This window comes from Brucella sp. LJL56, assembly GCF_054871705.1.
Map to the genome: position 1 here is coordinate 1 of NZ_JBTXLQ010000011.1, position 57,671 is coordinate 57,671.

Sequence of the window (57,671 nt, forward strand, 5' to 3'; positions counted from 1 at the left end):
TCAAGGCCACGCCACATCGTGCTGGCCGAAGGCGAAGACCCGCGCATCATCGATGCGGCGCTGCGTGCCGAACGGGAAGCCATTGCCCGCGTCACGCTTCTGGGGTCCGAAAATATCATCGGCAGGCAGATCGACGGTTCAAAGATCGCGATCATCGATCCCAAAACATCGGACAGAAGCGCAGATTACGCGCAAAAACTCTATCGGTTGCGTCAGGCCAAGGGCATGACCGAAGAACAGGCCGAAGCTATGGTGAAGACACCGCTCGGCTTTGCCGCCATGATGGTGCGGGAGGGCGATGCGGATGGAACCGTGGCCGGTGCGGTTGCAACGACAGCCGATGTGGTGCGCCATGCCCTGCAGATCATCGGCAAGGCCGAAGGCGCTTCGCTTGTCTCCAGCTTCTTCCTGATGCTGTTGTGCCAGTCGCATCATCAAAAGAAAGGCGCTTTCGTCTTTGCCGACTGTGGCCTCGTGGTGGAACCGGATTCCGCCCAACTGGCCGATATCGCCATCCAGTCGGCAGACTCATACCGCCAACTGACCGAGAAAGACCCGGCCGTGGCCATGCTGTCCTTCTCCACCGGCGGCAGCGCCGCGCATGAACGCGTATCGAAGGTCGTTCAGGCAACCCGGACGGTGCGGGAGCGCAAACCCGATCTGTGCATCGATGGCGAGTTGCAGTTCGACACCGCTTTCGTGGAGGCGATCAGCCATGCCAAATCACCCGGTTCTCCTTTGAAGGGCAATGCCAATATCTTCGTGTTCCCCAATCTGGAAGCCGCCAATATCGGCTACAAGATCGCCCAGCGCATCGGTGGAGCACAGGCCATCGGTCCCGTGCTCCAGGGCCTCGCAAAACCCGCAAACGACCTCTCCCGCGGCTGCTCCGCTGACGACGTCCTCCACATGATCGCCATAACCGTCAATCAGGTAATGTGAGGGACACCTTGCCGTTCGCGGGAATACTGTCTGGCTACCGGAGAGGCTTCTTCATGATCAATGGTCCATCCGATGCAGGTGCCGTATATCGCATTACGACCCGGATCGTCCGGGACTTGACCGGAGTTTTGTCCGCACATTCATTCAACGCCTGCTGAGCGCTGATTGCAAATTCTCGACCTGCCCGCCTAACTGGCTGATACTCGACAGTGACGATGCGCACCAACTCGCCCTCGGCATTATATGTAACCTCGAAAGTTGCAGACGCTCGTTGATAGTCCATGTCCTCGGGCAACTTCCAGCACTTGGAAGCCATATCGGCGACCAGTTGCGCGTCGTTTGCCACAGCAGGAAAAACTGCAAACAGCATCACAATGGTTCCAACGACGCCAGTTCTAAGCATATTTCTCCCTTACGCTTTCATAGGCACGAACTCATTCCTATACGTAGTCGTTGAAGCCCGCAGGTGCTAGTCTGATACAGTTTTTGACTGGAAATGTTGCATGACCATCAAGCCGGATATTTCCTGTATTTTCCTGTTCATCGTCAGTTCATGCGCTAGGTACCAGGATGCGAACTTGAAAGGAGTACGCAGAATGAACCTAGTTAAAGGACTGATCGCCGGTGTTCTCGGTGTCGGGATGCTGATCGGAGCGGGCGCAGCAAACGCGGCACCAACGCTCAACGTTGCAAAGCCGGACTTGAGTTCAAATGTCGAACAGGTCCGGGACCATCGAGGCCATCATTCACGGAAACATTGGAACAAACGGCATCATTACAAGCGGAACCATTGGCGTTCGCATCACCGCCACTATCGTGGACCGCGCTGGCATTCACACCGTCATTACAGGCACAATGCCTGGCGCAACCATCACAGGCACCACTATTACAGTGGGCCACGTGTGAGGCGGGGCCACTATTAGTGACAGGGGCGCGCTACCACGCGCCCTACACCTTCGGTGTAGTCTCTTGCTCATTCATCCCTCATTGAGCAGGAGGTCTGCTCCGAGGGGCTGCAGTTGATTTCCGGGCGATGCTTCGGCGTAGCCATTGCTATACACAATGTTCCCTTGAGTGTTTGGCGTAAACGCGGTTCATATCGCCTCTGGATTTTGACCATTTTCCTGAGCCAACCAACTCACGCCGTTCACAACGAACGCGCACCATCATTTCGCCAGGTCACCTGATGCGAATGGCGTCTGAGCAGCGGCTGAGCAGGTTTCGCAATTGAAACAATTATCTTCATTTGACTTTCCTTTTGTTTTCGATTTTCATTAATTCACTTTCACACCGGCAAAGGCCGAACGTGTGATCGAGCGGAGGAACATGTCAGTTGCGAATGCGCGTGCCCTCTCTTCAGATAACGGTGATATCAACGTTAGAGATATCGCGAGAACGGCAGTCAGACGGGGTTACGTCAGGGCTCTGACCGACACGAATTGTTTTGATCCTGGCCAGCCACTCATGACCGTCAGGGGTAATAGTTGCGCTCTGCGCTATCGTCAAAATTGCGAATTGTCTGCTTATCAAAATAATCCGAACCGGGATTGTTCGAACACCGAAGATGTCTCTGCTTGTCGCGCTGCCTCACGTGAAGGCTCGCGCTTGTTGAGCGACTGGTGCTGTGCTGTAGTATGTTGGATAGGGTCTTTTGGGAACGCCCTCATCAAGGTTGAAGTACGCACGCTTCTTGAACTCGTGACGAGACTGACCGTAGAACAGAAATTGTTGCGAAGAAACAGACCGGGCAGGTTGCTCATAAAGGGTAAGACACAGTCCCTGAAAGCCCATATTGAGGGGATTAGCCAATAAGCGCAATAATTCCGACGGTTGGAGGAGGCCTCGGGACATATGCTGGAATTGCGAAGTATCACAAAAATAGTGGGTGGAGAGACTCATATCCATTCCACAAGCCTCATTCTTCCACGCGGAAGCCTGAATGTCCTGCTCGGCCCCACCTTGTCCGGCAAGACTTCACTGATGCGGCTGATGGCCGGACTGGACAAGCCAAGCGAGGGCTCGATCCTGTTCGATGGGCAGGATGTTACCGGCATGCCCGTGCAGAAGCGCAATGTGGCGATGGTTTATCAGCAATTCATCAATTACCCGGCCTTGACCGTCTACGAAAACATTGCCTCGCCAATGCGCATTGCCGGCAAGGCACAGTCGGAAATCGACAGTGAGGTTCGCAAGGCAGCGGAACTTCTCAAGCTGACGCCTTATCTGGATCGTACACCGCTCAACCTTTCCGGTGGCCAGCAACAGCGCACGGCGATTGCCCGGGCCATCGTGAAAAAGGCCAATCTGGTGCTGCTCGACGAACCGCTGGCAAATCTCGACTACAAGCTGCGTGAGGAATTACGCGAAGAGCTGCCGCGCATCTTTGCCGAATCCGGCGCGATCTTCGTCTATGCAACGACCGAGCCTTCGGAAGCCCTGCTGCTCGGTGGCAATACGGCTGCGCTCTCGCAAGGCCGCATCACCCAGTTTGGCCGTACAATTGATGTATATCGCCGCCCTCTCGACCTCGTCACAGCACGCACATTTGCCGACCCGCCCTTGAACACGGCGCGCATGGTCAAGTCAGGCGACCGTTTCCTACGGGCCGATCGCCCCGCCCTTCCCGTGCCGGGCCAGTTGGCCAAATTAAACGACGGTCCGCTGACCATCGCTTTTCAGCCGCATCACCTGCTTGTGCAGCCAATCGAGAACACGACGGTTCCCATTCGAGCCCGTACTCTGGTGTCCGAGATCGCCGGATCGGAGAGCTTTATACATCTCGATTACGAAGGGGATCGTTGGGTTATGCTGGCGCACGGCATCCAGATCCTCGAGCCCGACCGCGAAATCGAAGTCTATCTCGACACACGACACCTGATGGCATTCGACGAAACCGGCCGTGCAGTCGGCCATGTGGTCGATCTGGCAACGTAGGAAGGCGACGATGGCACGTATCACTCTCGATCATATCCGCCACGCCTATAATGCAAAGGCACAGGCCGCAGGTGAATATGCACTCAACATGGTCAATTATGAGTGGGAGAACGGCAGTGCCTATGCACTGCTCGGCCCTTCCGGCTGCGGCAAGACAACTCTGCTCAACATCATCTCCGGCCTTCTACAGCCGACCGAAGGGCGTATCCTTTTCGATGGCCAGGACGTGACCGAACTTGCCACTGAGGATCGCAATATTGCGCAGGTTTTCCAGTTTCCTGTTGTTTACGACACGATGACTGTTTTTGACAATCTTGCTTTTCCGCTGCGTAACCGTCGTATGCCGGAAGCGGAAGTGCAACGTCGCGTCAAGGACATTCTGGAGATGACGGACCTCGACGGCATTGCCGGGCGGCGCGCGCGCGGACTGACGGCCGATCAGAAGCAGAAGATTTCACTAGGTCGGGGTCTGGTACGCGCGAATGTAAACGCGATCCTTTTTGACGAACCGCTGACGGTTATCGATCCGCACATGAAGTGGGTGCTGCGTTCGCAACTGAAGCGCATGCACCGTCAAACGGGTTTCACGATGGTTTATGTCACACACGACCAGACGGAGGCACTGACATTCGCCGACAAGGTCGTGGTGATGCATAATGGGGAAATCGTACAGATCGGCACCCCGGCGGAATTGTTCGAGCGTCCGAAGCATACATTCGTCGGCTATTTCATCGGCTCGCCGGGCATGAACCTCATGCCAGCCCGGATCGAAGGCCACACCGCAACAGTGGGCGCGCAAACCATTCCGCTGCCCGGCACACCGCAGATTGGCGATGCAACACGCATCGAATTGGGTATCCGACCGGAATTTGTCAGGCTCGGTCGTGAAGGTCTGCCGATCCGTGTCGACAAGGTAGAGGATATCGGACGTTACCGCATCGTGCGGGCGGGCTTCGAGGGGCAGAAACTGGCCATCGTGATCGGCGAGAATGACGAGGTACCCACTGATCCGCATGTGACCTTCGATCCGAAGGCAATCGGTATATTCGCGGATTCGTGGCGCGTGGGAATGGAGGGCTGACTGTGGAAAAAAGCTGGAACAACAAGGCCTGGTTCATGGTCCTGCCGGTGCTGGTGCTGGTCGCCTTTTCCGCCGTCATTCCGCTCATGACAGTAGTGAATTATTCGGTACAGGATACGTTCGGTAACAACCAGTTCTTCTGGGCTGGAACAGACTGGTTCGAACAGATCCTTCACTCCGGTCGCTTCTGGGATGCGCTTGGGCGCAATCTCATTTTTTCATTCATCATCCTGGCTATCCAGATACCTCTTGGTATCCTGATTGCGCTCAACATGCCCAAAAAGGGCTTCTGGGTCCCGGTGTGTCTGGTCACCATGGCATTGCCCTTGCTGATCCCGTGGAACGTGGTCGGCACGATCTGGCAGGTTTTCGGACGCAGTGACATCGGTTTGCTCGGCTATTACGCCAACTGGCTCGGACTGGATTACAATTATGTCAACGATCCGTTCGATGCCTGGGTGACAGTCATCGTCATGGACGTTTGGCACTGGACCAGCCTTGTGGTGCTGCTGTGTTATGCGAGCCTCGTATCCATCCCCGATGCCTATTATCAGGCAGCAAGGATTGATGGGGCTTCGCGCTTTTCGGTATTTCGCTACATCCAGCTACCCAAGATGAAGCGCGTTCTGCTGATCGCCGTTCTGCTCCGGTTCATGGATAGTTTCATGATCTATACCGAGCCTTTTGTGGTGACTGGCGGCGGGCCGGGCAATTCGACGACTTTCTTGTCGATAGATCTGGTCAAAATGGCACTCGGTCAATTCGATCTGGGGCCAGCAGCGGCTATGTCATTGATCTACTTCCTCATTATCCTGCTCTTGTCGTGGGTGTTCTACACCGTCATGACAAGCCACGATCAGGAGGTGTGAGATGAACGCCGTGCAAGGAGCTTCTGTAGGAACCGCTACGGAGGCCGCTGTGGGCGGCACACCTGCCATTGTGCCGGTTGCAAGCACCATCAGACAGCGATCAGGCAGACGCGACACGTCGCGGTTCGGCTGGTTGATCCCGACGATCTATATCGTGTTATTGCTGATCCCGATCTACTGGCTCATCAATATGAGCTTCAAGACCAATCAGGAGATCCTGACGTCGTTGACGCTCTTTCCACACCAGCCGACCTTGCAGAACTATCGCGCCATCTTTACTGACTCCGCCTGGTATTCGGGTTACATCAACTCGATCATCTATGTCGTCATGAACATGGTGATTTCAGTTTCGGTAGCGCTACCCGCGGCTTATGCCTTTTCGCGCTACAATTTTCTGGGCGACAAACACCTCTTCTTCTGGCTCCTGACCAACCGCATGGCGCCACCGGCCGTCTTCGCCCTGCCGTTCTTCCAGCTCTATTCAGCCTTCGGGCTCATCGATACCCATATCGCGGTCGCACTGGCGCATTGTCTGTTCAATGTGCCGCTGGCAGTGTGGATTCTGGAAGGCTTCATGTCAGGCGTGCCGAAAGAAATCGACGAAACAGCTTATATCGATGGCTATTCGTTTCCAAAATTCTTCGTGAAGATTTTCATGCCCTTGATCGCATCAGGCATCGGCGTGGCAGCATTCTTCTGCTTCATGTTCTCCTGGGTGGAGTTGTTGATTGCGCGCACGCTCACGACGACAGACGCGAAGCCCATCGCCGCCACGATGACGCGCACGGTTTCCGCCGCCGGTATGGATTGGGGACTTCTCGCTGCGGCCGGTGTTCTGACGCTGATACCCGGCGCACTGGTGATCTGGTTTGTCCGCAATTACATCGCCAAGGGCTTCGCCCTGGGGAGGGTATGACAATGTTTCATATGCCCGACTTTTCCTGGATGGCCTGGACCTGGCAGACCGCGGCGTTTTTCAGCGCGATAGCGTTTCTGCTGCTGGGCATGTGCGTTTGGGAATATGTCTCGCCCGGCGGCTCGCCGCGCAACGGCATCCTGCGGTTCGAAACAACACGCGGCGACCGCTTGTTCATCTCGCTGCTCGGCAGCGCATTCATCAATCTGGCATGGCTTGGACTGGTTGGTCCGAACCTTTGGTGGGCTCTTGCCATTTCAGTGGTCTACGCCATTGGCGTATTCCGCTTTGTATAAGGAGTCCGAAGCGAGATACGTCCGCTTCATGCAGTAGTGGGCTCGGGGGACATACCGCGCCCAAAAAGTCGATATGCACTCGCAAGCTTTGGGAGGATCAACATGCGACGGCATCTAATGACGACTACAGCACTCATCGTGCTGGCAATGACAGGTGCAGCTTCGGCAGGAATGGATGAGGCGAAGCAATTTCTCGACAAGGAAATCGGCGATCTTTCATCCCTGTCGCGCGCCGATCAGGAAAAGGAAATGCAGTGGTTCATCGATGCAGCCAAGCCTTTCCAAGGCATGGATATCAAAGTCGTTTCGGAATCGCTGACCACCCATGACTATGAATCCAAGGTGCTGGCGCCCGCATTTACCGCCATCACCGGCATCAAGGTCACGCACGACATCATTCAGGAAGGGGATGTCGTCGAAAAAATCCAGACCCAGATGCAGACCGGCCAGAATCTTTATGACGGCTGGGTCAACGACTCCGATCTGATCGGCACGCACTGGCGTTATCAGCAAGTGCGCAACCTGACCGACTTCATGGCCAATGAAGGCAAGGATGTTACCAACCCGGGCCTTGATCTGGACGACTTCATCGGCAGCAAGTTCACCACTGCCCCGGACAAGAAACTCTACCAGCTTCCCGACCAGCAGTTCGCCAACCTCTACTGGTTCCGTTACGACTGGTTCAACGACGAAAAGAACAAGGCCGACTTCAAAGCCAAGTATGGTTACGATCTCGGCGTTCCGGTCAACTGGTCGGCATATGAGGACATCGCCGAATTCTTCACCGGTCGCGAGCTTGATGGCAAAAAGGTCTACGGCCATATGGACTACGGCAAGAAGGACCCGTCACTCGGCTGGCGCTTCACCGATGCCTGGCTCTCCATGGCCGGTAACGGTGACAAGGGCTTGCCGAACGGATTGCCTGTCGATGAATGGGGCATCAAGGTCGATGACCAGTCGCGTCCCGTCGGCTCGTGCGTCGCGCGCGGCGGCGACACCAACGGGCCGGCTTCAGTCTACGCCATCCAGAAGTATCTCGACTGGATCAAGGCCTATGCTCCGGCGGAAGCCCAGGGCATGACCTTCTCGGAATCCGGTCCTGTCCCATCGCAGGGCAATATTGCCCAGCAGATCTTCTGGTACACGGCGTTTACAGCGGATATGGCCAAGCCCGGACTTCCCGTTGTGAATGAGGACGGAACGCCCAAATGGCGCGTTGCCCCGTCCCCGCACGGTGTTTACTGGAAAGACGGCATGAAGCTCGGCTATCAGGACGTGGGTTCCTGGACACTGATGAAATCCACTCCAGATGATCGCGCCAAGGCTGCGTGGCTCTATGCGCAGTTTGTGACGTCCAAGACGGTCGATGTGAAAAAGAGCCATGTGGGACTGACCTTCATCCGTGACTCGTCCATCCATCACCAGAGCTTTACGGACAGGGCACCCAAGCTCGGCGGTCTCGTCGAGTTCTATCGGTCTCCAGCTAGGGTACAGTGGTCGCCAACCGGCACCAACGTTCCTGACTATCCAAAGCTGGCCCAGCTTTGGTGGCAGGCGATCGGCGACGCATCGTCAGGTGCGAAAACAGCGCAAGGAGCAATGGATTCGCTTTGCGCGGAACAGGAAAAAGTCCTCGCGCGTCTGGAGCGCGCAGGGGTTCAAGGTGACATCGGACCGAAACTCGCCGAAGAGCATGACATCGAATACTGGAACAAGGATGCCGTTTCCAAGGGCAACCTCGCTCCTCAGTTGAAGATAGAAAACGAGAAGGAAAAGCCGGTTACGGTCAATTACGACGAACTGGTCAAGAGCTGGCAGAAGTAAGCCTTCCATAAAAACCTCGTCACGACCGAATGGACGTGACGGGCTGAACATTCGAACCGCATTGCGTCACCGGATAGACGCAATGCGGTTTTTCCGATGAAAAACATTGTCTCAATTTTCGGCTGTCCATGCGACAAACCGCAAGGCATTGGACGTTCGTTCCATATGAAGCAGAACTTGAACGGAGATCGTTAGAGCGCGGTTCGATCCGACTGAACCGGATCGGCGCTCTGACTGTTTGTTTTGACGCGCATCTTGTCCGAAAATCGTTTCGCATTTTTCGGGACGCGGTCTGACACATCGCGTCGACCACGCATTGCCGATGGTGTCATACCGAAATGCTGGCGAAACGCCCGGTTGAAATAGGAAAGATCGCCGAAACCAACCTCGTAAGCAATTGAACTAATAGAGTGATTGCTTTGCCGCGAAACGCGCAATTGGGCCATGCCCAACCGGCGCTGGAGCACGTAGCGGGAGAATGTCGTATCCTCAGCCTGAAAGAGTTTTTGAACGTGGCGTGCAGTAACGCCAAACTTTGCCGCAACCGAACCAAGATCAAAGGTCGCATCCGGCAGCCGCGTTTCAATGAAAGCCTTTATTTGCATCAGGCTCGTACCCGAACGATGGTTCCGCTTATCATCACGAAGAAACTCCAAAGCCATTGGAAGAACCTGCCGGAAGTGGGCGACAATCATTTCAGCTTCGCCCGGTGCATGTGCTCCACGCATAAGCAGATAGGCACCGTGTGTAATAAGAAGCTTCAATGGCGGGTGCGCCTTGGGGATTGGACGCATCAATAAATTCTCCAATGCCTGCCTCGAAACCGGAAAATAGTTTGCAGGCAAGCTGCCGCAATCGATGCGACCACCTTCAGGAAGCCGCCATTCGAACGGTTTATCCGAGGGCAGGAAAACTACATCTCCCGGTTTCAGAATCAACGTATGGCCAGACTGGTTGATACAAAGCCGCCCCTCCATGCTTCGGACCATAAGAACCTGATCGGACTGGTGTTCTCCCTTACCTTGCACAGCTATCGGGCAAGGCGGAAAGTAACAGGTCATCAGCCGAAGCTCACCAACCGAACAATAGATGCCCCGGGCGGCACCATGTCCGGATTCGTCCAGAGCCAGCGAGACGTCACCCACAATCGTTGTGAGCGTCGAAGCACAGAGCTTGCGCTCCTTCTCATTCCCTATTTCGGCAATATCAAAGCGCTGCGGAACGATCGTTTCGATCTGCTTAGACGGAATCATGATGCATCCTTGCAACACGGGTAAATGACCTCAGGTCAGTTCGTCCTGGTCCTATCAATTTTCGCAGGAAACCAAGCCGAATATACAGGCCACCCTATAAAGTTGACAATAATGATCTAGTTTAAACGACTTTCGCGGTGACGGCCAGTGCTCTCAGCACCGAATGAAGGCGGGACGACAAAAAGGAGATGATCATGGACCACCCTCCTAGCCGGGCACCATGTCCTTTGCGTCCAGGGGGTAACTGTAACTGACTGATGAAAGACCGGCGTGGCTGACAGACTATCCACCGGATTTCATTGACTAATCTTACTCGGGGAAAACGATGAACAGGCAATTTATAATTCTGCTGCTCTCAGGTTGCGGGTTTACGACGACCGCGCTTGCACAGACGCCTGCAGACAACGAAGCAGGGGCTACACGGCTGGACCAGATCATTATAACCGCCGGACGCAACGAGAGTTCAATTGCCGCCGTCGCGCAATCCGTCCAAGTGATCGATCGGGAACAAGTCGAAGAGGCGATGCGAATCTCGCCGAATGCCAGCGATTTGATTTCGCGTCTGGTTCCCGGTTTTGCACCAAGCAACCAGACCATATCCGGCGCATCGGAAACATTTCGCGGTCGCAGTGTTCTGATCATGGTTGACGGTGTTCCCCGCAATACGCCGCTGCGCGACCTGTCTCGCATCCTGTCGATGATCGACCTCAATTCTGTTGAACGTATTGAGGTCGTGAACGGAGCTTCCAGCCTCTACGGTGCCGGGGGAACCGGTGGAACGATCAATTTCATCACCAAGCGGGGCAGCAGCGACAAGCCGACTGTCACTGTGCGCACCGGCCTTTCCGGTTACACGGAAAACCTCGGCAAATCGACAGCACCGGAAACGAGTGTGTCCATCGAGGGCCGGAAGGAAAAGCTCGACTATTATTTCTCCGGAACCGGCGACTGGACCCGTCGTACCTATGACGGGCATGGCAATGAAATGCCATCCGACGCCATGCTCGGACAAGGCGGCGGCGACAGAATGGTCAACGGCAATTTCTTCGGCGTCGTGGGCTATGAAAGCGGACCGCGCCGGTTTGAAGTCAGCTTTGACTGGACCTATGCCAAGCAGAAGCCGGAATGGTTCACCGACTACACGACGAACCCGGTTTCACCAAGATTCGGTTCGAACTATACCGGCGAACCGCTTCGCGAGGATTCCAAATATCTGACCGCAAAATATACTGATCAGGATTTTGCCCTCGGCAATCTGGAAGTGAAGGCTTTCTATAACAAGATCTTCAAGCAGTCCCCGTTCACCGAACTTTCGGCCGTGAACACTCAGGTCTATTATTCGGGAAATCCCCGGCAGCCCACGGCGTGGTTCAACCAGTCGAAATATGATTTCGACCGATCGGGCATGAACATGACCATCACGACGCCGATGGACTTCATCACCAATGGCAGCAAACTGACCTGGGGCGTGGATTATGCCTACGACAAGGTGGCGCAAACCCTTCTGAACGACGAAGATGCAATCGCCCCGATGACGCAGAATTCCATCGCGGCTTTTGCGCAGGCCGAAGTTCCCGTCACAGAGCGGTTCCGTTTGCAGGGTGGCGCGCGCTTCGACCAGTTTTACCTTGACGTGAACGACTTCACCCGGCCAGCGGCCGTTGCCTGGCCTGCCCGGTCTCTGGCGAATATCTATCCCGCAATCAGCGTACTCGGCGGTTCGTACGACTACAATGCATGGACCTTCAACGCGGGAGCGGTATACGACGTCACGGAAGAAGTGCAGGCCTTCGGTAATTTCTCGCAAGGCTACAGCCTTACCGATATTGGCGCTTTCACACGCCGCGCCGGTGTGAATTCGCTTGCGGAAATCTGCGATGCTTACGGATCGATCGCCGCCATCTACGGCTGTCGCGGCACGCCTGACTATACAATCAGCTATGCCGACATCGCGCCAAAACCCCAACTGGTCAATACCTATGAAGCGGGTCTTCGCGGCGATTGGGGCGATCTACGCAGCACAGTAAGCAGTTATATTTCCACCTCCAAGGATGGTGTGAACTACGACATAGCGGCAAACCGCGTAAGCCAGCAGAAGGAACGCATCTGGGGCGTGGAGGCGCGAGCCGACTACGACATCAATTCGATGTTCACGATTGGCGGTCTGGTTGCCTATCAGGAAGGCAAATACGACGCCAATGGCGACGGCAGCATCGGTTCGGACGAATACCTTCCCAATAATCGTATTCCGACCACCTGGAAGGGGCTCGCCTTTACCACGGTGTCGTTCGAAGGCGGTTACAAGGTCCGGGGTGAAGTTGAATATTTCTCCGGTCGCGACCGTATCAAGGGCCAGCAGATCGACGACGCCACGCTGGTCAACATGGCATTCTCGAAAACTTTCGAGAACGGCAGCGAAGCAAGTCTCGCGGTCCGCAACGTCTTCGACACCTATTACATCAACCCCACTGCAACGGCCACGCGCAACGCACCTGTCGCAGGACTGGGGCGGAGCGTTTTCCTCTCCTACAAAGTAACGTTCTGAGGCAGGGTCGGGCGATGAAGACACTTATTAGCACCACGACTTGCCCGGCAGGCCGCCAGTCCCAAAAGGGTTATCGGCGATGACGATTGCCCCCTCTTCCATCGCCCGCCCCTCATCACGAACGCGACTGTTCTGTGTCCTTGCAGGTCTGTATCTGGCTCAGGGCATTCCGACCTATCTGTTTGCCGCCGCCCTGCCTCCCATCTTGCGGGAGCAGGATGTGTCACGCACGGCCATCGGCATGTTTTCCATTCTGCTTCTACCAATGGTCTTGAAATTTGCGTGGGCACCTTTGGTCGACCGCTTCAGACCATGGGCACGGTCTCACCGGGCCGGCTGGGTCGTCCTTACCCAATGTGGGATCATTGCAGCCATTATGTGCCTCATTCCACTGGGGCCAGATAACGTCACCGGGATTTTCATTGTCGGCTTCATCGCGTCGCTTTTACTCGCCACACAAGACATCGCGACCGACGGCTACGCTGCAAAATATCTCGGCGAGGCAGACCGACCTCTCGGCAACGCCATTCAGGGTGGTGCGGTTGCCTTCGGCGTGCTGATCGGCGGAACACTGGGACTGATGCTTTATCACCATGTGGGCTGGACGATCATGCTTGGCACGATCGCATTTCTTTCACTCATTCCTCTGATCGCCGCTTTGTCGATGCGGGAAACCGACCCGGCACCCTTGCTCGACGGGCGGGCTCTTTCACGCCCCTCGATCATGCATTTCCTGCGCCGCACCGAAGCACGGCAGATCCTGTGGATCGCACTGATCTATCGGGCAAGCGAAGGGCTGATGAAAGCCATGGAGGGGCCTTATCTGGTGGATGCGGGCGTTCCGCTCGACGTGATCGGCTATCTGTCGGGTGCCGCCGCCGCAACCGCAGGCATTGCCGGTTCTGCCATCGCCGCCATTCTTATTCGTCGCAATGGTGTCGCCGCTGTGCTTGGGCTTCTGGGGAGTTTGAGAACAATCTGCTTCCTGCTGTTCACCCTGCATGCCTTCGGCGCTCTGGGTGAAATCTGGCCACTTTATGGGGCATCGGCATTTCAGACGATCATTCGTTACATGGAAATCGTTGCGCTCTACAGCCTTTTCATGAGCGTCACATCGCCCGATCAGCCCGGAACTGATTTTACGATCCTCGCCTGTGCGCAGATTGTTGTCTATCTCGCCGGTTCGATGGCTTCCGGCATTCTTGCAGATCGTCTGGGCTACGGCCTTCTCTTCGCTCTGGCCGCAGCGCTTTCGGGGCTGGCCGTTCTCGCAACGATTAGCATGCTCAAGGCACTACCGACGACGGGCGTTGATGCCAATCGCAGGGAGCAGTCATGAATCAGAATCCCTCTTCTTTTTTATGCATTTCGGGCCTTCATCGAGAAGGCGAGAAGCGCAGCCATGGCGGCAAGGATCGCGCTGGCAACAAGCGGCGCCTGCGCAGAGATTGTGAAAAAATAGCCGCCGGAGATCGCGCCCGCTCCCTGTCCGAGTACATGAGCGCTTGCAAGCCAGCCAGCAGCAGCACCTTGTTCTTTCTGCTCCATCCTGCCGGTCAGCCATCCAAGATAGTTGGGCGTGGCAATCGCCATTCCTGCTCCACCCGCCACCAGTCCGCCGAGGCTTGTATAAGCGAGGGGTGTCGCCACCACCAGCAGGACACCAGCAGCCAGAAGAACCGTGCCAAGGATAACGCAGCTTCTGTTGTCGAGCCGCAACCGGGGAATGACAAGTATCTGCGTTGCGATCATCGCGAGCGCCACGACGATCAGCGTGATCCCCGCAGCAGCGGTTGCCTCGGCCGGACCGACGGCAAGACGCAGTTGCAGCAACGGCCCGAGTATCATCTGGACGTGTCCGAAGGACATCGTGACCAGAAATCCAAGTCCGAGGAACGGCAGCAGACGCCCGTCGAGTGGAGAAAGATATGCCGGACTATCGGAGCGTTGACCAATTTTACCGACAGTGTCCTTGGCAGCCGGCACCAGCAGCAGACTGAGCGGGCTTGCAACAAGCAGAACAAGCGGCAGAAAAGGCATAACACTGGCGGTTACTGCCGCAGCCGAACCGAGAATGCGGCCAATACTGAGACCCGCGCTGAGACGTGCCAGAGCAACGGTGCGCTCCGTTTGCGGCAGCAATCCGGAAACCCAGGCTTGAGCAATCGGCATGATTCCAGCGGATGCCGCTCCATAAACGAAACGCGATATTACGAGCAAACCGAGAGCCATCACATAGGGCAGCGGGCCCATCATCATCAACACCAGAAAGATGAGCTGCGCCAACACGAGTACGAGCCCCAGCCAATACAGCGCGCGCCGCGCGCCAATTCGAGTGCCGAGCATTCCACACAAGGGAGCACTGACAACAAAGGCCACTGCACCAAGCCCCGCTGTAAAACCGATCTCAGCCGTTTGCAGACCCGTCGCAGTCGCGATGAGAGGGACAAGCGCAATGAATGCGGTCTGATTGAAGCCGATAGTCGAAACGGCGATCGAAAGACGGGAGGATATTTTACGCGCAGCATCATCGACAACCATGGAAATCACCGCATGTTTAATTTTCGATATCGGTAGCAATGCAGAAGCAATAAGTAAACAAAAATCAGAATTTATTTCGGAGAGGCGAAATGAACAGAGTAATTAACATAAATTACTTCGCTGTATCGGAAAATATATTTCTTAATTCTCTAATAAGAGAGTGGAAAAACTGGGAATTATTATATAGAAACTCATCGCCGGCAAAGACTGGAACCAAAACGAGCTTGCTTCTGAAGCTTGCAGCGTCAGATACCGAGGTCAGAGTGCCTGTAATTTTCTGGTCGCTTGCCGGATATCATTGCTTCGGCACGCCGATGTGGAAATCCAATGGGGACCGGTTGGAACCCATAAGCTTGCCGGAACTGGCGCTCCTGCTTATCAAAGAGGACGAAATCGGTGGCAACGTTTCACCCGATGCGAAACTACTCTTCCAGCAAAGAGTGCTGGGCAGTATGCGGTCGATCGCGCGTCTTCTCCGGGAAGCCACCGATGAGCGACCTTTTGCTGAATCTGACCCTGATTTCATCAGAGCTGAGAAAGCGCTGCGGTTTGGTCATGCGGTACACCCGTTTCCGCGCAGCCGGGATGAGTTCACCGATGACGACAACCACCGCTTCGGTCCGGAATATGGCAATGCCTTTGCTTTGCGGTGGTGGGCTATAGAGCCCGGACTGCTGGCACAGGGAGCAGCCGATGGCTTCGACGTGACAGAGGCTATCGCATCGATTGCGTCGGGTTCCCGACTGATTGAAAAAGCAGCCGGGCGACCGCTCATTCCGTTGCATCCATGGCAGGCGGCTCGCCTGTCGCTACGCCCGGATATCCAGCAACTGGAATGTCAGGGCAAGATAACCGATCTTGGCAGCGGCAATCCTTGCTGGCGCGCGACCAGCTCCTTGCGCGCCATATATTCTCCCGAGAGCGACTGGATGCTCAAATTCTCGCTCAGCCTCCGGCTTACCAATTCGCGCCGCATCGTGGAACCAGGCGAATGCCTGCGGGGCATTAACGTTCACCGGCTCGTAACGGGCACGATTGGCAAGGCTCTGAAAAAGCGCTTTCCCGATTTTCACATCATGGGCGAACCGGGCTGGATATCCCTGTGCTTGCCGGACGGCTCCATCGACAATGAAACGATTGCAGTTTTCCGGGAAAACCCGTTTCGCTGCGAGCAGCAACCGCACGCAGCCGTTCTTGCAGCGCTTTGCGAACGCCACCCCGATGGGAATGGCAGCCATGTCGCAGACCTCATACGCCGGATTGCTGCATCGGAGGGGGCTGCGGAGAGCGATGTGGCGAAGCGCTGGTTCGAACGTTTTCTGGATGTTGCCATTGCGCCTTTCATGATTGCCCAAGGTGATTACGGCCTGCTTTTTGGCGCTCATCAGCAAAATCTCGTTCTTGGCCTTCAGGATGGTTGGCCGAATGCGCTCTATTTCCGTGATTGCCAGGGTACGGGTTACGTCCGCTCGTTCTTGCCGTTTTTGAAGGAGTATCTGCCGGAGGCAGGTGCTGCAACCGACCATGTTTTCGGCAGTGACGAAGCTGCTCAACTGGTTGGGTATTATCTATTCATCAACGGCGTTTTCGCACTTGTTGCTGCGCTGGGTTCAACACGTTTCATTGATGAAACCGAACTTTTTGCGGCACTGCGACGCTTTCTGGAACAGCTTCACAAGGAGCCTCTCCAAGACAAGACCGCGCTGGATTATCTCCTTCACAGCCCCACGCTGGTCGCCAAGGGGAATTTCATGATCTCCGCCGGAAACATCAATGAAAACACAGACGTGACCGATCCCCTCGCCTCTTACATCCGGTTTTCCAATCCCCTTTCGACACGGTGAAGCCATGAATGTTCAACCAAAGAGCAGTGACTATGAACGCCTTTCGCCACACACGGAAATAGGCGGTGAATTATCCTGGCATTATTGCGCAGCAAATGCCGAGCGGCTTGCCGCAAGGCTGGACAAGAACGGCCGTATATTCTTGTTCGGCGAAGCCGGAGCGTTTCGCGCCGAAGCAAGCCTCGATTTCGACGGACCGACAATCGCGCTGCGAGAAGTCAGGCTCGATCCCTTGCATAGCGATGCGCCCATGCTGCTTGCTGCCCTGCTGGATGCCGTCTTTTTGCGTTTTCCCGACATTCCGGCTTTAACACTACCGCCAGCCAGCGCACTTGCTCCAGTCAGCGCTTTGGCTCTGCGGGAAGCTGAAGGTCTGGCCATAGTGGAGCGCAGTGTTTTACGCCAGTTGCCATTGCTGTGGCGCAAACAGGCTGCCCATACACCTTATCCCAGTTTCCGGTCGACACTCGGTCCCGCTGACCGGCTGCCATTGCTTCGTCCCCCGCGACCGTCCGGTGTGTTTTACGAACGCTGGATACCGGACCTGAGCAAGACCGTTTCCTTCCGCCCCATCGATCGTCGTACGGATATGGACCTGTTCCATGGCTGGATGAATCAGGGACGCGTCTCCTTTTTTTGGGAGCTGGCGCAAAGCCCGGAGGCGCTTGAGACCTATCTTCTGGACCAGGAACGTGACCCGCATATCTTTGGTGTCATCGCGAATTTCGATAACGAGCCGACAGGCTATTTCGAGTTCTACTGGGCGCGTGAGGACCGTCTTGGTCCGCATTATGAAAGCGAGGATTTTGATCGCGGCTGGCACGGCCTGATCGGCAATCCCCGTCATCTTGGCCGCCCCAAGACGCTCGCTCTTTTCCGCTCGGTCACCCACTATCTTTTCCTTGATGAGCCCCGAACGCAACGCATCGTTGGTGAGCCACGGGCATCCCACCAGAAGATGCTCAGCTATTGCGCAGACGTGGGCTATGACAAGGTGAAGGAATTCGATTTTCCTCATAAGCGGGCCGCTCTGGTGTGCTGCGAACGGGACCGCTTTTTCAAGGAGGTGCCGTTATGAACCGTCAACCAGTTGCAAGGCCCCTCCTTGGTCCGCTTCCGGGCCGCAAAGCGGTTGACGACGAGGTTTGGGGAATGGTGAACCGCGCAGCCATTGCCAAAGCTATCTCGGAATTGTCGTATGAGGAAGGCTTTGCGCCTTTGGCCTTGAACGAGGCCGAAACGGCGTGGGAACTGACACTCGGTGATACTGTTGCCTACCGTTTTGAAGCGCGCCGTCGCATCTGGGGGCAGTTGCACATAAATCCGAAAAGCCTTGTCCGGGTGACACCAGTGGAAGAAGCCGCGGCAAAAGACGCAGTCGGTTTCCTGGCCGATGCGCGTGATGTTCTGGACATTTCACCGGCCACTTTCTGCACCTACGCAAAGGAGCTCTACAACACGCTGATGGCTGACGCTCGCATTGTGGTACGCCGTGCCGCCTTCGATGCAGGGGAGCTGGCAAGCCTGTCCGACACGGAGTTGCAAATGCTCCTCGACGGCCATCCCAAGGCGCCGGCAAACAAGGGTCGGCTGGGCTGGGGTTTGCAGGATACCGAAGCCTATGCGCCGGAATTCGATGCGCCGATCCAGCTTTTCTGGCTCGCCGCCACGCGAAGTCATTGCCAGCTTGCACTTGCACAAGATCTTACGGAGCCTGAATTACTTGCCGAATGCCTCGGCACACAAGAGCATTACAACCTGCTCGCTGTGATGAGCGACGCGGGCATCAGCCGCGACACGCATATGCTGCTGCCCGTCCATCCCTGGCAATGGCAATCAATGATCGTCAGCCAATATGCCAGCGAGATTGCTGCCGGACGACTGGTGCCGCTTGGTTGTTTCGGCGATACCTACATTGCACAACAGTCCCTGCGGACACTCGCCAATCAGGTTCGCGGACGAGCGCTTCATGTCAAACTACCGCTTACCATCCTGAATACGTCTGCATGGCGTGGCGTTCCCGGAAAATATATGCGGATCGGGCCGACGCTGTCACGTTGGCTCGCAGAAACAGCCAAAAGCGATCCAGTACTAAAGCATGTCAAGATTTTGCAGGAAGTCGCCGGTGCCTTTTACCCTCATCCGCACTTTGCAACACTGAAAGGCGCACCCTATCAGTTCTGCGAGATGTTGGGGGCGATCTGGCGAGAGAGTCCGGAAAAGCATTTACCACAGGGCTGGCGTCCCATGATGATGGGAGCATTGGCGCAGTCCGATAATGAAGGGCGTCCAGTCATAAGCGCCCTGATCGAGCGCTCCGGCCTATCCCATGATCAATGGCTCGAGCGTCTTTTCGACGCGGTCGCGATCCCGCTCTACCATTTCTTGTGCTGCTATGGAGTTGGCTTCATAGCACATGGCCAGAACATCACGCTTCTTCTGGACGGCGACATTCCTGCCGGTGTGGCGATCAAGGATTTTCAAGGTGACACCGATCTGATTGACCAGGAGTTTCCGGAGCTGGCAACATTGCCCGCAGATGTAAAGACGACACTGAAACGCCGACCGGCGGCCCATCTGCAGCAGCATCTCCAGACCGGGCATTTTGCGAGTGTAATGCGGTTTCTTTCCGAATCGCTGGTCGCTCACGATGGCTATCCCGAATTATCCTTTTACATGCGCCTCTCGGCCCGGTTGAGGCTTTATCAGCAAAGCCATCCGGAACTGACCGAACGGTATAAAATCTTTGATCTGTTTCTTCCGAAAATACCGCGCATAGCCATCAATCGCGTCCGTCTTGCGATCGGCTATGGTGACGCCAACGAACGACCTGTTCCGGCTCTTGGCACCGAACTGAATAATCCTCTCTACCTCGCGGAAATCGCGCCCCTCTCCTCCCGGAAGGCGCAAACCAATATCAATGAAGGAGTTTCAGTATGACACATTCCATTCTTGATCTATGCGGAATTGGCGTTGGTCCATTCAATCTCAGCCTGGCAGCGCAGCTCGATTCAATCCCCGACGTAGACGTCCAGTTTTTTGACCGCAAACCCAATTTCGACTGGCACCCGGGCATGATGCTGCGCGGTGCCGAACTCCAGACCTCGTTCATGAAGGATCTGGTTACAGCCACGAACCCGACGAGCCCTTGGACATTTGCAGCCTATCTGGTCGCTCACAAACGGTTCTATGAGTTTCTCAACGCTGACTACGACGCCATTCCACGCAAGGAATTTGCGCGGTATCTGTCTTGGGCTGCAGGGAATATTCAGAGCCTGAATTTCGGTCAGAATATCCGTGAGGTCACGTTTAACGGCAATCATTTCCAGTTAGCTTTCGATAATGAAGTTCGAAAGGCCCGCAATCTTTCACTCGGCGTGGGATTGAAGCCCTATGTACCTGAATGGGCCAGATCGGTGATGGGCGAACACGCATTCCATTCAAGCGAAGCCGTACAGAGACTGGATACGCTGAAAGGCAAGAGGATTGTGGTTATCGGCGGGGGGCAAAGCGGTGCGGAGATATTCCAGCATCTGCTGGAACGCGGAGACTCCGATAACGAGATCAGTTGGATCAGCAGACGGCCGAACTTCCAGCCGCTTGATGATTCACCGTTCACCGACGAACACTTCACACCGCAATACGTAGCCGCGTTCCATCAGCTTGCCGAACCGCGGCGACATGCGATCGTCGAGCATCAAAAGCTTGCGAGCGACGGCATTTCCGCATCGACGATCAAAGCCATATATCGGCGCCTTTATGAACAGCGTCATCTGGACGACAATGCCCTACAGGCTGCCTTGCTTCCCCATCGGGAAGTTCTTGATCTCAAGCAGGATGGCGCAAGCCTCTCGATCGTGATGCGCAACGGTTTCGATGGCACAATCGAGATGCTCAGCACGGATCATCTGATCTTCGCTACGGGTTACAAGTTTTCATTGCCTGAATGCCTCTCTGCAATCCAGGATCGACTGTCGGTTGTCGAGGGCAGGTCTTTACGTGTCGGCACTGATTTCGCTCTCGACTGGAACGGGCCCGCCGATCACCGAATTTTTGTACTCAACGCCGGCAGGCTTTGTCATGGCATTGCCGAACCGCAATTGAGCCTGATGGCTTGGAGGAGCGCGGTTATAACGAACGCACTCCTGAACCGCGCCCATTTCGACCTTGACCTGCCCGATACGGCGATACGTTGGACGAACGGCGAATTACGTTCCGAGCCGTCACAATTGAGGCTAGGCTGAACATCAAGCACGGCTCGATGTATGCCAAAACTTAGAATGTAGTTTCTGAATATAGGCTGTAAGATACTTCACCCCGACAATCTGCTGGTCAGTATTCATCCATATTGACAAGAAAAACAGTATAATATCCTATCGCCTTATTCCGCTCCATCGGCGCGGCTTCATTGAAAATGGGAGGACAGAATGGATATCAGGCCGTCTATCTTTGCCTGGACTTTGACTTTTTCGCTAACAGTATCTGGCGTTGCATTTTCGCAGGAGCCTCGCACGAAAGTCATCTTGGACGCTGACATGGTCGAGCTATTCGACGATGGCACCGCCATGCTCCTGCTGGAGCGGGCTCCCAACATCGATCTGCTCGGCGTGACTGTTGTTTCGGGGAATACGCCCATGCCAGCGGGTGTGGCTGCGGGTGTCCGACAACTGGAAGCGCTCGGCTCCGATGTGCCCATCTATGAAGGCAGCCGGTATGGCATTCGCAACTGGCGAGGAAATCGGGCCGCTCCAGATGTTCTAGCAGCCGAATTGCAGATCAGCCCGATCACCGGCTGGGGTGGCTATCTGCGACCGGATGCCGGCAATGAGGTCGATGCGGATCCCACGGCAAAATGGCCCGACGTCTATAAGTACAAATATGGCGAAGCGCCAACCTATAAGCGGGTATATGGCCTGGATAATCCGGACCCGGACGGGAACAGAGACGCCGTGGACTTCCTCGTCGACACAGTCAACAAATATCCCGGCCAGGTTAAGCTGGTAGCAATCGGCCCACTCACCAATATTGCGAGGGCCATTCTCAAAGACCCGAGCTTTCCGTCGAAGGTCGCTGAAATTGTTTATATGGGTGGCGCTTTCTATGTCCCAGGAAATTCATCAGCGTCGGCAGAGTTCAACTGGTGGGCGGACCCAGAAGCCGCCAAGATCAGTGTCCGGGTAAAATGGGGAGACCCAAAATCCGAAACCTTCAAGGCATACGGCAATCAGGTAATCTCAGGTCTGGAAGCCAATGAACATACAGGAGGAATGCCAGAGGATCTGTATCGGCAAATGGTCGATAACAGCCCTCCCGGCATCCAGAAGCTCTGGCTTGCACGAGAAGAAAAGATCAAGGCGGACGGCGGGACAGTATTCGGGCCCGACAATGTGTGGGACCTGTTTGCCGCAGCCTATGTCATCGATCCGTCAATCGTCCTGGCCTGGAACAATGCCCCTCGCCCGGAGAATGCTGCGGCTGCGCCTATCAGCGGTGTATATGTCGACGTGAACACGGAGATGGGCCTGGACTATGGCCGAAGCCTTGCTTTCACCAACAATGATATTGGAGGCAACGCGGAAGCAAAACCGGGACCGGTCGGCACGCAAAAGGCTGCTATTCAGAACTACATCGATGAAGACAAGTTCTGGAAAGAGATCGTAGTTCCGTTGACCACCAGTTCGAAGAAGTAACTGCAAGTTTCGGCCCGGCGCGATTTGAAACATAAAGCGCCGGGTTCTGAAGCGCGTTTCGATCTGATCGATGGCCCCTTTGACTGGCTCCGACCTATCCTTCTCATCTCACCGTCAGCGAACCCGTCGTAAGAGCCTCTCACGATAGGTATCGACAATAACGGCGAGGATGATCACGGTACCGATGATGATTGGTTTGTAGTTATCGCCGATACCGAGCAATTGCAGACCCGTCGCCAAGACCTGCAGGATGCAGGCACCAGCCAGCGTGCCGACGATTGAACCTTTGCCGCCGAACAGGCTCGTCCCACCGATGATGACGGCCGCGATCGCATTGAGTTCGTAGCCGACGCCTGCAATCGGGCTCCCGATGTTCAGGCGCAGGAGATAAACAACCGCAGCGATACCCGCAGTGACACCGGAAATGACAAAGGCGGCTACTTTGTAGGCGTCAGGATTGTGCCCCGACAAGCGCACCGCCTCATCATTCGCGCCGACCGCATAGATCATGCGGCCAAAGACGGTGAAGCGCAAAATGAACCATCCAACAGCAATCACCGCCACTGCGATCAGGAAAATCGACGGCAGGAAACCGCCCACGATCAGATTGCCGAAATCGACGAACCCCTGCGGAAGACCAGTGATGGTGGAATTGTTGGAAACCACACGCGCCGCACCGGCGGCGATATTCAGCATACCCAGAGTGACAATGAAAGACGGGATTTTCCAGTAAGTCGACACCTTGCCGTTGATGAACCCGCAAAGTCCGCCAACGGCGATGCACCCCAGGACAGCCAGCGGGATTGACAAGGCCGGATCAAGACCCGACGTCATGATAAGGGCGCCGACGACCGTGCATAATGCGAGAACTGAGCCGACTGAAAGGTCAATGCCACCAGTCAGGATGACAAAGGTCATACCCGCAGCCAGAACCGTGTTGATGGCGATCTGAACGAAGATCTTCAGCGCATTGCCCGACGTTGCGAAATAGGGTGCGGTGACGGAAAACACCAGCGTAATCAGGATCAACGCCAGAAATACACCGGCATCGCGCAGCAGAAAGCGCTTCAGCTTCTGGCGATCAACAGCGCCGGGATGTTCGGCAGGTGCGGAAGTGGGCTCTGTCATGCGTGAACATGCTCCTGATAAGCGAGCGAAAGAATACGCTCCTGGTCGAATTGCGACCGATCCAGTTCCCCCACCAGTTTGCCGTTGGAGAAAACAATGATGCGGTGACACATGCCGATCAGCTCGGGCAGATCCGAGGAAATCATGATAATTGCTTTCCGGTTGGCGGCCAGCATCCACAGGAGTTGATAGATTTCGCGCCTTGCGCCAACATCGACCCCACGTGTTGGCTCATCCAGTATCAGTGTGGACGACCCGCGGAACAACCATTTTGCCAGAACCACCTTTTGCTGATTGCCGCCGGAGAGATTACGCACCGGCGTGTCGATGGAAGATGTCTTGACGCGCAGCCGCTCGATGAGCTCGGTCACAGCGGCTTTCTCCACGCTGCTGTCCAACAAACCGCCATGCGAAATCTTTTTCAGATCGGTGATCGTGGCGTTGACATATACAGGCATATCCAGCAGGAGTCCCTGGCTCTTACGGTCTTCGGTCAGGAAACCGAGACCGTTGCGCACAGCATCACGCGGGTCGCGGATCGTCACCGGCTTGCCATCAACATCGATTTCCCCAGCCGATTTTGGATCAGCGCCAAAGATCGCACGCATCACTTCGGTACGGCCCGACCCGACCAGACCGGCAACACCCAGAATTTCACCTTGCCGGACCGAGAATGAAACCGGTGGAGCCTTGCTGTTGCGCTTCACCCCCTTCACCTCCAACGCGACGGAACCGGGCTTTATATTGGTGTTGAAGCTGTACTCGTCCGCAATGTCACGACCAATCATCATACGCACTAGATCTGGCACATTCAGTCCCTGCAGGTTGCGCGTCTCGACCAGACGGCCGTTGCGCAATACCGTCACGCGGTCGCCAATCTCGAAGACTTCGTGCAGACGGTGGGAAATGTAGATGATCGTGACACCTCTCGCCTTCAGACGCCTGATGATCGCAAACAGCCGTTCGATCTCCGGCGGTGTCAATGTCGCCGTTGGCTCATCCAGAACCAGTAGTTTGCTGTCATAGCCGAGCGCCTTGGCGATCTCGACCAACTGCATTTGTGCAACGCCAAGCTCCGAAACCGGCATGCGCGGGTCAACCGCCAGGCCGACCTCGGCCAGCAATTCATCGGCACGCCGGTTCAGTGTTGCCCGGTCCATGATACCGAAACGCCTCGGCAGGCTCTCCAGCATCAGATTTTCCGCAATGGAAAGATGCGACAGCAGGTTGAGTTCCTGATGAACGATGCGAATACCCTGAACCTGCGCATCATGCGGGGTCTTTGGCCTATAGGGCTGGCCGTTCAGAAAAATTTCACCCGTATCGGGCTGGTATATGCCCGCCAGAAGCTTGATGAGGGTCGATTTACCCGCGCCGTTTTCGCCTAAGATGATATGCGTCTCACCGCGCTGCAGCTCCAGCGCGATACCATTCAGCGCAACCACACCCGGAAAGGTCTTGCCGACATTTTCCAACCTCAAAATGACGTCGGTTGACTGCATGTCTGTTCCTGCCTGCCGGATAAAGAGGCGCGGCGCTAGGAGCGCCGCCCCTTAGAGCGCGTTTCGATCTGATTGAATCAGATCGGCGCTCTAACCATTTGTTTTGACACGCATCTTATCCGAAAACCGTTTCACACTTTTCGGGGTGCGCTCTAATTGGCGATGTTTCAGAGATCCTGGGCGGTGATCAGCTTGATATCCGTCTTCACCCAGCCAGAGAATTTCTCGCCCGCCAGTTCCTTGAGGCCGTAATCTATACCCATGGCAGCCATCTGCGCACCGAACTGATCGACCGTAGCCAACATCTTGCCGTCCTTGATCAAGGGCTGGACAGCAGGAATATTGTCGAAACCCACGACCTTTATCTGACCTGATTTGCCGGCAGCATCCAGCGCCTTCACGACACCGAGTGCCATGGAATCGTTGGCAGCCATCACGCCCTGAATGTCCTGATATTGGGTCAGGAAGTTTGTCATCAGCGTGTTGGCCTCTTCCGTCTCCCAATGTGCTGTCTTGGAATCGAGCAGCGTCAATCCGCCTTCGGCCACGGCATCGTCAAAACCCTTCTTGCGCTCCTTGGCATTGTCGGCTTCCGGATTTCCTTCAAGGATCACCACCTTGGCACCTTTGCCCAGATCCTTGGCAAGCGCCATGCCGGCAAGCTTTGCACCCTCGCGATTGTCAGGACCGAAAAAGGCTAGATCGACACCGGCCTGCTTTTTCGCCTCTTCATCGAGCGCCACGTCAATGTTGATGACCTTGATTCCGGCTTCCAGAGCCTTCTTCACCGGCGTCACCATGGCTTTGGAATCGGCTGGAGCCAGCACAATCACGTTGAACTGCTGTGTGATAAAATTCTCGACCGCATCAACCTGAGCGGCAAAATCCCGCTCATCCTTCATGCCAACGGCCGCGAATGAGAACTTATCGGTGTTTTTGGCGGCGTAATCCTCAGCGCCTGCCTGCATCTGCTTGAAGAACTCGTTGGCGAGCGACTTCATGACCAGACCGACTTTGGGTGTGTCCGCCGCAAAAGATGGCATGGACGGTAGAAGCAGAGCACCTGCGCCCAGTGCGCTCGAGGTTATAAACTGGCGTCGTGAAATTGAAACCCGACCCAGTCCTGTAAAAATGGAACCTTTAGTCATGAATTCCTCCCCTCACTTCAGTAATAATCTGCCGTGTTACTACAGCGTAGTGCGGGCGATAGAATACTGTCAAGACGGCAAGTTAAAGGGAGACGTTTACGGTTCCTGCGCTGCATAAAGGAAACCATGCGGCATGAACCGGATCACGCTTTGACTGCATGCTGGTTACTATCACAGGATGTTCAAAGTGTTAGGAGATTTGACTGCCATAGCTGGAACCGGCGACGGTCTGGCTGGTTAATGGTGATGGCGGGCGCAGACCAACAATGGACAGGTGCCATGTACAAATTTTCGGCAATTGTAGCTGTAATTATGTCGGCTTTCGTTTCAACCGTTCCCGCGCATGCACAGAGCATCGAAATAGGCCCTAACGGTATCCAGGTCATTCCGGACGGGGATCGACGCCCCAACCGCGATGAAATCAGCGAACGTCGGGCAGCGAGAATTGCACGCAGTGAAGGGATGGAGGAAGTCGACAGCGTTTCAAGACGTAGAAGCGTCTATATTGTCCGGGGAATAGACCGTCGTGACAACGAGATGCGCGTGGTCATTGATCGTCGCACCGGCGAAGTACTCGAAGTGCGCTGACCGTGGTGCCAAGATGGGCAATAGCTGCGCCACAGCAGAGGTCGCGGCTTATCACCATCCTCCTTGTCGTGAACAAGTATTTCCGGCGCTGGGCGTGAGCAACATGGAATACGCTCAAAGGAAAACAGACTGGCATTGAACGACACCATACAAATATAGTATGAGTGACAGCTAAGAATTGGACGGGACATAAAATACATCGGCAGGAGAGCCACCTATGTCACCGAAGCTCAAAGCCGCTCTCGTCGGAGCAATCATTGCAATCGTTGTAGGCTTCGCCGCATCGCAGGGGCTGATTAGCCAGCAGACAGCAGAGGAAATCAAAGCCAAGACGAATGAAGTTCTTGCCGACGATCCCTCAACGACACCTCAGCAGCCTGATCCCGCAACGACCGAAGCTTCACAGCCCCAGCAGAATGAAACACCGGCCCAATAATCATCAGAAGACAGCGGTGCCCTCCCGCCTGCCTGCATTACGGCAGGTAACGAGTTCCACCCGCCGAATTAGAGCATAATCCGACCGGAGTGAAACGAGGATCGATAAGATTATGCTTGAAATAGAATAAGTTAGAGCGCCGATCTGATTCATTCAGATCGAAACGCGCTCTAACGGCTGACGATGGAATTTCCCGGATAATCAACGAAAATGCGGCCCGACGGCCGCATCTATTTCACGAAAAGTATTGGTGCATCTTAGAGGTCGTACTGCTTGCGCGCGATCTCTCCAAGTCCGGCAGCATCCAGGCTTTTCAACGGAGCCAGGAAGGTAACCTGGATCACACCGGGATCACGGCCGATTTCGATTGCACCATTTACAGTCGCACGATTTCGGACTTCCGCCACGCTCATACCAAGCAGTTTCGCAGCTCTTTCCAATCCGTTCACAATAGCCGCATTCATGTTTGGCGCCGTGCCTATAACAGAAATCGGCGCGACCTCTTCCGTATTCTTCACGCCCCACTGTTGAGCCAGCTTTGCCGCCTTCAATTTTTCTTCTGCGCTGAAGGGACGTGCCAAAGGAGGAAGATCTTCGAGCAAGGGGAAAAGAACGGGACCGTCATTATTGTAGTGCTTGAGTACTTCAACCTGAAGCGTGACACTTCCCGCGACGTCCATCGTGTGCCCGGCTATTTCTCCGTCCCCCTGAGAGGCATGCATGTCTCCCATATAAACACCGGCACCCTGCACCTTCACCGGGCAAACAAGAACGGCTCCGGCGCGAACAGCGTCGACATCCATGTGGCCATCCGTCTTGTGTTCCTGCAATTGCTCGGCTGTGAGTGCGTAATTGTGCGGCGCCCCAACCAGGAACGAGCCGAAATCACCGGCATTATGAGAATCCGGCATAGCTATTGACGGTGTTGTGCCTAGCTGTCCCAGAAATGGACGCATGCGCACGATTGCGCCGACAAGGTCGGAAGGCGCATAATTCAAGATAGAATGCTGCACCGAGTTGTCAGGCAACGAGGCGTAATGATCGGCTCTTTCAGCAATCTTCCGCGCAGCATCTTGAGGCAATGTAAGGCCAACCGACTGCGTATCATCGAAAACAACCGTATAACCATGTTCCATTGAGAACGGTTTGACCGCGTTGCCACATTTATTGCATCGAACGGAATCCTGGCCAACGCCTTCGATATGGGTCTCCGGCCAAACCTCGTCACAGGTTGGGCAACGCGCGGCGACAAACGGATCCCCCAGACAAAACTGGTTGGAAATCGTGTCATGTCCGGAAGCCGTTGCCAGCGAGGTCACCGAAATATCGCGAATACGGATGACAACGCCATCACCAACTTCGGCTCCGTCGATGAATACAGGCTTGGTTACTTCGTGACCACCGCGCAACCGAGGCGTAATCATCGGTCCCCAGCAGCCTGGAGCTGTATTGGCGATAATCGTTCCACCATTTTGAAGAGGCCCAAGCATTGGCTGGTTCGGGTCGAGAACGCTGTTCGTGAAACCGTCAACAAGTATGCTACGTTTGGCGCGCGAAGAATTACTGTCAGCCATGGCTGCCTCCATTTCAATGAATGCCGGCAGGATACGGCGGCCCACAGCGAATAGCATCTGATAATATCGCGTCTTTAAGTCGCGAAAGGCCCCTCCAATAGTCAGGCAATCTATACTAGCGGGTCGAGAACATCGTAACACATCAGCCCGACAACCGAATGAGATTGTATATCGAGCAATATTGCCTCCGAGAATCTGATCAAGCGCCGTTCACCACCAGAAATGGATCTCTGGCAGCAAACCAACGGCCCGGCGATGACGGTCATTTCTGTCAGATGTCGCCGAACACGACGCTATCCGGGCCAATATCCGACAAGGTCACACCTTCGAGCAGAATGCCGTGATCCGTCGCCCCGTTGAAGGAGACGAACAAACCGACATCCGTGTCCCGAGATGCCGTCACAAAGCTGTCGAAGTCGTCGATACCGGTACTGTTCTGGGCGATGTAGGAGAATTCCAGAACGTCGCCTTCCGCCCCGCTAAAATCCCGTACGGTATCAATGCCTGTTCCGTCAGGTGCCAGAATATCCCATACGAAACTATCTGCGCCAGCGCCTCCGATCAATTCATCCGCGCCCTCGCCGCCATCCAGACGGTCATTACCCTCACCGCCATCCAGCCTGTCATCTCCGGCATTGGCATTAAGGAAATCGTCGCCAGCCCGGCCCACCAGGAAATCAGCGCCAGAACCCGTCTGGAAAATATCGCGACCCTCAAAACCATAGAGGCTGTTGTCGTTAGCACCGGATACAGTGACTGCTATTTCCTCGATGTTCATGAAGCTGAGACCTGTCGGGGTTTGTCCGGTCGAAAGATCGAGATCTACCGCCGCGCTCCTACCATCAAGGCTGACATCGAGATGGTCGAAACCTTCGCCGCCGTCCGCCACGCCAGTGCTTGTGGTTAAAAACCAGTCGTCGCCGCTTCCGCCCCGCATGACGTTGAAACCATCGCCTCCAGACAGGATATCGTTTCCCGATCCGCCATCAAGAATATCGTCACCTTCATCGCCGTAGATGTCGTCATCACCGGCTTCACCAAACAATGTGTCGTTTCCGGTGCCGCCTGACAGCGAATCTCGTCCCGCACCACCCAGAATCCTGTCGTCACCAGCGCCGCCGGACAGAACATAATCGTCGCCATCCGCTCCGTTGATCAGATCGTCGCCATCGCCACCCCAGACGGAATCGCGCCCCGCACCCGCAAAGAGCTGATCGTTACCGGCGTCACCATTCAACACATCATCGCCAACACCGGATATGATCACATCATTGCCTGCACCACCGCTGGCTTTGACAAATGCAAAAGTGGTTGCGTCGAGATAGTCGTTACCCTTGCCTGACTGAATCTCAAGCTGTTCAATACTGCTGAAATAGATGTGGTCGGCGGCACTATTCCCCATCATGAGATGACCGGCGCCAAGGCTGATATCCTGATCGCGCAGATAGAGATCGATGATCATGCGATCTACACCTGATCCCCCTGCGATCGCACCGCCTGTATTAAAAATGGAAAACTGGTCATCTCCACCGTCGCCGTCAATCCTGTCAAATCCATCTGCTGTTCGGATACGGTCGTCGCCCAGGCCTGTCGTGATGAAATCGTTGCCTTTACCTCCGTCCACAACGTCATCACCAGCATAGGTCGCGATATAGTCCGCACTGTCCGTTCCGACGATATGATCGTCTTCGGCCGTCCCTGGAATTCGAGCCATTGTCCTCTCCCTCACTGAATAGAGAGAGTATAATTTTCAATACCATCAATTCTGTCAAATATATTGAAATAATACCAATGTAATTATAAAATTGAAATATCCCTTTCTTTAAAGGAAGAGAAATAAAAGTTTATATTGCAGATCGGACTGAATGAGGAGGAAGCGAGGCCAATGCCGCCGTGGAAGTGAGCGGCCGAATGCAGGCGGAACCACAGGCACAGTAAAGATGAACTGCCTGCGATACACCTAGCTGTCCTTGAAGCCGAACCGCAGCGGTTCATCCCCCCTGTTGTCTACCGGGTACCGGAATACGCAAAGCGGTATTTGTGTCGAATAGATGCAGACTATCTGCCATCACGTCGAGCCCTATATTCTGGCCTTCCCGCAGACACATCAAAGCTGGAACAGCGATATTGAAAAAGTGTTTGCCGGTGCGAATTGTAACCAGGCGATTCTCGCCGTGAAATTCGTTGCGTTCAATCTCACCGCGAATTTGGCCTCCTTCCTCATTCAGTCTGAATGAACCCGGGCGTATGCCGACCGTTATCGGACCCCGCTGTAACCCGGAAGGACAGGGCAAGCGGATGGTTTCGTCTGCAAGCTGTCCATCACTGGCATTAAGTTCGAAGAAATTCATATTGGGCGTGCCAATAAAGCCAGCAGCGAATAGCGTTGCGGGAGCCTGATAGATTTCCTCAGGTGTTCCCATCTGCTCTATGCGGCCATCCTTCATCAGCACGATCCGGTCTGCCAAAGTCATCGCTTCAAGCTGATCGTGGGTTACGTAAATGCTGGTCGTCTTCAGTTCATGATGAAGATCGGCGATTTCGACCCGAAGGCTCCCACGCAATTTTGCGTCGAGGTTGGACAATGGCTCATCGAACAGGAACACGTCCGGTGTTTTTATCATTGCGCGTGCGATCGCAACGCGCTGCTGCTGCCCTCCAGAGAGTTCCGAAGGTTTGCGTGCGAGATAGGCTTCAAGCCCCAGCGCCGTCACCACCGGCGCCAATCGGGTAGCGATGGTCTGTTTGGGGATGCCCGCGCGCTCCAGCCCGAAAACGATATTCTCCTGAACGGTCATATGCGGATAGAGAGCATAGTTCTGGAACACCATGGCTATACCGCGGTCACCGGGGTCGCGATCGTTCACTCGCTGGCCGCCGATCATAAGGTCGCCGCCAGTGATTTCTTCAAGCCCGGCAATCATTCTCAGGATCGTGGATTTTCCGCAACCGGAAGGACCGAGGAAAACCACGAACTCATGATCATTGATTGCGAGGTTGAAATCACGGATAACTTCCTGCGCACCATATCGCTTCAGCATGGACCGGCATTCCACGGTGGCCATCAGATTGTCTCCTCGTCCAGAATGATCTGCAGCTTGATATCGGTCGCACGGCCTTCAGCCGCCCGATCGAAAGCGGCAATGGATTGTTCGAACGGAAAAGTCTCCGAAATCAGTGGTTTCAGGTTCACTTTGCCTGCACCGATCAAGGCAAGCGCACGATCGAACACATTGGCATAGCGGAAGACCGTTTCGATCCGGCATTCCCGTGCCGTTGCCGCCGAAATATCGAACGGCACCGGCTCCGGTGGCAAGCCAACCAGCACGACCGTGCCGCCAGGGCGCACGATCTTGAACAGGTCGCGAACGGCTGCCGCCGCTCCAGAACATTCGAAGACGATATCCGCTCCCCAATTACCGGTTGCATCATTGACTGCATCCACGATGTCCGCTTCGCGAAGATTGATGCCGGTAATGCCGTCATAGGTTTCTGCGAGTTGCAGCTTGGCATCCGAAAGATCCGAGATCAGGACGCGGGAACAGCCTCCGGCCAAGGCCGCCAGAGCGACCATGATGCCGATTGTGCCGCAACCGGTCACGACGGCCGTATCGCCCGGATTGATGCGCGCGCGCGTTGCAGCCTGCATGCCAACAGCAAAGGGCTCGACCATCGCGCCTTCTGCAAAAGATACGTTGTCCGGCAGCTTATATGTGAAGTTTGCGGCATGGATCGTTTCGGGACACAGAATTCCGTGGACAGGTGGAGTTGCCCAGAAACGCACAGCCGGATCGACGTTGTAGAGACCAAGCTTCGAAGCGCGAGACAGCGGATCAGGAATACCCGGCTCCATACAGACACGGTCTCCCGGCTTAAGATGTGTTACATTCCCGCCGACCTCGATCACCGTGCCTGCTGCTTCATGACCAAGCACCATTGGTTGTTCGACCACGAAGTCCCCGATGCGCCCATGCGTATAATAGTGCACATCGCTCCCGCACACCCCCACCGTATGCAGTTTAATGCGAACGTCATCCGGCCCCATGTCGGCAGGCAGCGCAATATCGCGCAGATTCAATTCGCCGATGCGTTCCAGAACAAGTGCTTTCATCGGATCATTCCTGATTTTGTTTTTTGGTGAAGACAGCATTCAATCCACCCGCAAGAAGCCCAAGCAGGATCAACGGCGGAAGGGAGAGAAGAACGACGGCGGCATTGAGGATGCCCCATGGCACATTCATGCCAAGCTGAGACATTTCAGAAGCGATGATAGGCAGCGTTTTGGCTCGAGACGTCGTCAGCATCATTGCCAGAAAAAATTCATTCCACACGAGAACGAAGGAGAACGCGATGGCGCCGAATATCTGAAATCGGGCTATCGGCAGGGCAATACGGAAAAATGTTGCATATCGCCCCAGCCCGTCGACCCGCGCGGCTTCCTCCACATGGAGGCTCACGCGCTCGAACGCGGGAACCGACAGCCAGATCGTAATCGATGCAGTAATGATCAGATAAGTGATGATGAGAGAAAGGCGACTGTCATACAAATCGAGCGTGAGCCAGATCACCAGCATGGGAATGGCGACCGCAACGGGAGGCAGAAAACGCAGCGATAAAACGAAAAACTGAGCTTCAGTCGTAATCCGGTTTTTGTATCGCGCGATGACATAAGCGGCAGGCACACCAATCAATGCGCCAATGACGACAGCGGACGAGCAGATGATCAGCGAATTCGTAAGCGCACGCGCCACCGAGCGACGGTTGAGCACATAGCTCATATTGTCCCAGACAGGCTGAAAGATGATTTTTGGTGTGCTTACCAGAAGATCGGCATTGGTCTTGAACGCATTGAGCAAAGTCCATAGCAACGGTAGCACGACGAGCGCTGCTGCAAAGACAAGAACCGCGCGCAGAAGGACGGTTGAAATCTTCATCGGTTCAGCCTCTTCCAGGCAATAGTGAAAATGACGATAGTCAGCAGCATCATGATGACGGCCATTGACGAGGCGTAGGAGATTTTTCCGGACTCGATGAAACCTTGCGAATAGGCATACATATCAAGGGTTTCGGTCGAGATGCCGGGGCCACCTCGCGTCATAACGTAAACCAGATCGAAAGAACGCAGGCTTTCGATTGCTTTGACGAGCAAAAGGCTTATCAGCGGGGTCTTGAGCATCGGCAGGGTGATGAAGCGATGTATCTCCCACCTTTTGGCACGATCGATACGAGCCGCTTCCATGGGCTGAGGCGGTAACGCTTCGAGCAGTTTCAACACGATGACCGCGAAAAACAAGCCCCATTGCCAAACGTCCACAAAGGCGACGGCGAGCAGCGCCCCGACGGGTGTCGAAAGAATGTCCGGAGTGGCGCCAGTCAGTTCACGGACAGGCCAGGTCAGAGCGCCATAAAGCGGGTGAAAAGCGAACTTCCATACGAATGCGGCGCAGACGCGCGGCAGCAGCACAGGAATGATGAACAGGACGCAGAGAAGATTTCGCATACGCGGGCTGGCAGCTTCGAACATCGCAATGCCGAGCCCCACGCCGGTCAACATGGTGAGCACGACCGTCAGGACTTCCCATTTTAGCGAAACCCACAATGCATTAAGAAAACGCGGATCGGAAATCAGGGCCGCATAGTTCGCAAACCAGACATATTCCGCCGCCGGTTGCGACAAAGTCCTGTTCTGCAGAGAAATGTTGATTGCAAAAACAGTTGGCACCAGCGCCAGGACGACGAGAATGAGCAGGGTTGGCCCCAAGAACAGATATGGGAGCGAGCGTCCGCGTTGCATGGACATTCCTTGTCTGAAGGCGATGATTGAGACAGGTTGCGGCGTGAGGCGCATCTGCCTCCAAAGATCGAAACCTATCCTGGGAGGCGGGGCGGCTCAGCCAATATGGCTATGAAACCGCCCCGAACGCACGACACCTAGAGCTTTTCCGCGAATGCCTGAAGCTCGTCCAGCGTCGACTTGATATCCTTGCGGCTGCCGGTGATAAGCTCTTCCAGCATGATGCCCCACTGATTTCCCAGTTCCTGCCAGCGCGCGTCCTGCCAGAAGGTCACTGTCGTGCGGGCACCGGTGGCGGCCATTGCATCAGCAAGGTTCTGGCCGAAAGTCTCCGCATATTTCGGGCTTTGATAGGTGCTGGTACGAGTCAGTTCACCCGGCTGGCCTGCAGCTAGACGGCGGGCTTCCTGCTCTTTCGACGTTGCCCAGGCAACGAAAAGTCCAGCGCAAGCCTTATCCTCGTCCGTTGCATTGGCTTTTGACGCAATTGCAAAGCCATGTGCGTAACCAGCCCCCGGAAGCGGCGTGGGCGGAACCGCAAAGGCAACCTTGTCGGCGACCTGGCTCTGCGCCTTATCAACCGACATGCCGCCGAGAGGGGCAGATTCGATGATGATTGCCACCTTGCCTGCCCGGAAGGCACCAGTCGATTCATCCCAGGAGCCTGTCTGTGTGCCGGGAGCGGAATACTTGAAAAGATCGAGATAATCCTGGGTTGCCTTTACTGCTGCGTCCGAGTTGAAAGCGGGCTTGCCATCCTTGAACCATTCGCCGCCATTTGCCTTGAACAACGGCATCCACCGCCAGACATTGGCACCAGAGCCGCGCTGTCCACGCAGTGCAGTTCCATAGACGCCGTTCTCCGGGTCATGCAACTTGGCGACAGCGGCCTTGTATTCGTCCCAGGTCTTGGGCGGCTGGATGCCTGCCTTTTCGAGCAGATCGGTACGATAGACCATCAGGTCACCACCACCCTGAACAGGTGCGAACCACTGTTTGCCGTCATATGTGGCAGCCGCGCGCATGCCTGCATCGAAATCGTCGTAATCATATTCCTTGGGGTAAAAACCTTCGAGCGGAACGATCCAGCCCGACGAAGCAAACAAGGCGAGATTAGCCTCATCAACATAGTAGACATTGTAGCTGCCCACGGTCGATGCGTCCGCCTGCGACTTGGCACGGCGGTCATTCTCGTTCAGATAGCTGATTTCGAAACCGGCACCGGAGAGTTCTTCAAACTCGTCCACATAGTCTTCCAGCAAAGTAAGACCGTCACGCGGCTGCGCCAGGACTCTTACATCCTTGCTGCAGACCGCAGCCGCCAAGGCGCTGGAAGCGGCAGTGAGCGCGATGATAGCGCAACCGGTACGCAAGATTATACGTAGCATGTCATCCTCCCAATTATGTTCCCACCGGATGCTCCTCTTCCCCGCATCCTGTCGTTTGAATTTTGTAAAATCAGCGAGAAGGGACTAGTTTGTTTTCCGTCAATAATTGATACTATTTTGACATTATGATGCCTTACATGGTGCAGTATCATGGTTTTATCATCGGAATTTTCTTCCACTCTCCCGAACGCCTATGCCGCCACACGAGAGCGCATCACCCTACCAGGTGGAAAATCCTATCTCATTCGCCGCGACGACTATCCCAATCCGATATGTATCTGGAACTATCATCCGGAGTGGGAAATCCATTATATTCCTCACGCACAAGGGTTAGCTTATGTTGGCGATTACGTGGGACCATTCCAGCCTGGCCATCTCGTCCTTACCGGAACGAATCTGCCCCACAACTGGATCACGCCGGGCGCGACATCCATTCCGGGCCGTGACCTCGTGCTTCAGTTCAATGCCGACGCACTTATTCAGGTTCGGTCTGTCTGCCCCGAATTCGAAGTGCTGCATCGCCTGAAACAATTATCCCGCCGGGGGATCGAAATCGCAGGTCAGGAGGCGCTCGACATAGGGGAAATGATATTGGCACTGCACCGGCAGTCGGATGCAGCCGGCCTTGGCCTTTTCCTTGAAATATTGAATGCGATTGACAGCGCTGAGCAAAAGCGGCCCCTGGCAAGCGAGCATTTCGTATCGCTCTATAGCGAAGCCTCCGATAAACGGCATCGGCGTATTGATCAGGCTATCCAGATTCTGCAATCAAATCCCGATCACCAGATGCAGGATGTTGCCGAAGCTGTCGGTCTGGACACGGCGTCTTTCTCCCGCGCTTTCAAGCGACTGACAGGCATGACCTTCTCGACCTACAGCCGTTCCGTTCGAGTGTGGCGAGCACGAACCTTGTTGGTAGAAACAGATCTCGCAATAACCGATATTTGTTTTGAAGCCGGCTTCAACAATCTGTCCAATTTCAATCGTTATTTCTTATTGGAGACGGGGCTCACTCCGCGTGCATATCGAAATGCCGCTCACATCCGTGATAGCTCGATTGCGGCAGCATCGCGGACCCTGTGAGCAGGGCGTGACGCGGTATCGCCATTGCCAGAGTTCAGAGCGCCGATCTGAAAGAATCGGATCGGCGCTTTCAATGCCTGTTTTTACGCGCATCTTTTCCGAATATCGTCTCACACTTTTGGGGATGCGCTCTAAACTGGGCCAAAGTCCAGAACAATGCCGGTCAGGATGATCGTTAGAACGAGCGCCGCAATGACGGCGTAGACGTAGTCACGCTCACGCAGGAAAAGATACATCACCAGCACAACGCGGGTGATCGGCAGGAGAATGAATATCGCAATACCGGCTTTCACGATGTCATAGCCGCTTAAGGAAAGCGAAAACACCGCCTGTAATGGCTCAACTTCCATTATCGCAACACCGACTGCGATCAGGGCAGAGGCGAGCCATGTACCGTACCAGAGCAGTGTCGCGACGGCCCCGTCCCGACGCCCGGAATCTTCGACAGGTTTCATTTCGAACCCCTAATGATTTCAATACCGAAAGCGCTCAAAAGCATCTGTACCGCGAGTATGAGAAGGACCACGACGAAGAAGACACGCAGCTTTTCCGCCGGAAGGCTCATCAGCAGCCGGGCACCGACCAGCGCGCCGATAACCGAGCCGAGCGCAATCGGGCCCGTGATCCCGATATCGATGTCGCCCCGAACAAAATAAGCGCTGGCGCTCGCGGCAGCAGTGACCCCGATCATGAAATTGGAGGTGGCGGACGAGACTTTGATGGGTAGTTTCAAGGCAGTGTCCATCGCCGGAATTTTGAGAACGCCCGAGCCAATGCCCAGAAGTGCCGAGACCAGTCCCGCCCCATACATCAGCGCCATGCCAAGCGGAACGTGACCGACCCTGTAATGCACCTCCTGCCCCGATGCCGGATCGGGAAAGCTGGAATGCAGCCGAAGGCTTGTGGCAAGGCTCGTCGCAACGGGCGCAGTTGAACTCATTTCCTCGCGCCGTCGCACCAGCATCTGCTTGGCGGAAAGCACCAGAATGGCTGCGAACAGACCGTACAGAACTGAAGTCGAAACGATCCCGATCAGAAACACGCCGGTCAGCGCACCGAAGGTGGTCGCCGTCTCCAGAACAATCGCAAGCCGGATGTTGGTCAGTCGCCTCTTCAGCAGCGGAGCCGCGCTGCCGCAGGAACATGCGATGACCGAAACGATGCTCGCACCGACAGCGACATGAATGTCCACGCCAAAAAAGAGCGTGAGCGCCGGTACGATGAAGATGCCGCTTGCCATGCCCAGCACACCGCCAAGTGCGCTTGCGCCAAAAGCGGCCGAAAACAACCATAAAGCCAGCATTTTCACCCCACCTACTTGCGATCGCGCGGTCGCCGGGCCAGGCGAGTGACGAAGCTGATGAGGTCTCCGCGATAATGGAGTTTTTCATAGTCTATCGCCCGATGCCCTTCAGTGAAGGATGTACGCTCGATCAGAAAAATAGCGCTGCCGGGCTTCACCCCGAGGGCCGCTGCAACGTCCGGCGCAGCGTTGACAGCCTCCAGCCGATACTCCGCTTCGATAAGGGGCAAATCATATCTGTCTTCAAGCAGTGTGAAGATCGGCTCGACGTCCAGATCGTGTGTGACAATCTTCTCACCGATTTCACGCGGCAGATATGTTTCATCCAAAGACATGGCGACGCCGTCAGCAAGCCGGACACGCCGAATTCGCATGACCAGAGCTCCGGAAGGCAGAGCAAGCTGCCGGGCGACACCTGCGTCGGCGGGCACGATCTCCTTGTCGAGCAGTTGCGCCGTCGCAGCCCGGCCAAGCGCCTGCATATCCTCGACGAAGCCCGTCAGCTCCGTCAACTCCTGCGTGACTTTCGGCTGAGCGACGAACGTGCCCTTGCCGCGGCGGATTTCGACGAGGCCCCGAGCCACCAGATTCTCGACAGCCTTGCGAACAGTCGTCCGGCTGACACCAAAGCGTTTAATCAGACGATCTTCCGGAGGAAGCTGACTTCCAGTCGGCAAAATACCGGCTGCAATATCGCCTGCCAGCGATGTTTCTACCCTGGCATAGAGAGGAGCATGATCTTGTGTGATTTTCATTAAGACATAGTGACATCATGATGTCACTATGTCAACGAACGTCCCTGTGAATGAACCTTTTCATTAGTTGTTTGTTAACCATGCTGGAGGACATAGCCATGCAGTTGATTTTTTGGATTGAGATAACAGCGATCCTGGCCGTCAGCGCTGTCGTCTTCGGCATTACCTGGATCGAGACCCACAAGAAATGACGCGATTTTTGCTGACGGACCAGACATGGCTCTGGTTCGGCGTTATCGTGCCGACAGTCGTGGGCTTATATCTGCTTTGGAGACTGTCCCTCTGATTTCAGCGGGTGTGGCTGCATCCATGTGGTTGTTTCAGATAATCCCTTTCAGGCTCAAAAGCCCGAAGGCAGCGATTGTACAGGCATCTTTGATATCGCCGCGAAGGATCATCTCTATTGCTTCCCCGATAGGAAAGCGGCGGCAGATGAGCCCCTGCTCTTCGGCATCAAGACTGGGCTTCCCCATCTGTAGCCCTGTGGCGAGAAAGATGTGGCACTTGTTGGCTGCAAAACCATAGGCTTCGTAAGTCTCGCCGAGATAGACCATATCCGCAGCAGTCAGCCCGGTTTCCTCTCGCAGCTCTCCGCGAGCCAGAACCAATGGATCGACATCCGCCTGCTCCTGCCACGCTCCTTGCGGAAGTTCCCAGAAGCGGTTCCCGACCGGATAGCGGAACTGCTCCACCAGATAGACGCCGTCCTCGTCGTCCATCGCGAAAATCATTGCCGCATCGTTCTTCTCAACAACGCCATAAATGCTTTCACTGCCATCCGGATAAACGATGCGATCCTCGCGAACCTTCATCCAACGATTTTCGTAAACCTGCCTGGACCCCAGTGTTTTAATTTCGGACATTGCGTCCCCCAATAAAAATTCGTCGTTCTTTTCCGACAGGCTAGCGTTGAGGCTTTCCTATCGCAAGAGACTGTTGAATTGGCGCGCAAACTGCGCCAAGGTGTTGGGCATGTTCGATTGGCCACTCATATTTGCCAGCCTGTTAGCTATCGGTGTGGCGGTGTTTTTGATCTACTGCTTTGCGGTGATGATTTTCGCCAAGCCAGACGGCAAACCTGTCGAGCCAACGGCTATCGACACGGTCGATATGCTGCCGTTCATGAACCACGACGCTGATTGATATCCCGCTCTCAAGGCCCAAAATCTGCGCGTCCGGAATCTATTCGGATGTAGCGCAGCCATGCTTATTTTCCGCATTCACTGGATGTTTTGGCATTGAATGCCTCGTTTCCACCGCCCCGATAGTGCTAAAAATTTGATCAGCAAGAAATAGAATTATTCTTAAAAACAATGCCCGAAACACAACATCACAAGAATGTAATTTAGTACATTTTATAACATCATTATATCATAAACAGACGCCACGATCAGCTCTATATCTTGCCATTGGAGATGCAGACCATGATCCACTCGACATCGAATACAGTCGCCTCGGGCGCACCGGAAGGCGGAGTTCGTGCGTTTGGCAATCCCGGCAGGCTTCAAGAATTGCAGGCCAAAGTCGAAGATGCCAAGCGCAAGGCTAACAACAGCTTGCGACGGGCGCAATCCGCGCCCAAACCGCATGTAACGACGAATTCCATTTTCGTGTCTCTCTACGAAGAGCATCTGCGCGACCGGGAATCGTTATTTTCATCATTGCGACAGCTTGATGATATGCGCAAAAATGCGAGTATCTGAGGCGACGTGCCCATGAACATGCTTTGCCGTGAAAGAATGACCAAGAATTACGATCAGCCAGAATACGCCGTGCCTTCTGCCGATATATCCCGGATGGCTTTGACCGAGGAGCTCGTTTCGCTGAGCCTTCGGCTTGAAGTTGATCGCGGTCCCGATCCGAGCCGTGCATCGATTACCGATAATGAGGTCGAGGAACTGGCCGATCAACTCTTTCACGAAGCAGGAGGCGATCCGCTTTGGGTTTTTGCCTATGGTTCCTTGATCTGGAAACCGGATTTCGATGCGGTGGACTCACGCGCCGGAACTGCGAGCGGCTGGCACCGGTCATTCTGCCTTCGGCTAACGCGCTGGCGCGCAACGATGGCACAGCCCGGCCTCATGCTGGCGCTGCGACCGGGCGGTAGCTGCAAAGGAATTGTTTTCCGGCTGTCCGATGAGGACCGCCTCGGACAATTGCGCAGAATGATCCGGCGCGAAATCAGTTCGATTGACGATGCCTATTCCATTCGCTGGGTGTCAGTCGACACCGAGGATGGACCTGTGCGTGCGCTCGTTTTCTGGGCTGGGCCGCGCGGAGACAGGCTTTCGGATAAATTGCCTCTGACGTCGGTGGCCCGACTGCTCGCGCGCGCCTGCGGGCATATGGGTTCCTGCGCCGAGTATCTCTATCTCACCGTCAAGCATCTGGAAGAAAAAGGCATTCGCGACCGCAATCTGTGGGAATTGCAGCGCCTGGTCGCCGAAGAGATCATCAGCATTTATTGCGAGGATATGCCCGTCCAGAACCTGGAACCGGCATAAGGGAAACCGCCTTAATCCTGATAAGCCAGACTATCGCTGAAATTGCCGCTGAAATTGCGCCCGGCTTCACGGGCGATATTGGCCACAAGCGTGATCAGGCGCGTTGCCGCGCTCTCCAGATAGATAGCGCTATAGCTCGTCGCCGGGAAAGCGGCATTGGTGTTCAGTACCTGTAGCTCGCCCGTCCTAAGCTCTTTCTGGATTACCACCGGTGGAATTACCGAAATCCCGACCCCTGCAGAAATCATGTTGATCGTCGTGGTGAGCGAGTTGGAATAGTGAACGGTCGCATCTTTCAGCCGTTCTTCCGTGAAATAGTTGATGATCTGCTGATAATTGTAGGAACCGCTCTCATAGGAAATGAGATTGCAGCCGAGCAGATCATCCCGTGACAGCACGTCCTCAGCCCCGCCCGGAAACTGATTGCTGCGCGATATCCAGAACATGCCGAAAGTACATATGTCGACGATACGCAGGTTAGACGTCGGTTCGGGTCTGATGGCGAAGACAATATCGAGCTCTCGCTGCTCCAGCTTCTGCACGATCCCTTTTGATGACGAGGTCGTGATCGAGATGCGGATTTGCGGGTAGCGCTGCCGGACAATATCGAGAATGCCCGGCAAGATGGTCATGGCGAGGCTCGGAACGATGCCGATCTTCAGCGTGCCTTCAAGCCCGTTCTGCGGGCTCAGGCTTTCCACCAGATCGTGGTAGCGGCGAACCACGTCACGCGCGCCCTCGACAAAAGCTTCGCCTTCCGCCGTCAGGTTGACGTCGCGGGCATCGCGGTCGAAGAGCCGGAAACCCAGTTCCTGCTCCATGGCGCCGATACGATTGGATATTGCCGCAGGCGTCATGTTGAGGCGAGCCGCCGTCGCCCGGAAATTACGCAGTTCCGACAACCAGATCACCGTTTCCAGAAAACGGATATTCATGGACGGGCATGTCCCTTCCCATTTCAATCACCCGCGCGCCTGCGTTTCTTGAAGTCCCTTATTGCGCTTCGGGCAACCAGATTCGTGCTTTCCTTCTAAGACACTTGCGGGGTGAAAATAAGCAAATAGTAATATCCCGCCCCACAAATGATAGGGGCCGGTTTAAACCGGCCCGTATCGGATCAGCTTCCCGCGTGGGCGAGAATTTTATTGGTGGCACCGGACACGTCACCGAGCTTGAGACCGGTCTTAACCGACGCCTCGCGCACCTTGCCCTTGTCCTGTATGTCGAGCGCACGCGAGGCGACCGCATTCACCTCGTCACGCGGCAGGACCAGAACCCCGCTCTCATCGGCCAGAATGGCATCACCGGGATTGACGACGACGCCGCCGCAAGAAACCGGAATATTGATGCCGCCGCCCAGATCATAGAGCCGGGTGGTGATGGGCGAGATGCCCCTTGCCCACATCGGAAAATCGGAATCCTCGATTTCCGTCAGGTCCGTGCAGGGACCATCCACGATGCCTGCGACAGCACCCGAGGCCTTCGCGGCTATGGTCACACCGCCACCCCAGCACGCATAGCGGTCGTCGCCCATCCGGTCCACCACCAGAATATCGCCGGGACGGAGCATTCCGGTCACGTGGTGAAGCAAGGTGGAATCCGGACCCGGTATGGCGATGGTGACGGCGGTGCCAACCACACGGCGCTTCGGGAGGAGCGGCTGGATGGAACGGTGCATGAAGCCAAAGAAGCGCCAGTGCCCGACGGTGGCCGTCTCGACCCCCGACAGAAGCTGGAGATCACCGGCAGGAATCTGCTCCGGCATGGGATTGATCGTGTACATATGGCGCCTCCTAAGCGCAGGCTTGCAACTGCTTGCCGATGCGGCGATGGCTGACCATGGGGATAAGCGAACGCACACGCTCGATCTGCGCGCGTTCGATGCGGGCCGTCACGAAGCCTACGCCATCGGATGCACGCGCCACGACATGGCCCCACGGATCGCAGACGAGCGAGTGACCATAGGTATGACGCCGCTCGCCGTTCGAAACCGTGCTGCCGGTCTGGCCACAGGCGGCAAAATAGGTCTGGGTTTCAATTGCACGGGCACGCGCCAGCACTTCCCAATGATCCTTGCCAGTTTGCAGCGTAAATGCGGCGGGAAGAACGATGACATCGGCACCGGCCTTTTCCAGTTCCAGATAAAGTTCGGCAAAGCGGATGTCGTAGCAGATCGCGCAGCCAATCTTGAACCCGTCGAGGTCATAGACGACGACATTCTCGCCCGGCTTGACGGTTGCGGATTCCTTATAGGCCGTCCCGTCCGGTCCGACGATGTCGAACATATGGATCTTGCGATAATGCGCAATCTCCTTGCCTTCACGATTGAAGACGAAGGTGGAATTGTAGATCCGCTTTTCGTTTGGAACCTTTTCCATCAGGGTTCCGGCATGGACGAAGACCTTATGCTCGCGGGCAAAATCCTGCGCCATCTTGTAGGCAGGACCTTCTGGAACGCTCTCTGCCGCGGCAAGCTTTTCTTCAGGAGTACCGCCATAATATTCGAAATATTCGGGCAGTACGATCAGGTCCGGAGAATCCGTGCGCACGGCATCTTCCATCAATCCCCGCGTAATGCGTAGGTTTTCTGCCTTGTCGGTCTGCGGGCTCGTTTGGATCAGGCTAATCTTCATTTTTTCCTCCAGCGAATGAGTGGGTATTCAGTTCAGGTAATCGTCAGGCAACCAGGGCTTCGCTTTTCAGCATGTTCACCGTCGAGACCATGCCCTGGCGAAGCGTCATGTTCTGTGTGGCGACGACCAGCATCGCGGCGCCCTCTTCCTGTGCGAAGCGTCGTTCGGCTTCGGTCCAGGCAGGCATGATCCATGGCTTTCCGGCAGCGCGTGCCGCCGCCGCACAACGGCGCAGATCGGCCTTGTCGTCATCATTGAAAGCGTATGCTCCCCGACCGCGCGCAAGCGCCAGATCCGATGGGCCGGGAAACAAGCCGTCGACCGTATCAAGCGCAATGATCTTCTCGACGTCGGCAAGGCTTTCCGCCGTCTCGATCATGGCGAAGCATTTGGTGCGCTTGTTCTCTTTTTCGAAGGCATCGGTCGCCGGGCGGGCATAGCCGAAAATGCGACCACCGGTATAAGAGCGCGTGCCGACCAGCGGATATTTTGCTGCTTTTGTCACCTGATGCGCATGGTCCACGCCGAGAATATGCGGAACGATGACGCCATCCGATCCGAAGTCCAGCGCCTGCTGGATGGCTTCCGGCGTCGGTGCCAGCACCTTGGTCAGAGTGGAGAGACCCTGCGCCTTGGTGAAAGCCAGAAACTGGTCCAGTGTCGACAGGTCGAAGGTTCCGTGTTCGAGTTCGAGAACGAAGGATGAGAAGCCGCAGGTCCGGGCAATTTCGAGATAGCTGAAATGCGGTTGCGACATCCAGAGAGCGATATTTTCCATGCTTGCAGTCACTTTCAGTTGGGAGGTTATTTGCCGATTGTGCGTGACAATCCGAGTGTGCGTTCGATGACGAAGATGATGAGCAGCGTGGCTGCGATCAGCACGACCGAGATGGAAGCGGTCATCGGGTCGGTGCGGCTTTCGACATAGTTGAAGATTTCCACCGGCAGCGTCGTCATGCGCGGTCCGGTGATGAAGAGCGAGATCACCACCTCATCGAAGGACAGAAGGAAGGACAAAGCCGCACTTGCCACCAGACCCGGCATCATCAACGGCAGGGTGATGCGACGGAACACGGTGAACGGCGATGCGCCCAGCATCGTGGCGGCCTCTTCGACCGATGGCGGCAAAGTCGAGAACGCCGTTATCATGATGCGGATGACGTAAGGGGTCGTCACGATCAGATGAGCGATCACAAGGCCCGTAAATGTGCCGAGCAGTTCCAGCCTCACGAAGACCAGCAGAATGGCAAGGCCAAGCACGATGGACGGCAGAAGCAGCGGCGCGGTAAAGAGGTTCAGCACTGCTTCGCGTCCACGGAACTGATATCGGCGGATCGTATAGGCCGCCGGAATGCCTGCCAGAAGCGACAGGACGGTGACGACCGATGCAATGCCGAGGCTGATCCAGAATGCCTGAATGAGCGTTTCATGATGCAGCATTTCCGCATACCACCGCACACCCCAGCTCTGCGGCGGAAAAGTGAGATAGTTGTCGTTGCTGAACGATAGCGGCACGACGACCAGAATGGGGGCCAGCAGGAACAGATAGAGCAGGCCGACCAGAAGGCGGAATGGCAATGAAGTTGAACCAATCATCTCGTTTCTCCTTTGCCAGTCAGTCGATACGACGTGCGATGCGGGAATAGACCATCAAGGCGAGACCGAAGATGATCAGGACAATGACGGAGGTTGCGGCGGCACGCGGCCATTCAAGCTGGATCACAGCCTGATCGTAGATTTCCGTCGCCAGCAAAAACACGCGCCCGCCGCCCAGCAATTTCGGCGTGATGAAGGAGCTGATCGCCAGCACGAAGCAAAGCAGGCAGCCAAGTGCGATACCCGGCAAGGTAAGCGGCAGGATGATCCGACGAAACCGCGTGAAGGCATTGGCGCCAAGGGATGCCGCAGCCTCCTCAAGCGAGGCGTTCAGACGCCCGAAACCGGCAATCAGCGACAGCGCCATATAGGGGATCAGGATTTCCACCATGCCGATGAATACGCCGAGCGTATTGTTGACGAGCCTGATGGGGGAGGAAATGATGCCGAGATTCATCAAGGCTCCATTGACGAGCCCCTGGTCGCCGAGAAGCACCATCCAGCCATAGGTGCGCACCACGCTGCTGACGAGCAGCGGCGAGACCGTCACCACGAAAAGGAAGTTGCGCCAGACCGGCGAAACACGATGCAGGAAAAGCGCTATTGGATAGGCGCAAACCAGCGTTGCCAGCGTGATGAACGCGCTCAGCCAGAGCGAGTTGAACACAAGCCCCCAATTGAAGCTGTCGGTGAAGAAATTGATGTAGTTTTCGAACGTGTAGCGGTCTGTCAGGACGCCACCGCTTTCGCTCTGCAGGAAGGATATTTGAGCCAGATGCGCAACCGGCGCGATGAAGGCGATGAGATTGATCAAGGCCATCGGCAGAAGCAGCGCAACTGCTACGAGACTATAGCGCCTGCGTCTCGATGGCTTTGCCGGAATAATATCGGTTGATGTGATCGCTGTCATGACATCAGCTCCCGAAAACCAGCATATCTTCCGGTTTCCATTCGCACAGCAGCCGGTCACCGGTATGGAACGCATGTCCCGCGCTGGCGGTCGGTACTTCCACTTTCAGGCAAGCGCCCTCGATCTCGATGTCGTATTGAACGATATCCCCGATATAGGTCGTGCGCTCGACCACGCCGTGCGCGCTGTTGGTCACGACACTGACAAGATTGCGATCGCGGTTGGGCGTGAGATTGATGCGATGCGGACGAATGGCAATCTGCCCTGAGCCGCGCGACTTTCCATGCGTGTTGCAGCGATAGGTGCCGCTGCCCAGCCGACAGACATTTTCGTCGACGATCTCGCAATCATGGACATTGGCGCGACCGACAAATTTGGCCACAAACAGGGAGGACGGCTTTTCATAGATTTCTTCCGGCGAACCGAGCTGCGCCAGCTTGCCGCTATCCATCACGCCGACGACATCGCACATTGTGAGCGCTTCGACCTGGTCATGCGTAACGAAAACCGTGGTGATGTCGAGGCGCTTCTGGATCTCGCGGATTTCGATCCGCATGTCGTCGCGCAGCTTCGCATCCAGATTGGACAGGGGCTCATCCAGCAGAAGAATGCGCGGGCGAATGACCAGCGCACGTGCCAGCGCCACGCGCTGCTGCTGACCACCAGACATTTCCTTGGGCTTGCGCGACCCATAGCCGGGAAGCCGCACCATTTCGAGTGCTTCCTCGACCCGCTTCTTCGCCTCAGCCTTGCCAACCTTGCGCATATCGAGACCGAAAGCGACATTTTCGGCCACGGTCATATGCGGGAACAAGGCGTAGTTCTGGAAAACCAGACCGATATCGCGCTGATGGGGCGGCCTGTGCGAAATATCGTTGCCATCGATCAGGATGTTGCCGTCCGAGATCGATGCGAGACCGGCAATCATGCGCAAAGTTGTCGTCTTTCCGCAACCGGATGGGCCGAGGAGGCCGAGCAGTTTTCCGCGCGGCAGATCGAGATGAAGGTCGTCCACTGCGCGGTAATTGTTACCGTAGAGCTTGGTAAGAGCCTTCAACTGTAGAAATGAGTTTTCTGCTACCATATCGAAACCTGTGAGGGGTCGTTGCCGCCCCGGAGAAACGGGGCGGAAGCGTGAATTTCAGGGTGAGGTAGGGATTTAACGACCAGCCGGAATGATCTGGCGGCGCCAGGGATTGAGCAGCTTGTCGCGCATATCGCCGATTGTCATCCAGTTGACAGGAATGAGCTTTTCGCGCTGGGCCGTATCCATGTACGGGATGCGCTTCTTCGTTTCGTCGTTCACATCCGCTTTCGTGTTCGATGGCGCATAGAACATGATCTCGGCGAAACGGGCCTGCGCCTCGGGGCTTATCGCGTAATCGATGAATGTCTTGGTTGCATCCATGTTCTTGCCGTTGGCAATCGCACTGATGACATTCACCTGTGCAGCCGTACCTTCCTTCGGTCCAACTGACTGAAGCTTTCCGCCGGTCTGGTCGAAGTAGAACTGGGCGCGGGCATTATAGCCGATGGACAAGGTCGCCGTGCCGTTTGCAACCAGCGTATAGGCATCGGGCTTCGGTTCCCACGTCTGCACGGCAGGCGCCAGCTTTACCAGCTTGTCGACACCCGGTTCCACGGTCTTCGTATAATCGTCTTCACCTGCAAGGCGGTTCGCGATGATCGTCAGCAGGATGGCTTGAATATCGCCGCCGCCCTGTGCCGGGATGATGACCTTGCCGCTTTGCTGTTTGTCCCAGAGCGCTTCCCAGCTAACCGGTGGACTTTCCGCAAATGCATCATGATTATAAAGAAGCGAAAGCGTGTCATATGTAATGGGAATTGCGGAACCAGCGAGTTCCTTGCCGAGATCGGCGACATCCGCATAATTTTTGAGCGATGCCGGATCGAGCTTTTCGACCAGCCCTTCCTCATCGGCAATCTTGGCGACCGAAAGGTCATAAATGACCGCATCCGTCTGCGGTGAGGATTTCTGGGCGCGCATATTTCCGAGCGATGTCGCTGCATTCTGCACGCCGTAATAGGTGACCTTGATGTCGGGATGTTCCTTCTGGAACGGTTCGATGACGGCCTTGACGTAATTGTCCTGGAATGCGCCGCGATAACCCATCACGGTGATTTCCGCAGCATTGGCCGCGAAAACAGTCATTGCCGAAACACTGAACGCTAAACTTGCCAGAAAAGCCGATTTTCTGTTGATCGAACGTGCCATCAGTCACTCCCCTTTTGTTTGAGGATAAGGTGAAGAATGGTGGCCGGAGCGTCCAACGACTTATTCTGTCCGCCTGTTCGATTTTGCTTTATGCCTTTGAATTTCCCGGCTTTCTGCTCCCGAATGACAAGCGGCGAGACCGGGATGATGCAAGCTGAATATCAGGCGTGATGAAATTGTAATCCGTTGCCTGTTTTTTGAGCAGACATTCTCCGCTTTCTGTTGCGCAAATCTTGCCCGCTCGGTCGCATTTGCCGTTTCCACCTTAAAAATGCGCCAAATTCGAAACTGGCACGCTCCTTGCTTCTATTAAATCGAACACCGAGCCGCGCGACACCGCATGACTTGTGGTGATTGATCAACCGAGGATGACAGAGAGACTAGCGATGACCAAGTACAAGCTCGAATACATTTGGCTCGATGGATGCACCCCTGCTGCTGGCCTGCGCGGCAAGACGCAGATCAAGGAATTCGACGCTTTCCCTACGCTTGAGCAACTGCCGCTCTGGGGCTTCGACGGCTCATCTACGATGCAGGCCGAAGGCCGCAGCTCCGATTGCGTCTTGAAGCCGGTCGCGATCTATCCCGATCCTGCGCGCAAAAACGGTGTTCTCGTGATGTGCGAAGTCATGATGCCGGATGGCGTCACCCCGCATCCGTCCAACAGCCGCGCAACCGTCCTTGAAGACGACGATGCATGGTTCGGTTTCGAGCAGGAATATTTCTTCTACAAGGATGGCCGTCCGCTGGGCTTCCCGGAACAGGGTTTCCCTGCCCCGCAGGGTCCCTATTACACCGGCGTCGGCTACAAGAATGTCGGCTCCATCGCCCGCAAGATCGTCGAGGAACATCTTGATCTCTGCCTCGATGCCGGCATCAATCACGAAGGCATCAATGCGGAAGTGGCCAAGGGCCAGTGGGAGTTCCAGATTTTCGGCAAGGGCTCCAAGAACGCCGCCGACCAGATCTGGATGGCCCGCTATCTCCTGCTTCGTCTTTGCGAACAGTACGAAATCGATATCGAATTCCATTGCAAGCCGCTCGGCGACACCGATTGGAACGGTTCGGGCATGCACTGCAACTTCTCGACCAAATATATGCGTGAAGTGGGCGGCAAGGACTATTTCGAAGCGCTCATGGCGCAATTCGACAAGAATCTGCAGGATCACATCGACGTTTACGGCCCGGATAACCACATGCGCCTGACCGGCAAGCATGAAACCGCCCCATGGAACAAGTTCTCCTACGGCGTTGCCGACCGTGGCGCTTCGATCCGCGTTCCGCACGCGTTCGTCAGGGATGGATATCGCGGTTATCTGGAAGATCGTCGCCCGAACTCGCAGGGCTGCCCATACCAGATCGCTTCGCAGGTTCTGAAGACGATTTCCGAAGTCCCGACCTCGGAAGACGAAGCACTCGCTGCTTAATTTCTAGAGCATGTCTCCCGAAGTGGAAACCGGTTTTGGGGATAAAGACATGCGTAAAAACAAACAGATAGAGCATTTCCAATGATTCAATCAAAACAGGAAATGCTCTAGACGAACGGCCTGCTTGAAAAATTCAGCAGGCCGTTTTGCTTCATTCTCGCGAAACTGCAGACAACAAAAAAGGCCGGGGCGAAAACGCACCGACCTTCCTGATCATCGCTTTCCTACCAGTGCCAGTACATCCGTGGTCAAAAGCATCAAGCGATGAAGGCTATTGCGAGCGACAGACGCGTTCCAGCGCTCTTAAGCAATGCCTATGACAGCCATATAGGTGCACATCTTGTTCAAAACAAGGTCGTGCAACAATTTAGTTCGCAGCAGCCTAATCTAGCTTTTTCCCTTCCCGCGCAAGGCCGAAGCACTCGAATAGTTCCAGAGCGACTTGTTGCTTGAGGAAACAGCGATTGCACCCTGTGTCATCGCTGTACCGACATCGCTTTCGTTGCAGATGAATCCTGACGCCACGATAGGCGGCAGGCGGCGCTTGTCCTCCACGGAGAGATAGCCCAGCATCGGCGATGGCATGATCTGCACCAGATTGGGTGCGCTTTGCGAGATCGCCTTCAGGCTGCGGGGCCATGTGGAGCGGTCGGTAACAAAGACCTTCTGCATGGTCAGAAGGCCGCATTGCGCGGCCTTCTGGATTGTTGGAACGCGGGTCGACAGCAGCACCGAAATGCCTATCTCGGCCAGGAACTCGATGGCTCCCTTATCCTGCGACAGGCCTTCGCAACTGTCGATGTTCAGAACGATCAGCTTGTTGCTTTTCTTCAGCGCATTCAGCACTTCAGCCACATGGCGCAGTGCGATGTTGGCGACGATGCCAACTTCCGCCTTGCTGTCCAGAAATGCCTGAAGATTGTCCACGCCGTAGAGCGTTGCCATGACTGGCGCCCGCAAAAGCCGCTCGCCGATCGTTCTGTCCAATGTCATTCCATCATTTTCCGTCTCTTGGCATGTCGAGCGAAAGTCCGAGCTTGCCGGGGTTAAGCAGGTTGTCCGGGTCGAGCGCCTTCTTCACCGTTTCCAGCAGCGGAAATGCCGATCCCAGAGCGTCCTTCATGTAAGGCGCGCGAAGCAGTCCGACGCCGTGGTGATGGCTCAATGCTGCACCATACTTGATTAGAACGGCATTGGCAGCATCCCATGCAGCACGATACCATTCAGCGCGTTTTTCCACGTCCACGTCACCGCGCAGCGAGAAATAGAGGCAGGCGCCATCGACATAGGCATGCGACTGGTGCGCCGAACCGGCCAGCGTGCCCGGAACCGCGTTGATGGCAGCGACCACCTCGTCGTAGATCGCAGGCAGATCGCGCCAGCATCCGGTCATTTCCAGCGTATCGGCAACAAAGCCGGGGCTGCGCTTGAAGCCCTCGGCGCTCTTGCCGGTCAGATAGCGCGTATCGAGCCACTTCTCGAAGATCGCATCGCCATCGAGCTTGTCACCGAGCTCGGCACAAACCCTTTCGCTGATCGCCATAACGGCATCGACCATTTCCTTCGCGCCTTCATCGGCGATCAGCAGCACGTTGCTTTCCGGCAGGCCGAACTGCACACCGCTTTCCAGCTCGTCGTAAAGACGCAGTGCTGCCGGATTGGCACCGCCCTGCATGATACGACGGCAGGCTTCCAGACCGATGCCGAAGCTCTTGAACCCATAGGCGATAGCGCGGGCATAGTCCGGCAGGCGATGCAGTTTCAGGCGCGCCTTCACGATGATGCCGAGCGTGCCTTCCGAACCGATGAAGATCTGCTGCAGATCGGGGCCAATCGCTGCGCGGGCATAGTTTCCAACCGTCACCAGCGAACCATCGGCCAGCACGACTTCCATGCCGTAGACCATATCCTCGATCTTGCCGTAGCGCGTGGAAAGCTGGCCTGCGCCGCGGCAGGCGATCCAGCCGCCCACGGTGCTGATACCGTATGAAGACGGCCAGTGCCCCATGGTCATGCCAAAGTCGCGCTGGATCGTTTCCTCGAAAATATCGCCGAACATGCCAGCTTCAACTTCAACGATCTGGCTGTCCGCATCAAAGCTGACAAGACGGTTGAGATTGCAGACATCGAGAACGATACCGCCGCGCAGCGGCAGCGCCGCGCCCGTAACGTTGGAACGCCCGGCAGAAACGGTAACCGGAACCTTGGCTTCATGCGCAAGGCGCATGACGGCCTGAACCTGCTCCACCGTCGAAACGCGAACGAACACGCCATCAACCGTTGCAGGCTTTCCGCCCGTTTCCGCAACCATCGTGCGCGCCCACCAGTCGCGGGTGCTCACGACGACATCTTCGCGCGCGGTCAGAACTTCGTCCGCAACGCCCTGCAGCTTCTCGACGAGAGCAGCATCCACCGAAACGGCGTTCTGGGCCAGTTCGGCCTCGGTGCCGATTTCCTTGATGCTGCCAGCATAATGCGGCTGGGTCGGGGCGCCGACGACATAATTTCCGCGATTGTAACCGCGCTTGATGGCTTCCTTGCTGATCATGTTCAGTTCGCTCCTGTGAGAATGGATTTTTCTTTTTCGGTCGCGGCCACATAGGCGGCGACCTGACGGTCGATTTCGGCCTGGCGAAGACCAAGTTCCTCACCCAGCAGGGCGCCAACCTTTGCGGCAGCGCGGGCGGAGGCATCGCGCGCCATCAGGCGGGCACGCATACGACGCGACAGCACGTCATCGATGGTTCGGGCAAGTTCGTGCCGGGCGGCATAGACGACTTCGCCGCCGGTATAGGGCAGTCCTTCCACCACCGGTTCGGCAAGCTCAGGACGAGCGGCCATCAGATCGCTGACAAAGCGCGATTCCGTACCGTAACGTTCGCCCAGATGCGCTTCCATGCCGCCGGAAGCCACGATTGCCTGCGCGTCATAACCGGCAGCGCCCAGCAGAAATGCCTTTTTCGTGGTACAGCGACGACGATCGCCGAGAACTTTCGCCGCAGCATCCACCGTCTGTTCGGCCATATGGCGTGACGTCGTCAGCTTGCCGCCCACAATCGTGACAAGGCCATCCGGCGCAACATGCACGGAATGGTCGCGTTTGACGTCCATGGTGCTGCCGCCTGACGAAGCGGCCACCAGCGGACGGCACCCGGCGATACTGCCGACGACATCATCCGGCGTCAGGTCGATATTGAGCGCGCTGCATGCGCCCTCGATCAGAAAATCAAGCTCGCGACGCGTGCAATGCACATCATCGAGGTCGCCCTGATAATCCTCATCGGTCGTACCGAGATAGGAGACGTTGCCCCAGCGCGTGATGGTCGCGCGGCGGCTGCGCCCTGGCACCGGCACGGTCACCGTGCAGTCATTGCGGATTTTCAGCCAGGGGATCGCCACGTGAACGCCCTTGGCGGGGCGCACATGCAAAGGCTTTTCGCCATCCTTGCCAAGCCCCATCCAGTCCCGCAGCCATACGCCTGTCGCCATGATGACGGTCTTGGCGCGCACCCGGATTTCCTTGCCTTCGACGGTATGCACGATAGCGCCGTCGACCCGACCCGAGCTGCGGGTAATCTCGGCTACCTTCGAATGGTTGAGGACCGTCGCCCCATAAAAACCGGCGGAACGGGCAAGCGCCAGCGTCAGGCGCGCATCGTCGACGCGGGCATCGAAATACATGAGGCCGCCACGCAGATATTCGTCCTTGAAGGTCGGGCAATGCGCCAGCACTTCGGCAGCGGTCAATTTCTGATGCAGAATGCCTTCGCGCCAGCCGCCAGCCAGATCATATGTCCAGAGCAGGCCTTCAAACGCCTTGGCAAAGCGTGAATCGAACACACCATCCCGTTCCAGAATGGGGAACAGGAAAGGCAAGCGCTGCACCAGATGGCTGGCATTGCGGCGCAGGCGCTGGCGCTCCAGCAGAGAGTGACGAACCAGGCCAAGATTGCCCTGCTCGATATAGCGCAAGCCACCATGCACCATCTTGGAGGATTTCGATGACGTGCCGGATGCAAAATCATCCTTCTCGACCAGCGCCACACGAAAGCCGCGCAAACTTGCGTCAAAGGCGCAATAAGCACCTGTCACACCGCCGCCGACGATCAGAATATCGTAGGTTTCAGTGGCAAGACGGTCTTCCTGTTCCGACCGGTTCAGCCGCAGCGGCTCGGTGCGGATCATCCGGGCGCGATCCTTGTCCGCGCGCCGGGAGCGCAGATTCAGCATTTCAACTCCTGTTTATTCATAATGACCGGATCGGACGCGTGCGACTTCCTCATCCGTGAGGGAGTGCCATCGCGCTCTACGGTCCTGTCTTTCCGCTTCGCTGGTCTTGGGGATGAAAAGATTGCCTTCGGGCAGCGTGGCGCGGGCTTCCGCAAGGTCGCTCCACAGCAAGCCATCGCTGCCTGCCAGAAACGCGGTGCCCCGCAGGCTCGCGCGATCCTGATCCGCCATGCGCCTTACTGGCACACCGCTAAGATCAGCCTGCAATTGCAGCAGCGTATCGCTGGAGGAAAGCCCACCGCCTGCCACCACTTCCCGCACAGGAACGCCAGCCACTTCCGAGCTCGCCTCCGCACAGGAAACGACCGAATGGGCAATGCCTTCCAGAATGGCATGAGCAAGATGCGCCCGGCTGTGTGCCATCGAAAGCCCGGTCAGCGATGCCCGGCCATCCGGAACGATATTCGGCTGGCGCAATCCCGTCAGGGTTGGCATGAAGAACAGGCCGTCGGAAGACGGCACGGTTGCAGCCAGTTCGCTGATTTCCCTGGCATTCTCGAACCAGCGCATTTCATTGCAGAGCCAGTTGAGCGCCGATCCTGTTGTGGCGGCATAGGTCTCGACCGCGAAATGCGAGAGGTTCTCGCTCCGCCAGGCCGTCATGGTGAAAGTTGCTTCATAGAGGCCGGGATTTTTCGGCGTCTGCTTTCCGATCACAAGATCAACGAAGCTGCCCGTGCCATGCACGCACATGGCCTGCCCCGCATCGTGACAGCCAAGACCGACAAGACCGCCGAGCTGATCGCCGCAGGACGCCTTGATCGGCACGCGGATACCCAGAATATCCTGCCGCGTATAACCGAAATCGTCAGCGTCCTGTTTCAGCTCGGGCAGCAGCTCCAGCGGAAAATCCTGCGCCTCTACCCAATCGGTGAAATAGCGATGCTCACCGAGAATATAGGCACCGGCAGAGGTCGCATTCGTCGGCGTGGTGACGGCTTTGCGTTCTTCCGACAGGTTCCAGAGCAACCAGGTGTCGACGGTGCCGAAAGCAAGCCTTTTTGCCTTCCATGCCTCGCGCACGGCGGGCGTTTCCTGCATGTGGCGCGCCGCCCACAGATAGATCGCCCGTCCGCCGACAGGACGCCCGGCAAGCGACACGAGTTTCGCGTCCCATATGGCCCCAAGCGGCTTCAGCTCTTCGGCATAGCGCGAATCCTGCCAGACCATGGCCGGGACCAGCGCCCGACCCGTTTGCGTATCCCACAGAACGCCGGTTGCGCGCTGCGTGGCGATTGCCATTGCAGCGATTTCCACGCCAGCATCACGCGCCGCAGCAATCGTCTTGCCGCAGACTTCGATGGTCTTTTGCAAAAGAACATCGGCGTCCTGTTCCACCACGTTATGACGCGGGGAAGAGACGGCAAGCGTCGTGTAATTGACGGCGGAGACCGAACCGTCGGCCGCGACAAGCGCGGCCCTGGTTCCGGACGTTCCTTCATCAATGGCCAGAATGGCCAGTTTGCGTCCGTTCACATTATCCTCCGTTGTTACCGATCGCCTTCGAACTGCGGCGCATTCGGCTCGTCATCCGGGCTGACCTTGGTACGGGTCGGGTCCCACTGAATGACCGAGCAGATGATGCAGGCAATCAGCGGAACGACCGACAGGATCAGGAACGTCGGGCCGAGGCCGTAGTTCTCGCGGAAGAGCGGGAAAACCAGCAGGCCAAGCGCCGCGCCCATGGCGCCGAGGGCGCCGATGATGCCGTTGGCGCCTGCACGCAGCTCGCTGCGGAACGAGAGCGACGAAAGGCTCTTGCCGTTTGCTCCCGGACCACCGGAATGGAACAGGATGAACAGCGAAGGCACGATCACAGCAAGCCAGGTCGGCATGGTGTCATGGAACAGGCCCATGATGACCAGCATGACGAAGACCGCGCCAAAGCCGATTGCCGAAGCCTTGCGCAGGCCAAGTACACGCCCGATGACCGGCGAAGAGAAACCGCCGATGATGCCGAACACGTTGAACACCAGCGTGCCCAGCATGGCATAGAGGAAATCCTTGCCGAACAGCGCCGCGCTGATGAGCGGCAGATACCAGCCCACGGCAAAATACTGGATCGACTGCCCGATCTGGACCGTCGCGGCAAGAATGGTGCGCGGCAGATAGATGCCACGGAAAATCAGGGCGACATTGGCAATGCCGCGGCGAGCCTGATTGAGAACCGGCAAACGGTCTTCCGGCAGGGCGGCAACGAAATCACGCTGATAGATACGGGTCATCGCACGGGCGGCCTCTTCCAGCCTTTCCTTGCGGGCAAGCCAGATCGGGCTTTCAACCATGAACACGAGCTGCAGCATCATGATCGCGAAAGCGAAGACACCGGTTGCCGCGACCGAATAGCGCCAGATCGAGTCACCTACATCCCAGCTATAGAACAACATGGCCAGAAGCACGTTTGTACAAACGGCTGTGTACCAGATGCCCTGCCAGGTGTTGAGACGGCTGCGCAGACGTGCCGGTGTGAATTCGGCGAGCACAGCCATGGCGATGGCAAAATCGATGCCGTAGGCGGCACCCACGAAGAAGCGCCCCATAAGAATAACTTCATAGGAATGGGCCGTCATCACCAGCACCGCGCCGATGAGCGCGATGAACTTTGCGAAGACCAGCGGGCGCATGCGGCCCCAGCGGTCGG

The 57,671-nt window shown here is 56.0% G+C and carries 52 protein-coding genes (1 of these 52 running past the window's edge); 22 read left to right on the forward strand and 30 right to left on the reverse strand.

Going from position 1 to position 57,671, the window contains the following annotated elements; translation table 11 throughout:
* A partial coding sequence (pta, locus tag ACYSN1_RS20840; RefSeq protein ID WP_461726581.1) for a phosphate acetyltransferase occupies positions 1-942 on the forward strand: 942 nt, incomplete at its 5' end.
* Between the two features lie 34 nt (positions 943-976).
* On the opposite strand, the gene ACYSN1_RS20845 is transcribed toward pta, so the two are convergent.
* Entirely contained in the window at positions 977-1,345 is a 369-nt protein-coding gene (locus ACYSN1_RS20845; RefSeq protein WP_461727425.1) for a hypothetical protein, read from the reverse strand.
* A gap of 308 nt (positions 1,346-1,653) precedes the next feature.
* Between ACYSN1_RS20845 and ACYSN1_RS20850 the strand changes: the two genes are divergently transcribed.
* From ACYSN1_RS20850 to ACYSN1_RS20880, 7 genes are all read left to right on the forward strand, one after another.
* Positions 1,654-1,848, forward strand: a complete 195-nt coding sequence (locus ACYSN1_RS20850) for a hypothetical protein (protein ID WP_461727426.1) — start codon at positions 1,654-1,656, stop codon at positions 1,846-1,848.
* Positions 1,849-2,793: 945 nt separating this feature from the next.
* Entirely contained in the window at positions 2,794-3,876 is a 1,083-nt protein-coding gene (locus tag ACYSN1_RS20855) for an ABC transporter ATP-binding protein (RefSeq protein WP_461727427.1), read from the forward strand.
* 10 nt (positions 3,877-3,886) lie between these two features.
* On the forward strand, positions 3,887-4,957 hold the full coding sequence (locus tag ACYSN1_RS20860; RefSeq protein ID WP_461727428.1) for an ABC transporter ATP-binding protein: 1,071 nt from the start codon (positions 3,887-3,889) through the stop codon (positions 4,955-4,957).
* Positions 4,958-4,959: 2 nt separating this feature from the next.
* Positions 4,960-5,826, forward strand: coding sequence for a carbohydrate ABC transporter permease (locus tag ACYSN1_RS20865; RefSeq protein WP_105543890.1), 867 nt, complete (start codon positions 4,960-4,962; stop codon positions 5,824-5,826).
* 1 nt (position 5,827) lies between these two features.
* Positions 5,828-6,742 (forward strand): carbohydrate ABC transporter permease, encoded by a 915-nt coding sequence (locus tag ACYSN1_RS20870; protein ID WP_461727429.1) that lies wholly within the window; start codon positions 5,828-5,830, stop codon positions 6,740-6,742.
* A gap of 2 nt (positions 6,743-6,744) precedes the next feature.
* A complete protein-coding gene (locus ACYSN1_RS20875; protein WP_461727430.1) occupies positions 6,745-7,038 on the forward strand; it encodes a DUF2160 domain-containing protein in 294 nt (97 codons plus the stop codon).
* Between the two features lie 102 nt (positions 7,039-7,140).
* A complete protein-coding gene (locus ACYSN1_RS20880) occupies positions 7,141-8,862 on the forward strand; it encodes an ABC transporter substrate-binding protein (protein ID WP_461727431.1) in 1,722 nt (573 codons plus the stop codon).
* Positions 8,863-9,053: 191 nt separating this feature from the next.
* On the opposite strand, the gene ACYSN1_RS20885 is transcribed toward ACYSN1_RS20880, so the two are convergent.
* Positions 9,054-10,115 carry a helix-turn-helix transcriptional regulator gene (locus tag ACYSN1_RS20885; RefSeq protein ID WP_461727432.1) on the reverse strand — a complete coding sequence of 354 codons (1,062 nt, stop codon included), beginning with the start codon at positions 10,113-10,115 and terminating at the stop codon, positions 9,054-9,056.
* Positions 10,116-10,440: 325 nt separating this feature from the next.
* On the opposite strand from ACYSN1_RS20885, the gene ACYSN1_RS20890 reads away from it, so the two are divergent.
* A complete protein-coding gene (locus tag ACYSN1_RS20890) occupies positions 10,441-12,660 on the forward strand; it encodes a TonB-dependent receptor (RefSeq protein ID WP_461727433.1) in 2,220 nt (739 codons plus the stop codon).
* Between the two features lie 79 nt (positions 12,661-12,739).
* The gene (locus ACYSN1_RS20895) at positions 12,740-13,999 is read left to right on the forward strand and encodes an MFS transporter (protein WP_461727434.1); all 1,260 of its coding nucleotides are present in this window, start codon (positions 12,740-12,742) and stop codon (positions 13,997-13,999) included.
* A gap of 20 nt (positions 14,000-14,019) precedes the next feature.
* Here ACYSN1_RS20895 and ACYSN1_RS20900 read toward each other — a convergent pair whose 3' ends face one another.
* The gene (locus tag ACYSN1_RS20900; RefSeq protein WP_461727435.1) at positions 14,020-15,201 is read right to left on the reverse strand and encodes an MFS transporter; all 1,182 of its coding nucleotides are present in this window, start codon (positions 15,199-15,201) and stop codon (positions 14,020-14,022) included.
* Positions 15,202-15,464: 263 nt separating this feature from the next.
* On the opposite strand from ACYSN1_RS20900, the gene ACYSN1_RS20905 reads away from it, so the two are divergent.
* The 5 genes from ACYSN1_RS20905 to ACYSN1_RS20925 all read left to right on the forward strand — a co-directional run bounded on the left by ACYSN1_RS20905 (position 15,465) and on the right by ACYSN1_RS20925 (position 22,735).
* Positions 15,465-17,045 carry an IucA/IucC family protein gene (locus tag ACYSN1_RS20905; RefSeq protein ID WP_461727436.1) on the forward strand — a complete coding sequence of 527 codons (1,581 nt, stop codon included), beginning with the start codon at positions 15,465-15,467 and terminating at the stop codon, positions 17,043-17,045.
* Between the two features lie 4 nt (positions 17,046-17,049).
* Positions 17,050-18,123: a GNAT family N-acetyltransferase gene (locus ACYSN1_RS20910; RefSeq protein WP_461727437.1), complete on the forward strand. Its 1,074-nt coding sequence runs from the start codon at positions 17,050-17,052 to the stop codon at positions 18,121-18,123.
* Positions 18,120-19,985 (forward strand): IucA/IucC family protein, encoded by a 1,866-nt coding sequence (locus ACYSN1_RS20915; RefSeq protein ID WP_461727438.1) that lies wholly within the window; start codon positions 18,120-18,122, stop codon positions 19,983-19,985. The genes ACYSN1_RS20910 and ACYSN1_RS20915 overlap by 4 nt, the downstream gene beginning before the upstream one ends.
* Positions 19,982-21,289, forward strand: coding sequence for a lysine N(6)-hydroxylase/L-ornithine N(5)-oxygenase family protein (locus tag ACYSN1_RS20920; RefSeq protein WP_461727439.1), 1,308 nt, complete (start codon positions 19,982-19,984; stop codon positions 21,287-21,289). The genes ACYSN1_RS20915 and ACYSN1_RS20920 overlap by 4 nt, the downstream gene beginning before the upstream one ends.
* Positions 21,290-21,472: 183 nt before the next feature.
* The gene (locus ACYSN1_RS20925) at positions 21,473-22,735 is read left to right on the forward strand and encodes a nucleoside hydrolase (protein WP_461727440.1); all 1,263 of its coding nucleotides are present in this window, start codon (positions 21,473-21,475) and stop codon (positions 22,733-22,735) included.
* A gap of 114 nt (positions 22,736-22,849) precedes the next feature.
* Here ACYSN1_RS20925 and ACYSN1_RS20930 read toward each other — a convergent pair whose 3' ends face one another.
* The 3 genes from ACYSN1_RS20930 to ACYSN1_RS20940 all read right to left on the reverse strand — a co-directional run bounded on the left by ACYSN1_RS20930 (position 22,850) and on the right by ACYSN1_RS20940 (position 26,408).
* Positions 22,850-23,863 (reverse strand): ABC transporter permease, encoded by a 1,014-nt coding sequence (locus ACYSN1_RS20930; protein WP_461727441.1) that lies wholly within the window; start codon positions 23,861-23,863, stop codon positions 22,850-22,852.
* Positions 23,860-25,365: a sugar ABC transporter ATP-binding protein gene (locus tag ACYSN1_RS20935; protein WP_461727442.1), complete on the reverse strand. Its 1,506-nt coding sequence runs from the start codon at positions 25,363-25,365 to the stop codon at positions 23,860-23,862. The genes ACYSN1_RS20930 and ACYSN1_RS20935 overlap by 4 nt, the downstream gene beginning before the upstream one ends.
* Before the next feature lie 167 nt (positions 25,366-25,532).
* On the reverse strand, positions 25,533-26,408 hold the full coding sequence (locus ACYSN1_RS20940) for a sugar ABC transporter substrate-binding protein (protein WP_240579502.1): 876 nt from the start codon (positions 26,406-26,408) through the stop codon (positions 25,533-25,535).
* A gap of 384 nt (positions 26,409-26,792) precedes the next feature.
* Here ACYSN1_RS20940 and ACYSN1_RS20945 point away from each other — a divergent pair, with 384 nt between their 5' ends.
* Positions 26,793-27,101, forward strand: a complete 309-nt coding sequence (locus ACYSN1_RS20945) for a PepSY domain-containing protein (RefSeq protein ID WP_109988035.1) — start codon at positions 26,793-26,795, stop codon at positions 27,099-27,101.
* A gap of 217 nt (positions 27,102-27,318) precedes the next feature.
* On the forward strand, positions 27,319-27,537 hold the full coding sequence (locus ACYSN1_RS20950; protein WP_461727443.1) for a hypothetical protein: 219 nt from the start codon (positions 27,319-27,321) through the stop codon (positions 27,535-27,537).
* A 257-nt stretch (positions 27,538-27,794) separates the two neighbouring features.
* On the opposite strand, the gene ACYSN1_RS20955 is transcribed toward ACYSN1_RS20950, so the two are convergent.
* From ACYSN1_RS20955 to ACYSN1_RS20985, 7 genes are all read right to left on the reverse strand, one after another.
* Positions 27,795-29,111, reverse strand: coding sequence for an acetamidase/formamidase family protein (locus ACYSN1_RS20955; protein WP_461727444.1), 1,317 nt, complete (start codon positions 29,109-29,111; stop codon positions 27,795-27,797).
* A 271-nt stretch (positions 29,112-29,382) separates the two neighbouring features.
* Positions 29,383-30,825, reverse strand: a complete 1,443-nt coding sequence (locus ACYSN1_RS20960; RefSeq protein ID WP_461727445.1) for a calcium-binding protein — start codon at positions 30,823-30,825, stop codon at positions 29,383-29,385.
* Between the two features lie 277 nt (positions 30,826-31,102).
* Entirely contained in the window at positions 31,103-32,176 is a 1,074-nt protein-coding gene (locus ACYSN1_RS20965; RefSeq protein WP_461727446.1) for an ABC transporter ATP-binding protein, read from the reverse strand.
* On the reverse strand, positions 32,176-33,222 hold the full coding sequence (locus ACYSN1_RS20970) for an NAD(P)-dependent alcohol dehydrogenase (RefSeq protein WP_461727447.1): 1,047 nt from the start codon (positions 33,220-33,222) through the stop codon (positions 32,176-32,178). The genes ACYSN1_RS20965 and ACYSN1_RS20970 overlap by 1 nt, the downstream gene beginning before the upstream one ends.
* Before the next feature lie 4 nt (positions 33,223-33,226).
* Positions 33,227-34,045, reverse strand: a complete 819-nt coding sequence (locus ACYSN1_RS20975; protein WP_461727448.1) for a carbohydrate ABC transporter permease — start codon at positions 34,043-34,045, stop codon at positions 33,227-33,229.
* On the reverse strand, positions 34,042-34,905 hold the full coding sequence (locus ACYSN1_RS20980; RefSeq protein ID WP_461727449.1) for a carbohydrate ABC transporter permease: 864 nt from the start codon (positions 34,903-34,905) through the stop codon (positions 34,042-34,044). Before ACYSN1_RS20980 ends, ACYSN1_RS20975 begins: the two co-directional genes overlap by 4 nt.
* A gap of 137 nt (positions 34,906-35,042) precedes the next feature.
* Positions 35,043-36,293: an ABC transporter substrate-binding protein gene (locus ACYSN1_RS20985; RefSeq protein WP_461727450.1), complete on the reverse strand. Its 1,251-nt coding sequence runs from the start codon at positions 36,291-36,293 to the stop codon at positions 35,043-35,045.
* 150 nt (positions 36,294-36,443) lie between these two features.
* Between ACYSN1_RS20985 and ACYSN1_RS20990 the strand changes: the two genes are divergently transcribed.
* Positions 36,444-37,376, forward strand: coding sequence for an AraC family transcriptional regulator (locus ACYSN1_RS20990; protein WP_461727451.1), 933 nt, complete (start codon positions 36,444-36,446; stop codon positions 37,374-37,376).
* Between the two features lie 131 nt (positions 37,377-37,507).
* Here the strand turns inward: ACYSN1_RS20990 and ACYSN1_RS20995 are convergent, their stop codons facing one another.
* The 4 genes from ACYSN1_RS20995 to ACYSN1_RS21010 all read right to left on the reverse strand — a co-directional run bounded on the left by ACYSN1_RS20995 (position 37,508) and on the right by ACYSN1_RS21010 (position 40,297).
* Positions 37,508-37,831, reverse strand: a complete 324-nt coding sequence (locus ACYSN1_RS20995; RefSeq protein WP_461727452.1) for a DUF1634 domain-containing protein — start codon at positions 37,829-37,831, stop codon at positions 37,508-37,510.
* Positions 37,828-38,679 (reverse strand): sulfite exporter TauE/SafE family protein, encoded by an 852-nt coding sequence (locus ACYSN1_RS21000; RefSeq protein ID WP_461727453.1) that lies wholly within the window; start codon positions 38,677-38,679, stop codon positions 37,828-37,830. The genes ACYSN1_RS20995 and ACYSN1_RS21000 overlap by 4 nt, the downstream gene beginning before the upstream one ends.
* Positions 38,680-38,690: 11 nt before the next feature.
* A complete protein-coding gene (locus ACYSN1_RS21005; protein WP_461727454.1) occupies positions 38,691-39,434 on the reverse strand; it encodes a GntR family transcriptional regulator in 744 nt (247 codons plus the stop codon).
* Between the two features lie 320 nt (positions 39,435-39,754).
* Positions 39,755-40,297, reverse strand: coding sequence for an NUDIX domain-containing protein (locus ACYSN1_RS21010; RefSeq protein WP_151558608.1), 543 nt, complete (start codon positions 40,295-40,297; stop codon positions 39,755-39,757).
* A 109-nt stretch (positions 40,298-40,406) separates the two neighbouring features.
* On the opposite strand from ACYSN1_RS21010, the gene ACYSN1_RS21015 reads away from it, so the two are divergent.
* The 3 genes from ACYSN1_RS21015 (at position 40,407) to ACYSN1_RS21025 (ending at position 41,938) form a co-directional block, all read left to right on the forward strand.
* The gene (locus ACYSN1_RS21015) at positions 40,407-40,577 is read left to right on the forward strand and encodes a hypothetical protein (protein WP_176038254.1); all 171 of its coding nucleotides are present in this window, start codon (positions 40,407-40,409) and stop codon (positions 40,575-40,577) included.
* A 281-nt stretch (positions 40,578-40,858) separates the two neighbouring features.
* Positions 40,859-41,137 (forward strand): hypothetical protein, encoded by a 279-nt coding sequence (locus ACYSN1_RS21020; protein WP_461727455.1) that lies wholly within the window; start codon positions 40,859-40,861, stop codon positions 41,135-41,137.
* Between the two features lie 36 nt (positions 41,138-41,173).
* Positions 41,174-41,938: a gamma-glutamylcyclotransferase gene (locus ACYSN1_RS21025; RefSeq protein WP_461727480.1), complete on the forward strand. Its 765-nt coding sequence runs from the start codon at positions 41,174-41,176 to the stop codon at positions 41,936-41,938.
* A gap of 11 nt (positions 41,939-41,949) precedes the next feature.
* Here ACYSN1_RS21025 and ACYSN1_RS21030 read toward each other — a convergent pair whose 3' ends face one another.
* The 8 genes from ACYSN1_RS21030 to ACYSN1_RS21065 all read right to left on the reverse strand — a co-directional run bounded on the left by ACYSN1_RS21030 (position 41,950) and on the right by ACYSN1_RS21065 (position 49,313).
* Positions 41,950-42,873 carry a LysR family transcriptional regulator gene (locus ACYSN1_RS21030; RefSeq protein WP_461727456.1) on the reverse strand — a complete coding sequence of 308 codons (924 nt, stop codon included), beginning with the start codon at positions 42,871-42,873 and terminating at the stop codon, positions 41,950-41,952.
* A gap of 182 nt (positions 42,874-43,055) precedes the next feature.
* The gene (locus ACYSN1_RS21035; protein ID WP_105543871.1) at positions 43,056-43,721 is read right to left on the reverse strand and encodes an RraA family protein; all 666 of its coding nucleotides are present in this window, start codon (positions 43,719-43,721) and stop codon (positions 43,056-43,058) included.
* A 10-nt stretch (positions 43,722-43,731) separates the two neighbouring features.
* A complete protein-coding gene (locus ACYSN1_RS21040; protein ID WP_461727457.1) occupies positions 43,732-44,571 on the reverse strand; it encodes a carbon-nitrogen hydrolase family protein in 840 nt (279 codons plus the stop codon).
* Positions 44,572-44,614: 43 nt separating this feature from the next.
* Positions 44,615-45,349, reverse strand: coding sequence for an aldolase/citrate lyase family protein (locus ACYSN1_RS21045; RefSeq protein ID WP_461727458.1), 735 nt, complete (start codon positions 45,347-45,349; stop codon positions 44,615-44,617).
* A 26-nt stretch (positions 45,350-45,375) separates the two neighbouring features.
* Positions 45,376-46,167 carry an ABC transporter permease gene (locus tag ACYSN1_RS21050; protein WP_461727459.1) on the reverse strand — a complete coding sequence of 264 codons (792 nt, stop codon included), beginning with the start codon at positions 46,165-46,167 and terminating at the stop codon, positions 45,376-45,378.
* Positions 46,168-46,186: 19 nt separating this feature from the next.
* Entirely contained in the window at positions 46,187-47,077 is an 891-nt protein-coding gene (locus ACYSN1_RS21055; RefSeq protein WP_461727460.1) for an ABC transporter permease, read from the reverse strand.
* Positions 47,078-47,081: 4 nt separating this feature from the next.
* Entirely contained in the window at positions 47,082-48,161 is a 1,080-nt protein-coding gene (locus tag ACYSN1_RS21060) for an ABC transporter ATP-binding protein (protein ID WP_109988053.1), read from the reverse strand.
* A 75-nt stretch (positions 48,162-48,236) separates the two neighbouring features.
* Positions 48,237-49,313, reverse strand: coding sequence for an extracellular solute-binding protein (locus ACYSN1_RS21065; RefSeq protein ID WP_461727461.1), 1,077 nt, complete (start codon positions 49,311-49,313; stop codon positions 48,237-48,239).
* A 386-nt stretch (positions 49,314-49,699) separates the two neighbouring features.
* Between ACYSN1_RS21065 and ACYSN1_RS21070 the strand changes: the two genes are divergently transcribed.
* Positions 49,700-50,740 carry a glutamine synthetase beta-grasp domain-containing protein gene (locus tag ACYSN1_RS21070; RefSeq protein ID WP_176038240.1) on the forward strand — a complete coding sequence of 347 codons (1,041 nt, stop codon included), beginning with the start codon at positions 49,700-49,702 and terminating at the stop codon, positions 50,738-50,740.
* Positions 50,741-51,127: 387 nt separating this feature from the next.
* Here ACYSN1_RS21070 and ACYSN1_RS21075 read toward each other — a convergent pair whose 3' ends face one another.
* The 5 genes in view from ACYSN1_RS21075 to ACYSN1_RS21095 are tightly spaced (at most 14 nt apart) and all read right to left on the reverse strand, a layout consistent with a single transcriptional unit that may run on beyond the window.
* Positions 51,128-51,733 (reverse strand): glycerol-3-phosphate responsive antiterminator, encoded by a 606-nt coding sequence (locus tag ACYSN1_RS21075; RefSeq protein ID WP_461727462.1) that lies wholly within the window; start codon positions 51,731-51,733, stop codon positions 51,128-51,130.
* A gap of 4 nt (positions 51,734-51,737) precedes the next feature.
* Positions 51,738-53,288, reverse strand: coding sequence for an FAD-binding oxidoreductase (locus tag ACYSN1_RS21080; protein ID WP_461727463.1), 1,551 nt, complete (start codon positions 53,286-53,288; stop codon positions 51,738-51,740).
* Positions 53,289-53,290: 2 nt separating this feature from the next.
* Positions 53,291-54,970 (reverse strand): glycerol-3-phosphate dehydrogenase/oxidase, encoded by a 1,680-nt coding sequence (locus ACYSN1_RS21085; RefSeq protein WP_461727464.1) that lies wholly within the window; start codon positions 54,968-54,970, stop codon positions 53,291-53,293.
* A gap of 12 nt (positions 54,971-54,982) precedes the next feature.
* Positions 54,983-56,506, reverse strand: coding sequence for an FGGY-family carbohydrate kinase (locus ACYSN1_RS21090; RefSeq protein ID WP_461727465.1), 1,524 nt, complete (start codon positions 56,504-56,506; stop codon positions 54,983-54,985).
* A gap of 14 nt (positions 56,507-56,520) precedes the next feature.
* Positions 56,521-57,671, reverse strand: partial view of an MFS transporter gene (locus ACYSN1_RS21095; RefSeq protein ID WP_461727466.1) — the 3' portion only. 265 nt of this gene lie beyond the right edge of the window; only the last 1,151 of its 1,416 coding nucleotides appear in the window; its start codon lies beyond the right edge, outside the window; the stop codon is at positions 56,521-56,523.

Bases quoted from the DNA above. Each gene is read 5' to 3' on its own strand.
- ACYSN1_RS20850 (WP_461727426.1), top strand. From the start codon at position 1,654: ATGTCGAACAGGTCCGGGACCATCGAGGCCATCATTCACGGAAACATT.
- ACYSN1_RS20890 (WP_461727433.1), top strand. From the start codon at position 10,441: ATGAACAGGCAATTTATAATTCTGCTGCTCTCAGGTTGCGGGTTTACG.
- ACYSN1_RS20990 (WP_461727451.1), top strand. From the start codon at position 36,444: ATGGTTTTATCATCGGAATTTTCTTCCACTCTCCCGAACGCCTATGCC.
- ACYSN1_RS21030 (WP_461727456.1), bottom strand. From the start codon at position 42,873: ATGAATATCCGTTTTCTGGAAACGGTGATCTGGTTGTCGGAACTGCGT.
- ACYSN1_RS21005 (WP_461727454.1), bottom strand. From the start codon at position 39,434: ATGAAAATCACACAAGATCATGCTCCTCTCTATGCCAGGGTAGAAACA.
- ACYSN1_RS20875 (WP_461727430.1), top strand. From the start codon at position 6,745: ATGTTTCATATGCCCGACTTTTCCTGGATGGCCTGGACCTGGCAGACC.
- ACYSN1_RS21025 (WP_461727480.1), top strand. From the start codon at position 41,174: ATGACCAAGAATTACGATCAGCCAGAATACGCCGTGCCTTCTGCCGAT.
- ACYSN1_RS20965 (WP_461727446.1), bottom strand. From the start codon at position 32,176: ATGGCCACCGTGGAATGCCGGTCCATGCTGAAGCGATATGGTGCGCAG.
- ACYSN1_RS21045 (WP_461727458.1), bottom strand. From the start codon at position 45,349: ATGGAAAATATCGCTCTCTGGATGTCGCAACCGCATTTCAGCTATCTC.
- ACYSN1_RS21050 (WP_461727459.1), bottom strand. From the start codon at position 46,167: ATGATTGGTTCAACTTCATTGCCATTCCGCCTTCTGGTCGGCCTGCTC.
- ACYSN1_RS20975 (WP_461727448.1), bottom strand. From the start codon at position 34,045: ATGAAGATTTCAACCGTCCTTCTGCGCGCGGTTCTTGTCTTTGCAGCA.
- ACYSN1_RS20930 (WP_461727441.1), bottom strand. From the start codon at position 23,863: ATGACAGAGCCCACTTCCGCACCTGCCGAACATCCCGGCGCTGTTGAT.
- ACYSN1_RS20985 (WP_461727450.1), bottom strand. From the start codon at position 36,293: ATGCTACGTATAATCTTGCGTACCGGTTGCGCTATCATCGCGCTCACT.
- ACYSN1_RS20915 (WP_461727438.1), top strand. From the start codon at position 18,120: ATGAACCGTCAACCAGTTGCAAGGCCCCTCCTTGGTCCGCTTCCGGGC.
- ACYSN1_RS20970 (WP_461727447.1), bottom strand. From the start codon at position 33,222: ATGAAAGCACTTGTTCTGGAACGCATCGGCGAATTGAATCTGCGCGAT.
- ACYSN1_RS20960 (WP_461727445.1), bottom strand. From the start codon at position 30,825: ATGGCTCGAATTCCAGGGACGGCCGAAGACGATCATATCGTCGGAACG.
- ACYSN1_RS21060 (WP_109988053.1), bottom strand. From the start codon at position 48,161: ATGGTAGCAGAAAACTCATTTCTACAGTTGAAGGCTCTTACCAAGCTC.
- ACYSN1_RS21010 (WP_151558608.1), bottom strand. From the start codon at position 40,297: ATGTCCGAAATTAAAACACTGGGGTCCAGGCAGGTTTACGAAAATCGT.
- ACYSN1_RS20935 (WP_461727442.1), bottom strand. From the start codon at position 25,365: ATGCAGTCAACCGACGTCATTTTGAGGTTGGAAAATGTCGGCAAGACC.
- ACYSN1_RS21015 (WP_176038254.1), top strand. From the start codon at position 40,407: ATGTTCGATTGGCCACTCATATTTGCCAGCCTGTTAGCTATCGGTGTG.
- ACYSN1_RS21070 (WP_176038240.1), top strand. From the start codon at position 49,700: ATGACCAAGTACAAGCTCGAATACATTTGGCTCGATGGATGCACCCCT.
- ACYSN1_RS20980 (WP_461727449.1), bottom strand. From the start codon at position 34,905: ATGCAACGCGGACGCTCGCTCCCATATCTGTTCTTGGGGCCAACCCTG.
- ACYSN1_RS20895 (WP_461727434.1), top strand. From the start codon at position 12,740: ATGACGATTGCCCCCTCTTCCATCGCCCGCCCCTCATCACGAACGCGA.
- ACYSN1_RS21000 (WP_461727453.1), bottom strand. From the start codon at position 38,679: ATGCTGGCTTTATGGTTGTTTTCGGCCGCTTTTGGCGCAAGCGCACTT.
- ACYSN1_RS20995 (WP_461727452.1), bottom strand. From the start codon at position 37,831: ATGAAACCTGTCGAAGATTCCGGGCGTCGGGACGGGGCCGTCGCGACA.
- ACYSN1_RS20925 (WP_461727440.1), top strand. From the start codon at position 21,473: ATGGATATCAGGCCGTCTATCTTTGCCTGGACTTTGACTTTTTCGCTA.
- ACYSN1_RS20870 (WP_461727429.1), top strand. From the start codon at position 5,828: ATGAACGCCGTGCAAGGAGCTTCTGTAGGAACCGCTACGGAGGCCGCT.
- ACYSN1_RS21040 (WP_461727457.1), bottom strand. From the start codon at position 44,571: ATGAAGATTAGCCTGATCCAAACGAGCCCGCAGACCGACAAGGCAGAA.
- ACYSN1_RS20920 (WP_461727439.1), top strand. From the start codon at position 19,982: ATGACACATTCCATTCTTGATCTATGCGGAATTGGCGTTGGTCCATTC.
- ACYSN1_RS20845 (WP_461727425.1), bottom strand. From the start codon at position 1,345: ATGCTTAGAACTGGCGTCGTTGGAACCATTGTGATGCTGTTTGCAGTT.
- ACYSN1_RS21035 (WP_105543871.1), bottom strand. From the start codon at position 43,721: ATGTACACGATCAATCCCATGCCGGAGCAGATTCCTGCCGGTGATCTC.
- ACYSN1_RS21020 (WP_461727455.1), top strand. From the start codon at position 40,859: ATGATCCACTCGACATCGAATACAGTCGCCTCGGGCGCACCGGAAGGC.
- ACYSN1_RS20955 (WP_461727444.1), bottom strand. From the start codon at position 29,111: ATGGCTGACAGTAATTCTTCGCGCGCCAAACGTAGCATACTTGTTGAC.
- ACYSN1_RS20910 (WP_461727437.1), top strand. From the start codon at position 17,050: ATGAATGTTCAACCAAAGAGCAGTGACTATGAACGCCTTTCGCCACAC.
- ACYSN1_RS20940 (WP_240579502.1), bottom strand. From the start codon at position 26,408: ATGCCATCTTTTGCGGCGGACACACCCAAAGTCGGTCTGGTCATGAAG.
- ACYSN1_RS20950 (WP_461727443.1), top strand. From the start codon at position 27,319: ATGTCACCGAAGCTCAAAGCCGCTCTCGTCGGAGCAATCATTGCAATC.
- ACYSN1_RS20885 (WP_461727432.1), bottom strand. From the start codon at position 10,115: ATGATTCCGTCTAAGCAGATCGAAACGATCGTTCCGCAGCGCTTTGAT.
- ACYSN1_RS20855 (WP_461727427.1), top strand. From the start codon at position 2,794: ATGCTGGAATTGCGAAGTATCACAAAAATAGTGGGTGGAGAGACTCAT.
- ACYSN1_RS21080 (WP_461727463.1), bottom strand. From the start codon at position 53,288: ATGATCAGCAAGGAAGCCATCAAGCGCGGTTACAATCGCGGAAATTAT.
- ACYSN1_RS21055 (WP_461727460.1), bottom strand. From the start codon at position 47,077: ATGACAGCGATCACATCAACCGATATTATTCCGGCAAAGCCATCGAGA.
- ACYSN1_RS20880 (WP_461727431.1), top strand. From the start codon at position 7,141: ATGCGACGGCATCTAATGACGACTACAGCACTCATCGTGCTGGCAATG.
- ACYSN1_RS21075 (WP_461727462.1), bottom strand. From the start codon at position 51,733: ATGACATTGGACAGAACGATCGGCGAGCGGCTTTTGCGGGCGCCAGTC.
- ACYSN1_RS20945 (WP_109988035.1), top strand. From the start codon at position 26,793: ATGTACAAATTTTCGGCAATTGTAGCTGTAATTATGTCGGCTTTCGTT.
- ACYSN1_RS21065 (WP_461727461.1), bottom strand. From the start codon at position 49,313: ATGGCACGTTCGATCAACAGAAAATCGGCTTTTCTGGCAAGTTTAGCG.
- ACYSN1_RS21085 (WP_461727464.1), bottom strand. From the start codon at position 54,970: ATGCTGAATCTGCGCTCCCGGCGCGCGGACAAGGATCGCGCCCGGATG.
- ACYSN1_RS20900 (WP_461727435.1), bottom strand. From the start codon at position 15,201: ATGGTTGTCGATGATGCTGCGCGTAAAATATCCTCCCGTCTTTCGATC.
- ACYSN1_RS20860 (WP_461727428.1), top strand. From the start codon at position 3,887: ATGGCACGTATCACTCTCGATCATATCCGCCACGCCTATAATGCAAAG.